The organism is Kitasatospora sp. DSM 101779, assembly GCF_025655475.1.
GTDB lineage: Bacteria > Actinomycetota > Actinomycetes > Streptomycetales > Streptomycetaceae > Kitasatospora.
The window spans coordinates 7,554,590-7,601,681 of the sequence record NZ_JAHTIK010000001.1 but is presented as its reverse complement, the minus strand read 5'-3'; the positions used below and the strand labels follow the sequence as shown (position 1 = coordinate 7,601,681).

The 47,092-nt window shown below is 75.2% G+C and carries 44 protein-coding genes and 7 pseudogenes; 21 read left to right on the top strand and 30 right to left on the bottom strand.

The genetic code is table 11. The annotated features are described in order from the left end of the window. The 6 genes and pseudogenes from KSNIM_RS34585 to KSNIM_RS34560 all read right to left on the bottom strand — a co-directional run. A pseudogene (locus tag KSNIM_RS34585) lies at window positions 1–1,083 on the bottom strand (hypothetical protein); the annotation flags it as partial. Continuing rightward, a complete protein-coding gene (locus KSNIM_RS34580; RefSeq protein WP_263107121.1) occupies window positions 1,083–2,993 on the bottom strand; it encodes an HSP90 family protein in 1,911 nt (636 codons plus the stop codon). The gene KSNIM_RS34580 and the pseudogene KSNIM_RS34585, both read right to left, overlap by 1 nt. 77 nt (window positions 2,994–3,070) lie before the next feature. Further along, window positions 3,071–4,051 carry a hypothetical protein gene (locus KSNIM_RS34575; RefSeq protein ID WP_263107120.1) on the bottom strand — a complete coding sequence of 327 codons (981 nt, stop codon included), beginning with the start codon at window positions 4,049–4,051 and terminating at the stop codon, window positions 3,071–3,073. Window positions 4,052–4,343: 292 nt separating this feature from the next. Next, window positions 4,344–4,850, bottom strand: coding sequence for a hypothetical protein (locus tag KSNIM_RS34570; RefSeq protein ID WP_263107118.1), 507 nt, complete (start codon window positions 4,848–4,850; stop codon window positions 4,344–4,346). Next, entirely contained in the window at window positions 4,847–5,605 is a 759-nt protein-coding gene (locus tag KSNIM_RS34565; RefSeq protein ID WP_263107116.1) for a hypothetical protein, read from the bottom strand. Before KSNIM_RS34565 ends, KSNIM_RS34570 begins: the two co-directional genes overlap by 4 nt. A gap of 156 nt (window positions 5,606–5,761) precedes the next feature. After that, complete coding sequence (locus KSNIM_RS34560) at window positions 5,762–6,238, bottom strand: hypothetical protein (RefSeq protein ID WP_263107114.1); 477 nt, start codon at window positions 6,236–6,238, stop codon at window positions 5,762–5,764. 562 nt (window positions 6,239–6,800) lie between these two features. Between KSNIM_RS34560 and KSNIM_RS34555 the strand changes: the two genes are divergently transcribed. Both KSNIM_RS34555 and KSNIM_RS34550 read left to right on the top strand, forming a co-directional pair. After that, window positions 6,801–7,655, top strand: a complete 855-nt coding sequence (locus tag KSNIM_RS34555) for a helix-turn-helix transcriptional regulator (RefSeq protein WP_263107113.1) — start codon at window positions 6,801–6,803, stop codon at window positions 7,653–7,655. A 132-nt stretch (window positions 7,656–7,787) separates the two neighbouring features. Beyond that, window positions 7,788–9,053 carry a HEAT repeat domain-containing protein gene (locus KSNIM_RS34550; RefSeq protein WP_263107112.1) on the top strand — a complete coding sequence of 422 codons (1,266 nt, stop codon included), beginning with the start codon at window positions 7,788–7,790 and terminating at the stop codon, window positions 9,051–9,053. Between the two features lie 112 nt (window positions 9,054–9,165). On the opposite strand, the gene KSNIM_RS34545 is transcribed toward KSNIM_RS34550, so the two are convergent. Next, entirely contained in the window at window positions 9,166–9,636 is a 471-nt protein-coding gene (locus KSNIM_RS34545) for a hypothetical protein (RefSeq protein WP_263107111.1), read from the bottom strand. Between the two features lie 127 nt (window positions 9,637–9,763). Here KSNIM_RS34545 and KSNIM_RS34540 point away from each other — a divergent pair, with 127 nt between their 5' ends. Next, on the top strand, window positions 9,764–9,988 hold the full coding sequence (locus KSNIM_RS34540; RefSeq protein ID WP_263107110.1) for a hypothetical protein: 225 nt from the start codon (window positions 9,764–9,766) through the stop codon (window positions 9,986–9,988). A gap of 32 nt (window positions 9,989–10,020) precedes the next feature. Here the strand turns inward: KSNIM_RS34540 and KSNIM_RS34535 are convergent, their stop codons facing one another. Further along, entirely contained in the window at window positions 10,021–10,638 is a 618-nt protein-coding gene (locus KSNIM_RS34535; protein WP_263107108.1) for a TetR/AcrR family transcriptional regulator, read from the bottom strand. 96 nt (window positions 10,639–10,734) lie between these two features. On the opposite strand from KSNIM_RS34535, the gene KSNIM_RS34530 reads away from it, so the two are divergent. Both KSNIM_RS34530 and KSNIM_RS34525 read left to right on the top strand, forming a co-directional pair. Further along, window positions 10,735–12,363, top strand: a complete 1,629-nt coding sequence (locus KSNIM_RS34530; RefSeq protein WP_263107107.1) for an MFS transporter — start codon at window positions 10,735–10,737, stop codon at window positions 12,361–12,363. A 150-nt stretch (window positions 12,364–12,513) separates the two neighbouring features. Continuing rightward, window positions 12,514–13,788, top strand: a complete 1,275-nt coding sequence (locus tag KSNIM_RS34525; RefSeq protein WP_263107106.1) for a M48 family metallopeptidase — start codon at window positions 12,514–12,516, stop codon at window positions 13,786–13,788. 109 nt (window positions 13,789–13,897) lie between these two features. On the opposite strand, the gene KSNIM_RS34520 is transcribed toward KSNIM_RS34525, so the two are convergent. Then, entirely contained in the window at window positions 13,898–14,374 is a 477-nt protein-coding gene (locus KSNIM_RS34520) for a hypothetical protein (protein ID WP_263107104.1), read from the bottom strand. Between the two features lie 459 nt (window positions 14,375–14,833). On the opposite strand from KSNIM_RS34520, the gene KSNIM_RS34515 reads away from it, so the two are divergent. Continuing rightward, complete coding sequence (locus tag KSNIM_RS34515) at window positions 14,834–15,757, top strand: NUDIX domain-containing protein (protein WP_263107103.1); 924 nt, start codon at window positions 14,834–14,836, stop codon at window positions 15,755–15,757. 67 nt (window positions 15,758–15,824) lie between these two features. On the opposite strand, the gene KSNIM_RS34510 is transcribed toward KSNIM_RS34515, so the two are convergent. Next, on the bottom strand, window positions 15,825–17,396 hold the full coding sequence (locus KSNIM_RS34510) for an ATP-binding protein (protein WP_263107101.1): 1,572 nt from the start codon (window positions 17,394–17,396) through the stop codon (window positions 15,825–15,827). After that, window positions 17,389–18,066: a response regulator transcription factor gene (locus KSNIM_RS34505; RefSeq protein ID WP_263107100.1), complete on the bottom strand. Its 678-nt coding sequence runs from the start codon at window positions 18,064–18,066 to the stop codon at window positions 17,389–17,391. The genes KSNIM_RS34510 and KSNIM_RS34505 overlap by 8 nt, the downstream gene beginning before the upstream one ends. Window positions 18,067–18,237: 171 nt before the next feature. On the opposite strand from KSNIM_RS34505, the gene KSNIM_RS34500 reads away from it, so the two are divergent. Continuing rightward, window positions 18,238–18,837 (top strand): hypothetical protein, encoded by a 600-nt coding sequence (locus KSNIM_RS34500; RefSeq protein WP_263107099.1) that lies wholly within the window; start codon window positions 18,238–18,240, stop codon window positions 18,835–18,837. 182 nt (window positions 18,838–19,019) lie between these two features. Here KSNIM_RS34500 and KSNIM_RS34495 read toward each other — a convergent pair. Beyond that, window positions 19,020–19,274: pseudogene (locus KSNIM_RS34495) on the bottom strand (NADP oxidoreductase); the annotation flags it as partial. Between the two features lie 279 nt (window positions 19,275–19,553). Between KSNIM_RS34495 and KSNIM_RS34490 the strand changes: the two are divergent. After that, entirely contained in the window at window positions 19,554–19,724 is a 171-nt protein-coding gene (locus KSNIM_RS34490) for a hydrophobic protein (RefSeq protein ID WP_263107098.1), read from the top strand. A 148-nt stretch (window positions 19,725–19,872) separates the two neighbouring features. On the opposite strand, the pseudogene KSNIM_RS34485 reads toward KSNIM_RS34490, so the two are convergent. Further along, window positions 19,873–20,790 (bottom strand): annotated as a pseudogene (locus KSNIM_RS34485) (PP2C family protein-serine/threonine phosphatase); the annotation flags it as partial. Beyond that, a pseudogene (locus tag KSNIM_RS34480) lies at window positions 20,712–20,975 on the bottom strand (hypothetical protein); the annotation flags it as partial. The pseudogenes KSNIM_RS34485 and KSNIM_RS34480, both read right to left, overlap by 79 nt. A 314-nt stretch (window positions 20,976–21,289) precedes the next feature. On the opposite strand from KSNIM_RS34480, the gene KSNIM_RS34475 reads away from it, so the two are divergent. Both KSNIM_RS34475 and KSNIM_RS34470 read left to right on the top strand, forming a co-directional pair. After that, on the top strand, window positions 21,290–21,691 hold the full coding sequence (locus KSNIM_RS34475) for an STAS domain-containing protein (RefSeq protein WP_263107097.1): 402 nt from the start codon (window positions 21,290–21,292) through the stop codon (window positions 21,689–21,691). A 65-nt stretch (window positions 21,692–21,756) separates the two neighbouring features. Then, the gene (locus KSNIM_RS34470; RefSeq protein ID WP_263107096.1) at window positions 21,757–22,149 is read left to right on the top strand and encodes an ATP-binding protein; all 393 of its coding nucleotides are present in this window, start codon (window positions 21,757–21,759) and stop codon (window positions 22,147–22,149) included. Window positions 22,150–22,224: 75 nt separating this feature from the next. Here KSNIM_RS34470 and KSNIM_RS34465 read toward each other — a convergent pair whose 3' ends face one another. The 5 genes from KSNIM_RS34465 to KSNIM_RS34445 all read right to left on the bottom strand — a co-directional run bounded on the left by KSNIM_RS34465 (window position 22,225) and on the right by KSNIM_RS34445 (window position 27,082). Then, a complete protein-coding gene (locus KSNIM_RS34465) occupies window positions 22,225–22,449 on the bottom strand; it encodes a hypothetical protein (RefSeq protein WP_263107095.1) in 225 nt (74 codons plus the stop codon). A gap of 65 nt (window positions 22,450–22,514) precedes the next feature. Continuing rightward, window positions 22,515–22,781: a hypothetical protein gene (locus KSNIM_RS34460; RefSeq protein ID WP_263107094.1), complete on the bottom strand. Its 267-nt coding sequence runs from the start codon at window positions 22,779–22,781 to the stop codon at window positions 22,515–22,517. Between the two features lie 567 nt (window positions 22,782–23,348). Further along, a complete protein-coding gene (locus tag KSNIM_RS34455; RefSeq protein ID WP_263107093.1) occupies window positions 23,349–24,722 on the bottom strand; it encodes a M1 family metallopeptidase in 1,374 nt (457 codons plus the stop codon). Window positions 24,723–24,868: 146 nt separating this feature from the next. Then, window positions 24,869–25,651 carry a hypothetical protein gene (locus KSNIM_RS34450; RefSeq protein WP_263107092.1) on the bottom strand — a complete coding sequence of 261 codons (783 nt, stop codon included), beginning with the start codon at window positions 25,649–25,651 and terminating at the stop codon, window positions 24,869–24,871. A gap of 63 nt (window positions 25,652–25,714) precedes the next feature. Then, window positions 25,715–27,082, bottom strand: coding sequence for a CapA family protein (locus KSNIM_RS34445; protein WP_263107091.1), 1,368 nt, complete (start codon window positions 27,080–27,082; stop codon window positions 25,715–25,717). 466 nt (window positions 27,083–27,548) lie between these two features. Between KSNIM_RS34445 and KSNIM_RS34440 the strand changes: the two genes are divergently transcribed. Next, entirely contained in the window at window positions 27,549–28,832 is a 1,284-nt protein-coding gene (locus KSNIM_RS34440; protein ID WP_263107090.1) for an ABC transporter substrate-binding protein, read from the top strand. 88 nt (window positions 28,833–28,920) lie between these two features. Here KSNIM_RS34440 and KSNIM_RS34435 read toward each other — a convergent pair. Further along, window positions 28,921–29,894, bottom strand: a pseudogene (locus KSNIM_RS34435) (amidohydrolase family protein); the annotation flags it as partial. On the opposite strand from KSNIM_RS34435, the gene KSNIM_RS34430 reads away from it, so the two are divergent. Then, window positions 29,781–30,077 (top strand): cytosine permease, encoded by a 297-nt coding sequence (locus tag KSNIM_RS34430; RefSeq protein ID WP_411543904.1) that lies wholly within the window; start codon window positions 29,781–29,783, stop codon window positions 30,075–30,077. The pseudogene KSNIM_RS34435 and the gene KSNIM_RS34430 sit on opposite strands and share 114 nt — an antisense overlap. Before the next feature lie 363 nt (window positions 30,078–30,440). On the opposite strand, the gene KSNIM_RS34425 is transcribed toward KSNIM_RS34430, so the two are convergent. Further along, entirely contained in the window at window positions 30,441–32,510 is a 2,070-nt protein-coding gene (locus KSNIM_RS34425) for a protease pro-enzyme activation domain-containing protein (protein WP_263107089.1), read from the bottom strand. A 575-nt stretch (window positions 32,511–33,085) separates the two neighbouring features. Here KSNIM_RS34425 and KSNIM_RS34420 point away from each other — a divergent pair. From KSNIM_RS34420 to KSNIM_RS34410, 3 genes are all read left to right on the top strand, one after another. Then, on the top strand, window positions 33,086–33,811 hold the full coding sequence (locus KSNIM_RS34420; RefSeq protein ID WP_263107088.1) for a DedA family protein: 726 nt from the start codon (window positions 33,086–33,088) through the stop codon (window positions 33,809–33,811). A 375-nt stretch (window positions 33,812–34,186) separates the two neighbouring features. Further along, window positions 34,187–34,948: a GNAT family N-acetyltransferase gene (locus KSNIM_RS34415; RefSeq protein ID WP_263107087.1), complete on the top strand. Its 762-nt coding sequence runs from the start codon at window positions 34,187–34,189 to the stop codon at window positions 34,946–34,948. 160 nt (window positions 34,949–35,108) lie between these two features. Continuing rightward, window positions 35,109–35,630: a TIGR00725 family protein gene (locus KSNIM_RS34410; protein ID WP_263107086.1), complete on the top strand. Its 522-nt coding sequence runs from the start codon at window positions 35,109–35,111 to the stop codon at window positions 35,628–35,630. A gap of 164 nt (window positions 35,631–35,794) precedes the next feature. Here the strand turns inward: KSNIM_RS34410 and KSNIM_RS34405 are convergent, their stop codons facing one another. Then, window positions 35,795–36,094 carry a hypothetical protein gene (locus KSNIM_RS34405; RefSeq protein WP_263107085.1) on the bottom strand — a complete coding sequence of 100 codons (300 nt, stop codon included), beginning with the start codon at window positions 36,092–36,094 and terminating at the stop codon, window positions 35,795–35,797. Window positions 36,095–36,219: 125 nt separating this feature from the next. Here KSNIM_RS34405 and KSNIM_RS34400 point away from each other — a divergent pair, with 125 nt between their 5' ends. Together KSNIM_RS34400 and KSNIM_RS34395 are read left to right on the top strand one after the other, a co-directional pair. Further along, window positions 36,220–36,438 carry a helix-hairpin-helix domain-containing protein gene (locus KSNIM_RS34400; protein ID WP_263107084.1) on the top strand — a complete coding sequence of 73 codons (219 nt, stop codon included), beginning with the start codon at window positions 36,220–36,222 and terminating at the stop codon, window positions 36,436–36,438. 176 nt (window positions 36,439–36,614) lie between these two features. Then, window positions 36,615–36,947, top strand: a pseudogene (locus KSNIM_RS34395) (arsenic transporter); the annotation flags it as partial. 179 nt (window positions 36,948–37,126) lie between these two features. Here the strand turns inward: KSNIM_RS34395 and KSNIM_RS34390 are convergent. Further along, entirely contained in the window at window positions 37,127–38,032 is a 906-nt protein-coding gene (locus KSNIM_RS34390; RefSeq protein WP_263107083.1) for a helix-turn-helix transcriptional regulator, read from the bottom strand. Window positions 38,033–38,190: 158 nt separating this feature from the next. Here KSNIM_RS34390 and KSNIM_RS34385 point away from each other — a divergent pair, with 158 nt between their 5' ends. From KSNIM_RS34385 to KSNIM_RS34375, 3 genes are all read left to right on the top strand, one after another. Continuing rightward, window positions 38,191–38,958: an SDR family oxidoreductase gene (locus KSNIM_RS34385; RefSeq protein WP_263107082.1), complete on the top strand. Its 768-nt coding sequence runs from the start codon at window positions 38,191–38,193 to the stop codon at window positions 38,956–38,958. A gap of 61 nt (window positions 38,959–39,019) precedes the next feature. After that, window positions 39,020–39,514 carry an HIT family protein gene (locus KSNIM_RS34380; protein ID WP_263107081.1) on the top strand — a complete coding sequence of 165 codons (495 nt, stop codon included), beginning with the start codon at window positions 39,020–39,022 and terminating at the stop codon, window positions 39,512–39,514. A gap of 94 nt (window positions 39,515–39,608) precedes the next feature. Beyond that, complete coding sequence (locus tag KSNIM_RS34375) at window positions 39,609–39,815, top strand: hypothetical protein (RefSeq protein ID WP_263107080.1); 207 nt, start codon at window positions 39,609–39,611, stop codon at window positions 39,813–39,815. A 215-nt stretch (window positions 39,816–40,030) separates the two neighbouring features. Here KSNIM_RS34375 and KSNIM_RS34370 read toward each other — a convergent pair whose 3' ends face one another. Together KSNIM_RS34370 and KSNIM_RS34365 are read right to left on the bottom strand one after the other, a co-directional pair. Further along, on the bottom strand, window positions 40,031–40,462 hold the full coding sequence (locus KSNIM_RS34370; RefSeq protein ID WP_263107079.1) for a GNAT family N-acetyltransferase: 432 nt from the start codon (window positions 40,460–40,462) through the stop codon (window positions 40,031–40,033). 212 nt (window positions 40,463–40,674) lie between these two features. Beyond that, on the bottom strand, window positions 40,675–41,736 hold the full coding sequence (locus KSNIM_RS34365; RefSeq protein WP_263107078.1) for a LacI family DNA-binding transcriptional regulator: 1,062 nt from the start codon (window positions 41,734–41,736) through the stop codon (window positions 40,675–40,677). A gap of 125 nt (window positions 41,737–41,861) precedes the next feature. On the opposite strand from KSNIM_RS34365, the gene KSNIM_RS34360 reads away from it, so the two are divergent. Beyond that, a complete protein-coding gene (locus tag KSNIM_RS34360) occupies window positions 41,862–42,857 on the top strand; it encodes an ROK family protein (protein WP_263107077.1) in 996 nt (331 codons plus the stop codon). 410 nt (window positions 42,858–43,267) lie between these two features. Here the strand turns inward: KSNIM_RS34360 and KSNIM_RS34355 are convergent. The 5 genes and pseudogenes from KSNIM_RS34355 to KSNIM_RS34335 all read right to left on the bottom strand — a co-directional run. Continuing rightward, window positions 43,268–43,571 (bottom strand): annotated as a pseudogene (locus KSNIM_RS34355) (aminoglycoside phosphotransferase); the annotation flags it as partial. Window positions 43,572–43,582: 11 nt separating this feature from the next. Next, window positions 43,583–44,218, bottom strand: a complete 636-nt coding sequence (locus KSNIM_RS34350; RefSeq protein ID WP_263107076.1) for a DUF6000 family protein — start codon at window positions 44,216–44,218, stop codon at window positions 43,583–43,585. A 56-nt stretch (window positions 44,219–44,274) separates the two neighbouring features. Continuing rightward, window positions 44,275–45,156 (bottom strand): alpha/beta fold hydrolase, encoded by an 882-nt coding sequence (locus KSNIM_RS34345; protein ID WP_263107075.1) that lies wholly within the window; start codon window positions 45,154–45,156, stop codon window positions 44,275–44,277. After that, window positions 45,153–45,740 (bottom strand): TetR/AcrR family transcriptional regulator, encoded by a 588-nt coding sequence (locus tag KSNIM_RS34340; protein WP_263107074.1) that lies wholly within the window; start codon window positions 45,738–45,740, stop codon window positions 45,153–45,155. The genes KSNIM_RS34345 and KSNIM_RS34340 overlap by 4 nt, the downstream gene beginning before the upstream one ends. Window positions 45,741–45,854: 114 nt before the next feature. Continuing rightward, window positions 45,855–47,092, bottom strand: a 1,238-nt coding sequence (locus KSNIM_RS34335; RefSeq protein WP_263107073.1) for an alpha/beta hydrolase family protein, incomplete at its 5' end; no start/stop codon positions are given.

Genomic DNA, 47,092 nt, shown 5'->3' with positions numbered 1-47,092 from the left:
CGGCCGGTCGAGGAGCGGGGTGCGGGCGAGGCGTGCCCGCCGGCGGTCGCCGACGGCGGTGGTGCCGTTGCGGAGGTCGAAGCGGGTGGCCAACTGCTCGGCCTCGGCGGCGACATGGGCGCGCAGCGCGTCGACCGTCCAGCTCTGTCCGGCCGGGCCGGCGGCGGGCAGGTCGCCGTGGCCGAGGGCGGCGAGCCGGGCGGTGAGGACCTCGACGCCGACCAGGAAGCCGAGCCGGGCGTGCGGGTCGCCGTGGCCGTCGAACAGGCCCCGGTTCTCGGCGAGGATCTCCAGGCCGCGTGGTTCGTTGCCGGAGAGCGCGCAGAACTCCAGGTGGAGGCCGATCTGACTCGCCGTGCTGGACTTGCCGCGTGCGCCGCGGTAGCCGACGAGGTGGCTGGAGCGGGCCTCGTCGAGCCGGCCCTCGCGCAGCAGCGGCAGCAGGGCCCAGGCGTGGCTGGTCCACGGCTCCTCGGAGCAGGTGCTCTCGCCGGTCAGCACGGGCTGCCACTCCTGGAGGGCGCGGGCGTCGTCGCCGCGGACGGCGTGGTGGCGGGCCCGGGCGCGGATCTCGCAGGCGGTGCAGTCGCTCATCCGCGAGCGCGGCCGGGTGGCCCACAGGTCGAAGGCGTCGTCGGCGCCGTCGCCGGTGTGCGCGGCGAGGTGGAACCGCTGCGCGTAGTAGGGCTGCAGGCCGTGGTCGGCGGCGGTGTAGCGGCTGCGCATCTCGTCGTGCCAGCGCCGGATCGCGTCCAGCGGCACGTCCGGGGTGGAGAGCAGCGCGGAGGCGACCCACTTGAACCGCCAGAACACCTGCTGGCGGGCCCACTCGTTGAAGTCGTCGGGGTGGGTGTCCCAGAGCTTGAGGATCCGGGCGAAGACGACGGGGGCCTTGCGGGCCTCGCCGTCGTACTCGTAGGCCTCCATCAGGTCCATCAGGGCGAGCACCTGGAGCTCGCGGTGGTCGGGGAACTGCTCGGCGGCCTCGGCGAGTTCCTCGGCGGTGACGGTGCGCGACCGGCCGTGGGGGCGGGCGTCGTTGGCGCGCAGCGCCTCGGTGAGCGCCTCGGGGGTGTCCGTCATCAGGACTCCTTCTGCGGGTCGGCAGCCTCGCGGCCGAGCATGGCGTGGTCGAGCAGGCCGAGGAACGACCGGTTGAGCAGGGCGCTCTCGCCCGCGGTCAGCGGGCGGCGGGTGAGCAGTACGGCCTGCCCGTAGAGGGCCTCGGCGGCGATCACCGCGAGCTCCTTGCCCGTGATGGTGGCGGCGCGGCGCACCAGCGGGTTGAGGTGGTTGAGGACGAGCTGCGCGCGGGGCACCTCGGCGCGCAGCGAGCCGAGGATGTCGGCCCACAGCCCGTCGGCCTCGTCGGCGAGGCGGGCCCGGGTGCGTTCGTGCCGGGCCTCACGGTTGTCGAGCAGCAGCGCCGGGGCGCTGGCGGGGTGGAAGCTGCGCAGTGCGACGTCGCAGTCGAACCGGCCGACGACCTCGCGGGCGGTGGCGAGGAAGGCGGCGGCGGCGAGTTCGGCGGTCGGGTCGACGGTGTCGAGGTGGGCGGTGACGGTGCCCGGGTCCAGGTCGGCGACGGAGGTGCCGGGCCGGATCTCGGGCAGCCGGTGGACGAGGTCGCTGTCGTAGGTGTAGCCGCCGTTGACGACGCCGAGGCCGGCGGCGCCGGCGATCGGCGCGACCTGGCGGAACTCCTCGACGGTGCGGGCGACCAGGATCACCGGGTGGGCGCGGGCGAACTCGTCGAGGGTGACGTTGCCGTCGGTGGTCTCGAAGGGCAGCCAGGGCAGCAGCATCCGCAGCAGCTCGTCGTCGTAGCGGGCGAGCGCCTTGACGGCGAGGTGGTGGACGCCGATGAACCGGTGCAGCAGGGCCGGGTCGCTGGCGGACAGGCCGGTGAGCCAGTCGCGGATCCGGGCGCCGCAGGCCTCGCGGACGGCGGCGAGCGTCTCGTCGGCGTACAGGCCCTCGCGGGAGGCGGTCGGACGCAGGCCGTCCGCGTCGACGACGCAGCGGACGAAGAACGCCCAGTCCGGCAGCAGGTCGTCGGCCTGGTCGGAGACCAGCATGCCCTTGAGGTGGACGCGGTGGCCGGCCCGGCGCGAGGGCGGGGCGGCGTCGGGCAGCACGTAGGCGGCGCCGCGCAGGCCGACCAGCGGCAGGTCGAGCTCGATGGTGTCGAGCGGGGTGAAGTCGAAGATGTCGCGGCAGTAGGCGGTGAGGGCCTCGCGGCGGGCGAGCGGGGAGCCGTGCCGGACGTCCCAGGGGGCGGGCGCGTCGATCCGGGTCGCGGTGCCGCGGCCGTCGGTGACGGTGACCTCGTGGCGCAGCAGGCCGCCGTAGTGGCGGGCGAGTTCGACGACCTGGTCGTGGCGGGTCCACTGGGCGGCGTCGGGGCGCGGGGTGAGGTGCACGGTGGTGCCGGGTTCGGGCTTCGCCTCCGCCGGCAGGGTGGTGATGGTGTAGCGGCCGTCGGAGTGGCCGCGCCACTCGACGACCGGGGCGTCCGGGGTCCTGGCGGAGCGGGTGACGACGGTGATCTCGTCAGCGACCACGAAGCAGGCGAGCAGACCGATGCCGAACTGGCCGATGAAGTCGCTGCGGGCCGCCGCCAGGCCGGAGTTGTCGAGGCCGCCCTCGGCGGTGCGCTTGGAGCTGCGGCCGATGGTGGCGAGGAAGGTGTGCACGTCGGCCTCGGTGAGGCCGATGCCGGTGTCGGTGACGGTCAGGTCGCCGTCGGCCCGCACGGTGATCCGGGCGGGCGCGTCCGGGTCCTCGGCCCGGCGGGCGGAGATGGCGTCGACCGCGTTCTGCAGCAGCTCGCGCAGGTAGACGCGGGGGCTGGAGTACAGATGGTGGGAGAGCAGGTCCACCAGGCCGCGCAGGTCGACCTGGAAGGTGTGCGCGGTCGGCGCGGCGGCACCGGGGTCGCCCGTGCCGGGGACTGCGGTCTTCGGGTCGCGGGAGGTGCTGTCGGTTGACACCGGGTCGGGGCTCTTTCGGTTCGGCGACGGTGGGGCGGTGAGGGGCGGGTGACCGCGGCGGGTGACCGGGGCGGGTGTCAGCCGCCGGCGCGGGCGGCGGCGGTGCGGCAGGTGCGGAAGGCCTCGACGGGGTCGGCGTTGAGGTAGGCCCAGGGGAACTCCGTCACCGTGTCGCCGATCTCGCGGAACAGCAGGTTCGCCGCGGCCGGCTGCCCCGCCAGTGAGAACGCCATCGCGAAGGTGTTGTACGCACTGCGCCAGCCGCGCCCGCGGACGTGCGCCTGGTGCAGCACGGAGCGCTCGGCGGCCTCGTGCAGCTGGTCCCTGACGGCCTGCCGGGTGATGTACGCGCGGTCGTCGCCGCTGTCCAGGTCGAGCCAGTGCTCGACGTGGGCGAGCGCGACGAGTTCGCCGAGCGGGCTGCCCTCCGGCGCGGCGAGCATCGCCGTCCGGGCGAAGTCGTGCATCTCCTCGTGCGAGCCGCCCCACTTGCGGCAGAGCTGCTGCAGCCGTTGCCGGTGCGAGCCGAGGTGGTCGGGGCGGCGGCGCAGCGCGGCCTCGAAGCGGTACCGGGCGACGTCCGGGCCGAGGGAGGCGCCGCGGGCGCTGATCTGCAGGAAGTACCAGGGGGCGAGCCAGCCCGGCTCGCGCTCGGCGACGGCGTACAGCTGCTCCTCGGCCTTCTCCAGCCGCTCGCCGAAGACCTGCCACTGCTCGCGGCTGACGTGCTGGGCGCGGGCCCCGGTGCGCGCCTCCCAGGCCCAGGAGACCTGGCGGGCGCCGGCGAGCAGCAGCGGCAGGGCGTCGTCCGGCTCGGCGGCGACCGCCGCGGCCAGCCAGGTCTCGCTGCCGGCGGTCTCGGCGAGCTGCGCGATCAGCCACGTCCGGTCCGCCTCGTCCTCGACGGCGTCGAGGCCGGCGCGCACCGCCGGCCAGTCGCCGGCGGCGGCCCGGGCATGCAGGCCGCGGAGGCCCTCGTCACCGTAGGCCGGGTCGACCGCGGGCCCGGCTCCCCCGCCGCCGGACCGGCGTCCCAGCAGCCGTCCGAGAATCGACATGGCGGCAGCCCCCTCCGTGCCGCCGGCCGGAGTCCGGCCGCGGCACACGTTCGTGTCCACAGGTGCTTCTGCACAGGTGAGTGGGCCGTGTACGACGATCACTCGAACGGAGTACATATCACGCGGGGGCGACGGCAGGGCAGTCCATTCCCGCGCCGACCGGCGCGGGTGCCGTGAGAGCGCCCGCCTGCGGGTCGTGCACGGCCGACCAGGGGTGACGGCAAGGGCGGGCGGTGGTGCTGCAACGGCGCAGGCGGGAGGGGCTGGCGGTGGCAGGCTGTGCCGCCGCGCTTCACAGGTCGGGAGGTGCCTCGCCGCCGAGGAGCCGGATCAGCTCGGCGAGGAGGGCGTCGAGCTCGCCGCCGACCTCGGCGATCTCCGGGTTGCCGTAGCCGGCGAGCAGCAGGCTGGGCTGGTCGACAACGAACTTCGTGTCGCCGTCGGGATCCGCGTAGATCAGGGCCGGCAGGGGTGCGTGCAGCATGGCCGACGCGTCCTGGCGGAACACCCGTTCGGCGATGGTGTGGTTGCCCACGAAGTACTGCGAGGCCTTCCAGAGGGACGCCGAGCCGGCCATCAGGGCGGTGATGTCGCTGCGGTAGTAGCGCATGAACCCGTACGGGGCGTTGATCTCGGCGAGCTCCAACGTGGCCTTCCAGGAGGCCATCTGGTAGAAGCGGTGGAGGTCGACCTCGGGCACGAGGGTCTCGAAGTGCTCGCACGCGGCGTCGTAGGGACGCGGGAGCGTCACGACGAGCCGCCGGGCGGGGTGGTCGACGAGCGCGTTGTTCGTGGTCATGGCCCTACCTGTTCGTCGTCGGCGCCGAGGAGCTCCACGCCGTGGACGTCGACCGTGATGGAGGGGTAGTTGAGGTTGACGCTGTTGTCGGGGTTGCGGCGGAACATGCGTCGGCGCGTCGGCACGAGCAACCCGTCGAAGCGCCGGTGGTGGCCGGTGTAGTGGCCGACGAGGAAGCTGTTGTTGACCTCCGCGACGTAGTCCATTCGGCGTTGCATGCCGAAGGCGTCGAAGTAGAACACCGCGTTGGGGCTGTGCGTGGCGATCTCGGGCGGGAAGCGCACCTGGAGGCGTCGCCAGGTCTGCCCGGCCTCCGACCACGGCTCGATCTCGCGGACCTGCACGCCCGGATACGTGAAGAGGAACGGCGTGGTGAAGTAGTTCCAGCACGCGTAGCCCAGGAAGTAGCCCAGATGGGCGGCGTCCCAGGCGGTGTTGCGCAGCATTCCCTTGAAGGCGGCGCGGGCAGGAGCGAGAGTCTGGACCGGTTCGCCGTCGAGCGTCTGCACGACGACACTGTCGGAGGCGGCGTCGAAGACCATCTGCCGGTCGGGGCGGGTGAACGGGGTGAACAGGATGTGCTCCCTGACCGTGTCGAGCGTGACGATCTGGTGGAACGTCGTCCCCTGCGGCCAGCCCTTCATCCCCCACACCGGTCCGTCGATGGAGATGTCGACCTTCAAACCCCGCACGGTCTCCCAGAGTTCTTTGCCGCCGGCGGTGGAGATCGCCAGGTCGAGGAGTTCGGCACTCATGGGACGAGCCTTTCGGTGGCCGTATTCGTGGCGATCGGGCTCGGGCAGCGTCGAGATCCCGCGACGTGATGCACCGCGCGTCGCCGAGGGGGACGGACCACCGGCCGCCGCCCAGGTGCCGCAGTGGCACCCGGCCGCCGACCGGGCCCGGAGGTCTCACGCTGCCGGATCCATCCGGTCGAGAACGCCGACCGTCACCACCGCGTAGGCGAAGTGCGGCACGATGTCGGAGATCCAGTCGGTCACGGACCACGTCCTCGGGTCGGTGACGCCGAGTACCGTCATCGGCCCGTTGGTGCCGATCAGGACGCCTACCGTGGTGACGGCGCACTGCACGGCCACGCCGGGGCGCCAGCCCGCCGAGCGTGCCAGTCCGAGGACGGCACCGATGCCGAGCCCGGCGGCGAAGCCCGTCAGCGGCGCCAGGCCGGCCACTCGGTTCTCCTGGACCTGGCCCTCACCGGGGATGCGCACATGCAGCTTGTCGGCCAACGCGCGCAGCGTGACCTCAGGGGTGGAACTGGCAGGCCTGCCCCGCACCGCCATGTCCGCGTAGCCGACGATGTTGAGCGCCGTCGTGCCGGCGGCACCCGCCGCGGCACCGTACACCAGCGCCCTTGTCACAGATGTCATGACCCTTCCTCCCGGCCTTGCACGGATGTCGCACGGATCTCGGCACGGTGACCCGCGGAGTCTCCCGGTTGCGCTCCCGCCTGCCACGGGGCGCCGTGCCCGGGCGATTCCCGTCCCGGATCGGAACGCCGGGTACGGACGCCGGATCGGAACGCCGCGACCGGACGGTCGGCCGCGACCGGGCGATGCCGGAGAGGTTGCCCTGCAGGTCGCCGCGGCAGGCCCTCCGGCCGACGGGACACCGGACTGCGCACCTCCGCTGCACCCTTGTGCGTCCGACCCGGTCCTCGTCCATGCTCCCGCCCTTCCACCGGACTCGCACCTTGCACCACTGGTGTCCGCCCCACCTGCCATCCGGCATCCGCCCGGCTGCCAAGGTGCCGGCCCCCGGCCCACGGGCGGGGTGGCAACGGCGATCTGCCCTGTCCGGCAGACTCGCCTTGCGTTCGCAGCGGCGGTGGAGCCGCCACGCGAAGGCCCCGTGAGTGACGGTCCGCCAGGCAGAGTGCCTGGTACTGACAGGGCCAGGCAGCGGTTGCCGGCGCCCGGGACAATCGGCGGCATGAGCACTGCGACCGGCCTCAACGAGTTCCTGCGCAGCCGGCGGGCCCGGCTGCGGCCGCAGGACGTCGCCCTGCCCGAGTACGGGGGCGCGCGCCGCGTCGCCGGGCTGCGGCGGGAGGAGATCGCCCTGCTCGCCGGGGTCAGCGTCGACTACTACACACGGATGGAACAGGGCCGGGTGCCGAACCCCTCGGCCTCGGTACTCGATTCGCTCGCCCGTGCGCTGCGGCTGGACGAGGACGAGACCCGGCACCTGCACCAGTTGGCGCGGCCGCGCCGCCGCGGCGCGGTGCCGGCCGACGGTCCGCCGCAGCGGCAGCTCGTCCGGCCGATGCTGCGGCGGTTGATCGACCACCTCGACGACTTCCCGGCCGTGGTGATGGGGCGGCGGATGGACGTTCTCGCCTGGAACCCGGCCGCCGCGGCCCTGCTCGGGGACTACGGCGCACTCGACCCGGCCGAGCGGAACATCGCCCGGATCACCTTCCTCGCCCCGTCGTCCCGGGAGCTGTTCGCGGACTGGGCCGACTGTGCCCGCGAGAACGTCGCCTACCTCGATCTGGAGGCGGGACGACACCCCGGCGACCCGACCCTCGCCCGGCTGATCGGCGAACTGTCGATGCACAGCGCAGACTTCCGCCGTATGTGGGCCGAGCACCCCGTCCGGGACAAGACCTCCGGCAGCAAGCGTTTCCACCACCCGCTGGTCGGCGAGGTGGTGTTGGCGTACGAGACGCTGCGGGCGGCCGACGACCCCGACCAGGCCCTCATCACCTACGCCGCCGAGCCCGGCTCCTCGTCGGAGGACGCCCTGCGGATGCTCCTCGCCTGGGCGGCCCCGGCACCGCGGTGAGCCCGCAACGGTCTCCACGTCGCGTCGGGCGGGGCAGTGCGTCAGCGGGGTGCCACGTCAGTGGGGTGGCACGTCAGTGAGGTGCCACGTCAGTGGGGTGGCACCTCAGTGGGGCGGGCCAGCCTGTCGATCATGGAGAAGGCGACGGAACAGCACGTGAGCGGGCTGGTCGAGCTGCTCGGGCAGGTGGCGGGTGGCGACGCCGGAGACGCGGTGGCCCGGCTGGTCGCGGCGGGCGAGGCGGCCGTGCCGGCGCTGCTGGCGGCGCGGCCGGAGTTCGAGCGGTCCGGGCGGCCGGAGGTCGCCCAGGCGTTGCGGGAGATCGGCCCGCCCGCCGTGCGGGCGGCGGCAGCCGCGTCCACCGAGGGTGGCATACCACCGAAGGAGCGGGAACTCGCCGCGCTGCTGGGCCTGTTCGACGCACGGTGCTTGGACGAGCTGGCCGCCCTCCTGGGGCACGCCGTGCCGGAGGTCCGCGGTGCGGCGCTCACCGCCCTGCACGGTCTCGGGCCCGACGCCCGGCCCGCGCTGGCCGCCGTCCTGCCGTTCCTCGGCAACCGGCGGGAGGAGTTCTCGGCCCGCCGGTTCCTGGATGCGCTGGGCCCGGCCGCCGCCGACGAGCTGCTGGCCGTCCGGGCGGACGGCCCGGGCCGGCTGCGCCGCCACGCCCTGCACGCTCTCGCCCACCTCGGCGCCTGCGACGGTCTGTCGGCCCGCGACCGGGCCGCGCTGGAGCGGCTGGTGCGCATCAAGCTGCTGGACGACCGGCTCCCGGACGAGATGTGGGACTTCCACTGGGTCGCGGTCCCCGGCGAGGGCTACCAGGCGGCCTTCGATGCGCTCGGCCTGCACGACCGGACTCCTGCCACGCTCGCGATGGGCCTGACCGGCCGGGTGCACGACGAGGCGGTCGTGGCGCGGCCGGACGGCACCGACCTGACGGTGCACCGCGTCTTCGTCACGCCCGAGATCGCCGGCTGGCGACTGTTCTTCGGCACCGTCCTGGTGAACTGCCCGGACGACGGTCGGCTGGAGCGGCTCGCGGAGGCCTGCGGGCAGGCGCACTACTGCTACCGCGACGGCTACGAGGACTGTCACCACTGGGCGATCGCCGAACGCGGCCGCGGCGTCGTCCGTTCCTTCCAGACCTACCGCGAGCCCGCCTGGACGGGCGATCCGCTCCCCTGGGAGGAGCCGCAGACCGAGGACCCGCTGTGGGAGCCGGGCATGTACGAGCCGAACGCCTCGCTGGAGTCGGACGCGCAGGCCGTGGCGGGGCGGCTCACCGTCGACCCGGAGGAGATCGACGAGGACACGCCGATGGCCGGCCACGGCTGGTTCGCCGTCACGGCCCCGGGGGTCGGCCGCGGGGTGTTCCCCGGAGCGCTGTCGGTCTGACGGCGGACTTCCCACGGGCACGGCGGAAGGGGGCCACGGGCTTCGACGGCACGAGGACGGCGGCCCTGGCGGCAGAGCCGATCGCCGAGCCACTGCGCAGCACCGCGCGGAGTCAGCGGACCTGCCGGGCCGCCGCGGCGAGGAAGGCGTCGACCGCTGCCTCGAACTCCCGCTCCAGGCGGATGATCTGCTGGCGGTCGGCCGCGCGGTGCAGCCCAGCAGTCGCGCCGAGCACGGTGGCGGCGAGTCGGTTCACCCCGGGGTCGTCGGCGACCAGGTGGAGGCGGAAGCGGGCGGTCTCGGCCAGCGCGCCGAGGCGGTCGGCCTCGGTCTGGGCGGCGCGGTGGGCCGCTTCGTCCCGCGGCTCGTCACGGCGGCGGAACCAGGCGGTGATCAGGCCGCGCTTCAACTCGTTGGCGGCGGCGGCGAACTCGCTGTAGGCGGCCAGCCGCTCCTGGCGCAGCCGCTCGGTGCGGGCGGCCGTCTCGGCACGCCGGGCCGTGCGGCGCTGGAAGAGGTGGGTGCTGACGGAGCCGACGAGGGTGCCGAGGACGGCCACCAGGCCGGCGAAGACGGTGTCCACACGGGCGAGTCGACCACACGGACGGGTGCCCCGGCGAGCACCTGGACACTCGAATCTCCGGAACTCGCCGTGCGAGGTGGCGCGTTGGGGAGTGCGGTGCCGAACGGCGCGACCACGAGCGGGAGATGTGCGCGGGTGGCAGAAACCGGCGCTCTGTGCGCTGCTGCTCCTGCCGCTGCCGCTGCCGCTGCCGCTGCCGGCGATCGTCGGCCTGGCGCGGGTATTGCTCGCCGGGCACGGCGGGTGGGCCGTCGCGGGCTCGGTCGCGGCAGGGGCGGCGCTGCCGGCCGGCCTCGCGGCCTGGGGGTTCCTGCTGCCCGTCGTCGCGGCGATCCGCGCTTGCAGGCTCTGAGCACGGGCCGGGGCGAGAGAGCGGGCGGGCGCTCAGAGGCCGCGGGCGACGGCGGCGAGCACGGTCTCGACGGCGAAGGCGACCTCCTCCGCCGGGAGGTCGCGCAGCGGGCCGTCGACGAGCAGGTCGGCGAGACCGTGCACGGCGGACCAGGCCGCGTACTCGGCCCCGGGCCGCCGCTCCGGCGGGAGTTCCCCCACCGTGACGAGTTCGTCGAGACGGGCGGCGAGCAGGGTGTAGGGGTCGGTGCGGCCGGCGTCCGGGTCCGTCAGGGCGTGCTTGGCGCCGTGGGCGGTGGCACCGGAGAAGGCCGTCCGGAACCAGCCGTGCTCGGTGAGCGCGAAGTCGACGTAGGCCCGGCCGATGGCCGCCAGTCTGGCCCAGGCCCGCAGCACGGGGTCGTCCTCGGCGACCTCGGCGGTGCGCCGCACCATCAGCAGGCCGAGCTGTTCCATACAGCGGGCCGCGACGGCGGCCAGCAGGTCCTGGTGGTCGGCGAAGTGCCGGTAGGCGGCGTTGTGCGAGACGCCGGCCTCGCGGCTGACGGCGCGCAGCACGACGGCCGAGGGGCCTCCGGCGCGGGCGAGGGCGACTCCGGCGTCGACCAGCGCCTCGCGCAGATTCCCGTGGTGATATGTCCGATTCTCCAAGGTTTCACCGCTTTTCCTGCTTGATGTTGACATTGTCCACTTCGGGGTGGAAACGTGTCAATCACCGCATGTTGTCATTGTCAACATGCACGGCGGATGGAGCTGCTGATGCCCGCCCTCACCCCTCGCCGACGCCTCCTCGTCCTGGTCACGGTCTGCCTCGCGGCGTTCGCGATCAACCTCGACACGACGATCGTGAACGTCGCCCTGCCCGACCTGAGCCGGGAGCTGGACGCCACCACCCGCGACCTGCAGTGGGTGGTGGACGGCTACAACCTCGCCTTCGCCGCGCTGGTGCTCAGCGCCGGCTCGCTCGGTGACCGTTTCGGCCGCCGGCCCGCCCTGCTGGCGGGACTCGCCGGGTTCGCCGCCACCAGTGCCCTCGGCAGTGCCGTCGGATCACCGGGCGCGCTGGTGGCGGTCCGGTTCGCCATGGGCGCCTGCGCCGCGCTCATCTTCCCGACCACGCTGTCGATCATCACCAACACCTTCCCCGACCGCCGCTCCCGGGCGAAGGCGGTCGGGGTGTGGGGCGCCGTCACCGGCCTCGGCGTCGCGGTCGGCCCGGTCGTCGGCGGCCTGCTGCTGGCGCACTTCGGCTGGCCGTCGGTGTTCCTCGCGCTGGTGCCGGTCGCCCTCCTCGCGCTGGTCGCCACCTGGGTCTGGGTGCCGGAGTCCAGCGACCCCGGCTCGGCCCGCCTGGACCTGCCCGGGCTGGCCGCCTCCTCGGCCGCCATCGGCATCCTGGTCTACACGATCATCGAGGCGCCGGAACGCGGCTGGGGCTCCCCCGCCACGCTGGCCGGGTTCGCCGCCACCGCCGTGCTCACCGTGGCCTTCGTCCGGATCGAGCGCGGCCGCGCCCACCCGATGATCGACCTGTCGCTCTTCCGTACCCCGGCCTTCTCGGCCGCCAGCGGCTCGGTCACGCTCGCCTTCTTCGCCCTCTTCGGCTTCATCTTCCTGGTGACCCAGTACTTCCAGTTCATCCGCGGGTACGGCACGCTCTCCACCGGCGTCCGGATCCTGCCGGTCGCGCTGACCATCGCCGTCGGCTCGCTCGGCGGCGTCGCCCTGGTCGCCCGGCTCGGCACCCGCGCCGTGGTCACCGCGGGCCTCGTCCTGCTGGGAATCTCCTTCGCGTGGATCGCGGCCTCGCCGGCCTTCGTCTCCTACGAGCGGATCGTCGGCCAGATGGTGCTGATCGGCCTCGGGCTCGGGCTCACCACCGCACCGGCCACCGAGTCGATCCTCAGTGTGCTGCCGCCCGCCAAGGCGGGTGTCGGCTCCGCGGTCAACGACGCCACCCGTGAGGCGGGCGGCACCCTCGGCGTGGCCGTCCTGGGCTCCGTCTTCACTTCGCTCTACGCGAGCCGGCTCGCCGACACCGCCTTCGCCGGACTGCCGTCCCGGACGGCCTCGGCGGCCGAGGACTCGGTCGCGTCCGCCCTCGGCACGGCCTCGGGCCTCGGCCGGGCCGACCTGTTGACCGCCGTCCAGACCTCCTTCATGGACGCCTTCCACCTGGCCTGCCTGGTGGCCGCGGGCATCTGCCTGGTCGGCGCGCTCGGCGCCAAACTGGCGCTCCCCGGCCGGCTCCCGGCCCGACCCGGCGGGTCGGACAGCGAACACGGTGGCGGCGGGCACGGCGGCGGCGGGCACGGCGGCCGCCCGGACCGCCCTGCCGCTGCGCCTGCACAGACCGCTTCGGCACGGACGGACTGAGCACACCCGGACCTGCGACGAGCCGCCCGTGCGCGGAGGACCGGACCTCCCGGCTCCCCTTCCCGCCGGGCGGCCGCAGTGGAAAGATCATGTGGCATGACCCGAGTCCGCACGGAATCCACCACGCTGTGCCCGGCGTGCTCGTGCCCGGTGGCAGACGACCCGCGCTTCACGTCCTGGTGCCCGTCGTGCGAGTGGAACCTCGATCCCGCCCCCGCACCGACGCCGGCCGCCTCGGCCCGCGAACAGCGGCGCACCGACCGCCGCCGGCGGAAGGAGGAGGCCGCGCGCCGCACCGTCCGGGCCCGGGTCGAGCGGGTGTACGCGGCGGTCACGGCCGACCGCTCGGCCGTCCGCGACCCGGCCTGGCTCGGCGCCAACGCGCTCGCCGGCGCCGTCCACCTCACCACCCTCACGCTGGCCGTCTGCGCCGTGGGCCTGCTGATCGCGGCACCCACCTGGCCGCTCCGGGTGCTCGGACTGTTCGCCGCCGCCCTCGTCCACTCGCTGCGCCCACGGCTCGGCCGGCTGCCGCGCAACACCGCACGGCTGTACCGCGGCGACGCCCCCGGGCTGTTCGCCCTGACCGACCGGGTGGCGCAGGCGCTCGGCGGCAGACCGGTGGACGTCGTGCTGGTGACCGCCGAATTCAACGCCGGCTTCGGCCGGATCGGCCTGCGGCGGCGCCACGTGCTCCGGCTCGGCCTGCCGCTGTGGGCGGTACTCGCCCCCGAACAGCGGCTCGCCCTTCTCGGCCACGAGCTCGGACACCAGGTCAACGCCGACAGCCGTCGCGGGCTGTGGCTGCGGTCCGCACTCGCCGCCCTGGACGAGTGGGAGGAACTGACCCGGCCCGCCCTGTACCGGCAGTCCTTCGGCACGTTCGTGGAGCTAGCGGCCTCGGCGATCCTCCAGCTGCTGCTGCGCCCGCTCAATCTCGGGGCGCGGGCGCTGCTGAACCTGCTCGACCGGCTGACGCTGCGCACCGGCCAGGCCGCCGAGTACCGCGCCGACCGGCTCGCCGCCGACCTCGCCGGCACCGATGCGAGCCTCGGGCTGCTGCGGACGCTGATGCTGCGGGGGACGGTCGACACCACCCTGCTGAGGATGCGGGCCGACCGGGCCCGGCGGGCCCGCCGCACCGGCACCGCCCCGGCACCCGCCACCGGACCGTGGGAGGAGCTCTCCGCACAGCTCGCCGACGTGCCCGCGCTGGAACGCGAACGGCTGCTGCGGCTCTCCGCCCGCGAGTTCGGCACCGTCGACCGCTCGCACCCCCCGACCCATCTGCGGCTCGCGATGCTCGAAGGGCTGCCGCCCACCGCCGCCCGGCTGGACACCGACGCGGCGGACTGGACCGCGATCGACGCCGAGCTCGCACCCGCCGCCCGGCAGGTCGCAGCCGACCTGGAACTCGGCCGCTGACCCCGGCCTGGAAAGCACCTGCCGGGAAAAACGCACTGCGGGGAAGCACACTGCCGGAACCGCACCCGCCGGAATCGCACCCGCCGGGATCGCGGCTGCCGTCAGCGGCTCACCGTGCGGGGCGCGGGTAGCGGCGGCCGGCGCGCATCGCCGCACGGACCTCGGCCGCGCGGCGGGCCTGCTCCTCGGGTTCGAGCCGGCGGCCGGCGGGCTCGTCGTCCGGCGCCACGTCGATGACGGTGTTGTTGGGCCGGCACCACGGGCATACCCGCGACTCGTCCGGCAGCCAGCCGTCCTCGCAGCCGAGCGGGCAGGTCGGCGCGGCCACCAGGTCGAGGGCGATGTCGTCGGCGCGCTGCAGCAGCTCCGGGCCGGGCAGCTGCGCGTACCGCTCCCACCAGCGGCGTTCTATGCGGTCCCGCAACCGCCCGGCGGGGGTGCCCTCGGCGAGTTGGCGGGCGATGTCCTGACGCACGGTGTGCGGCAGGCCGCCCCGCTGGTCGAGGGCTCGCATCAGCGGGCCCGGCACGGCGGCCGCGGCCCACACGGCCGGATCCTGGCCGCGGGCCGGGAAGGCGCTGCTCATGGCTGTCCTCCGGCATCGGTCGATACGGTCCCAGTCAATCCCGCCGGGGCTGCGCGGCGCAACGCCGCCCCTGCGGGCGCGCACGGGCCCGGCCGGGAGGCCCCCGCGAGGGGCCCGACCCTGCGGATCGCGCCCGAACCGCAGGGTCGGCCCACGGCACGGACCGGCGCGGCGGGGTATGCGGACGGTGTCCGGCACCGGGGCGCTCGCGTCCCCCCTCGGAGGCCGCGCCGTGTCCACCACGGCTGGAAGCGGCGCGCAGGAGCGCACAGGCGGACGATCGGCGCACGACAGCCCCCTCCTGCGCCCCCTGGTGCAGCGCGCGCCGGGCCGCGGGTCGCCGGCCGGGCCACGCCGCGGGTCGCCGCACACCGGCCGACATCCCGTGCGTACGGGGTGGCGCCCCGTGGGCAGGCTCCGGCAGACGACCGTGTGCCGAACGCATTGGAGTGCCCGCCCGTGACCCCGCCCCTCCACCAGTCCGCGCCCGCCGTGCACGCGGAGGCCCTGATCCGCGACGAGCGGGGCCGGATCCTGCTCGTCCGGCCCGGCGACGGCGACGGCTGGGAGCTGCCCGGCAGTCCGGTCGCGGACGAGGAGCCCGCCCGCACCCTCCTCCGCACCCTCGCGGAGGGATTCGGAGGGTCCGTCGAGACGGGGCGGCTCCTGGCCGTGGACACGGTGTCCACCTCGGCGGCGGGACGGACCGTCCTGGTCTTCGTCCACGCCGTCCGCACCGAGGGCGGGTCGGTCGTGCCGGACACCGCCGCCCTCCACCCCGAGCAGGAGGCGCTCGCGCTGCTCCTGCCCCCTGCGGCGCGGCGGCTCGCGGCCGCGATCGGCGCCGAGCACGGTGCGCACACCGCCGTGCTGCGCGACGGCCACCGGACACCGATGGGCCCGCGCGACCACTACGCCCAGCTGCCGGCGCCGATGGCGGCGGCCACCGCACTGGTCACCGACACCGCCGGGCGGGTGCTCGTCCTGCACCCCGGCTACAAGGACCACCTGGAACTCCCGGGCGGGATGGTCGAGGCGCACGAGGCACCGGGGCCGGCCGCCGCACGGGAACTGATGGAGGAGCTGGCCCTCGACGTCCCGGTCGGACGACTGCTGGTGGTGGACACCGCCCCGGCCTCCGCGACCCGGCACGGCCGGGCGCTGACCTGCTTCGTCTTCGACACCACCCCGCTGACACCGCAGCAGGCCGGGGGGCTGGTCTTCGCCGACGGCGAGATCCGGGCCGCGACCTGGCTGCCGCCCGAGGAGGCCGTCCGCCGGCTGCCGCCCATCCTCGGCGCGCGGGTCACCGCCGCTCTGCGGGCCAGGGAGACCGGCATCCTCCTCCACCTCGAAGCCGGCCGCCCCACCTGGTCGGCGTGACGGACTCCCCCAACCACGGCCCGCCTCCAGAGGCGGCCGGGCACCCGTGTGCCTCTGAAGAAAGGACCTAACGTGGCGTGCTCGGGATCGGCAGGCGGGTGCGGAACAGGGTGGTGCCCGGCGACGGTGCGAGGACGAGGTCGCCGCCGTGGTGGCGGGCGATGTCGCGGGCGATCGGCAGGCCGAGGCCGGCGCCGCCGTGGTCGCGGCTGCGGGCGTCGTCGAGCCGGGTGAACCGCTCGAAGATGCGCTCGCGGTCCTCGGGGGCGACCTCGGGGCCGTCGTTGGCGACGTCCAGGACGGCCGATCCGGTGCCCGGCTCGCGGTGGAGGCGCACGGTGACGTCCCGGTCGGCGTGCCGCTGGGCGTTGTCGAGCAGGTTGGTCAGCAGCCGGCCGAGCCACAGCCTGCTGCCGATCACCTCGATGCCGTCCTGCAGCTCGAGGCGGACGGGGTGCGGGTCGCCGGCCCGGGCCCGCACCGTGCCGGCCACCAGCTCGGCGAGGTCGACCGGGTCGAGGGGACCGAAGGAATCGCCGGTGCGGTCGGGGCCGGCGGAGTCGAGCCGGGCCAGCAGCAGGAGGTCGGTCGCGAGGGCCTGCAGCCGTTCGGTGTCCTCCAGGGCGCCTTCGAGCAGGGCCGTCCGCACCTCGGGATCGGGGTGCGCCAGCGCGACCTCCAGCTGGGTGCGCAGGACGGCCAGCGGGCTGCGCAGCTCGTGCGAGGCGTCCGCGATGAAGCGGCGCTGGCGTGCGCCGGCGGCCTCCAGCCGCGCCAGCATGGCGTTCATGGTGCCCGCCAGTCGGGCGATCTCGTCGTGGGCGGCGGGGACGGGCACCCGGAGGTCGAGCTGCCGGTCGCCGATGGCCGCGACGCCGGCACGGATCGCCTCCACCGGGGCCAGCGCACGGCCGGTGGTGCGCCAGGTGAGGACACCGACGGTGAGCAGCAGCAGCGGGCAGAGGACCAGGAGTGCGGCGGCGGCGACGTGCTGGGCGGTGTCGACGGTGCGGAGCGAGGATCCGACGCGGACGACGACCGGGCCGGAGGGGGTGGTGGCCGTGACGGTGGCGACCCGCTGCCGGTGCTCCTCGCCGAACGGACGCAGGTCGAAGGTGGTGTGGCCGTCGGGGCCGCCGACGGGGGCCACGGCCGGGCGGCCGGCCAGGTTCTGGCTGGCTGCCACCACCCGACCGGTCCCGTCGACGACCTGGACGAAGTCGGTGCCGTGGTCCAGCGGGAGCAGCGGGGTGAGCCGTGCGTCGGCGGCCAGCCTGGCGACGGCGATCGCCTGCTCGCGGGCGCCGCTCTCGACGGTGCGTTCGAGGTTGGCGTGCAGCAGGCCGAGGAGCGCGGTGGATGCGACGAGCAGGGCGGCGCCGACGGTGGTGCAGGCGGCGAGGGTGGTCCGGGCGCGGACCGAGCGCGGGGCGAGGCGCCGCAGCAGGCGAGCGGCACGGCCACGTGTCCGGCGGCGGGGGCGGAGGCGGGCGCGGGGGCGGGGCCGGTCACCTGCAGTCGTCGGCTCGGTACTTACCGGCTCGGCGGTCACCGGCTCGGCGGTCACCGGCCCGGCGGTCACCGGCCAGGCGGTCACCGGCCAGGCGGTCACCGGCCCGGTGGTCTCCGGATCAGCCACCGTCGGCCGCCAGCCGGTAGCCGACGCCCCGGACGGTCTGCAGCGCGGCGCGGCCGAACGGGGTGTCGATCTTGCGGCGCAGGGCGCTGATGTGGACCTCGACGATGTTCGGATCGCCGTCCGGTCCGGTCTCCCAGACCTCGTCCAGGATCTCCCGCTTGGTCACCACCTCGCCGGCCCGCCGGGCGAGGTGGTCGAGCACGGCGAACTCGCGGGCGGTGAGCCGGACGGGGGTGCCGGCCCGGGTGCAGGTGCGGCCGGCGGCGTCGACGACGAGGTCGCCGAGCACGGTCGCGCGGGGTGTCCTGCTGCCGATGCGACGGGCGAGCGCGCGCAGCCGTGCGACCAGCACGACGTAGGAGAACGGCTTGGACAGGAAGTCGTCGGCGCCGGTGTCCAGCGCCTCGGCCTCGTCCCACTCGCCGTCCTTGGCGGTGAGCATGAGGATGCCGGCGTCGTGGCCGGCGGCGCGCAGCAGCGAGCAGACCCGGTAGCCGTTGAGGCCGGGCAGCATGATGTCCAGCACGATCACGTCGTACGGCTGCTCTGCGGCACGGGCGAGGCCGGTCACGCCGTCGTGGGCGACGTCCACCGTGAATCCCTCGGCCGTCAGACCGTGCCGCAGCGCCGCGGCCAGCCGCCGTTCGTCCTCCACCACCAGTACCCGCATGCGCTACAGGGTGACAGGTGCCCCCGGGCGCTCCCTGAAGGGGTCTTCAGCTTCTTCAGCACCGCTTCAGGAACGGTGCCGCATGCTGGCCGCCGCCGTACCGGCCTGGCGAGGGCCCGGCAGCGGGGTGCGGCGAACCGTGCGGAGACGAGCGTGGAGGAGAGGCGGCCGATGAGCGAGCCTGTGGGTCCGGCGGAGCCGGGTGCGGAGACCGGCAAGGTGCCGGGGGCGGTCAGCCCGGGCGGGCGGCGGCGGACGGTCGGGCGGTGGGTCCGCGGGCGGACGGCCCGCTGGGTCGGGGTCGGGGCGGCCGTGGTCGTGCTGGGCGGCGTCGCTGCGGCCGCCGTGCACCACGCGGAGGAGCACCGCGGCTCCCGGGTCGCCCTCCGGGACGGCGAACCGGGTGAGCCGGGCGGGCCGGGCGGCTTCAAGCACCGTGTCGTCCGCGGTGAGGACGGCGAGCGACGGGTCGTGATCGAGCAGCGGACGGCGGGCGGGCGGGCGGAGTCCGGCCCGTCGGCCGGCAAGGCGATACCGCAGCTCGCCCCCGCGCCGCTGCCCGAGCTCGCCGCGGGCGACGCGGTGGCGAAGGCCGCCGCGGCCGTTCCCGGCGGCAAGGTCGAGTCGCTGCGTCCGGCGGACCGGCAGGGCGGCGGCCGCAGCTGGCAGGCCGTGGTGGTCGGAACGGACGGCGTCCGGCACCTGGTCACCGTGGACGGCACCAGCGGCGCCGTCACCGGCAACACCGTAGTGGACGGGTCGGCCCGCTGACCCGCGGGCCGGACGGCCCACCCGGGCCCGGTGCGGCGGCCTCCTTCCGGCAGGCCGCCGCACCGGGCCGTCCCGTCCCGTGCGGGTACGACCGCCCCCGAGGCTCCGTCACCGACCGGCACCCGCAGCCGCAGCCGCCGTTCGGTGAGCCGTGTCTGCCCTGTCAGTCCTGTTGGGCCGAGTCAGCCGCGGAAGGCGCCCGAGCGCTCGGGTGAGGCCTCGGACAGGACCTTCTCCACCTCCGCCACGCCCCCGCGCAGCCCGTACACCGGGGTGCCGGGCTGCTGGCGCCAGGATTCGTCGACGGTGCCGGCGTCGACGGTGCCGAAGCCCAGCTCGTCGATGAGCGCGCGGACCAGCTGCTTGGCCGCCTGGTCGTCCCCGGCCACCGGCAGGGCGATGCGCGCCGGGCCGCCCTGGGGCCGCGGCCTGTCCAGCGGTGCCCACCGAGCCGCCGCTGCCCTGCCGCACGGTCGGTCGTCCTGCTCCAGCGTGAGAGCGCATACCGCAGCGCCGCGGCCCGTGCCTTCTCCGCGGCGGCGCTCGCGCACGTCCCGAGCGGTCGGTGGCGGGCCGAGCGGTGACAGCCCGAGCGGTGGCGGCCCGAGCGGTGGCAGTCCACGCGACTGACCGGTGGATCGCGGGAGCGCGCATGATCGGGCCGGGCCGGGGCAGCCGCAGCGGTGCACAGTCGTCACCGTGAGAGGAGAACGCGCATGCTCGCCGTCGTCCTGGTCCTGTTGCTCGCGCTGCTGCTGTTCGGTCTGGGGTTCGCCCTCAAGGCACTGTGGTGGATCGCCGTCATCGTCCTGGCGGTGTGGCTGATCGGCTTCATCGCCCGCGGCACCACGACCGGCGGTTCGCGGGCGCGCTGGTACCGCTGGTAGCGCCGTGCCGGACGGGATCCGGGCCGGTCGCCGGGGAGCCGGCGGCCGGCCCGGCGCCGTGCGTCCGGCCGGGCCCGCGGCACCGTCTCCGTCACCGCCACCAGCGGGAGGACGTCAGCGGACCTGGATGCCGATCAGGCACCCGGCCGCCCCTCAGCAGCACCGGCGGCAGGTGTCCGGCGCGGGCCCAGCTGAGCGTGCGGTCGGCGGGGTCGTAGAGGGCGCAGACGGCGGTCGCCGTGACGTGGTCGGTCAGGTGGTGCGTCACGTTGTTGAGCCAGCCGAGCAGTTGGGCCGGGCCGGCGCCGGTGGCGGCGAGTCCGCGCAGGGCGTTGCGCAGGGCGACCATGCCCGTGGCGCCCTCGGTGCCGTGGCCGGCGACGTCGCCGACGCAGAGCAGGATCCGTTTGCTGGGCAGGGTGACGGCGTCGTACCGGTCACCGGCGACCACGTGGCCTTTCTCGGCGGGGCGGTAGCGGACGGCGATGCGCAGCCTGGTGAGGTCGAGCGGGCCGTGGCCCACCGGCATGATGGCGTGCTGGAGTTGCAGCGCGAGCCGGTTGCGGGCGGCGGCCTTCTCCTCGGTGTGCGCCAGCTGCTCTCGGGTGGCGGCGAGTGCGACCTCCGTCCAGTACTGGGCGGAGACGTCCTGGTAGGCGCCGCGGACGGCGGTGAGCCGGGACCACTGGTCCAGTACGGGTTCGGCGACGATCCGGATGTGCCGCACGACGCCGTCGGGCCGGTTGAGCCGGAAGGCGGTGTCGGCCGGCCGGCGGCGGTGCAGCAGGGTGCGCAGGAAGCGGCCGATGGCGTGCCGGTCGTCGGGGTGGCAGTGGCCGGCCAGTTGGTCGAGGGTCACCGGGGGCGCCGTCGGCGGCAGCCCGTCGAGGTCGAAGACCGTCTCGTTCCAGGTGGCGGTGCCCGCCCGCAGGTCCTCCTCGAATCTGCCGATGCGGCCGAGGCGTTGGGCGTGCTGGAGCAGGGCCGGCCCTCGCTGCCGACCTCCCGTGCCACCCGGGTCACCTCGTCGGCGAACGCGGACAGTTGGTCGACCATGCCGTTGAAGACGCCGGCGATCTCGCCGAGCAGGCCGTCCGCGTCGTCCGGCAGCCGGGTGCCGAAGTCCCCGCCCCGGACGGCCGTCAGACCGGCCAGCAGACTGCGCAGATCGGGCTCGCCGACCGTACCCGGCGGGTTGGTCCCCGCGGGAAGGACACCGTTCGCCGTCCGGCCCGGCTGCGTCTGTGTCACGGCAACGTTCCCCTCGCCGGGGCCGCGTCGACCCGGCGGCGGTGGAGGCCGCGCACGGTCCCGGGCGCGACCGCCGACCGCGCGGGCGGCCGGGCCGCTGGCGACACTACCCTAGGCCGCGTACGCACCAGCCCTGCTCGGCAGGCCAATTGACGTCCGGACGGACGGCTGCCACGCCCGGGCACGGGAGCCGGCGGACGGAGGATCGCCGGGCGGACGTGTGGTACGAATCCCTGCGGGTGATACGCATCCCCACGGAAGGTGAAGGACGGCACGGCGGCACCGCGCAGGGCCGCGGCGGGAGGGAAACGCACATGGGCACCGGCGACACCGACCAGGCGACCGGAACGGCGACGGACACCGGCGTCCGCACCACCGTGGCCGCGGCCTTCGACGGTGCGCTCGTCTGCGCCGTCGAGGGCGACCTGGACCTGGACGGCGCGCACGCCGCCCGCCCCGACCTGGAGGCGGCACTGGACGCGGCGGCCGCCGCCCTCTGCCTGGACCTGGGCGGCGTCGGCTTCTGCGACTCCTCCGGGCTCAACCTGCTGCTCCGGCTGCGCTCCCGGGCCCGGGAGCGGGGCGTACGGCTGGTGCTGTCCTCGCTGCCGCCGCAGACGAAGCGCCTGCTGGACATGACCGGCGCCGACACCGTCTTCACCGTGTTCGGCTCCGCCGCGGAGTTCCGGGCCGGGGGCAGCGAGCGGCGGCCGTGACAGCGGCGGCCGGCAGCAGCGGTCGCGAGGGGGCGGGGGACGGACCTCCGGCGCTCACCGCCCGCGTGACGATCGCCCTCGGCGGAGGCGGACGGACCCGCGCCGGGCGGCGGTTCGCCGAGGCGACCCTCGTCCACTGGGGCGTGGACCCGGCCGGCCTCGCCGCCGACAACGTCCGCCTGGTCGTGGCGGAGCTGCTCGCCAACGCCGCCCAGCACGCCGGCGGTCCGATCGAGATGACGCTCTCGCTGTTCGGTGCGGACGTCCGGATCGAGGTGGTCGACGCCGGACCGGGGCTGCCCCGGTCGCGGCGCCCGCACGACGCCGCCCGGCCGAGCGGCCACGGCCTCTTCATCGTCGAGCGGCTGAGCTCGTCCTGGGGCGTCATGGAGCACCCGGCGGGCAAGGCGGTGTGGGCCGTGCTCGCCCTGTCACAGGCCGACGGCTTCGAGAAATGAACGCGTGGTCTTCACCGTCATGGCCACCCCACAGCCCCGGGGTGACCCGGGTGTCCTGGCGGCCGCCGGGTCCGGTCAGGCGGTCGCCGTGAGACCGCCCGGGCGTGGGGAGCGCCGTTCGAGGGCGCCGGCGGCATCGGGCCCCTCGTCGGCGTCCGGGTCGTCCGCTCGGCCGTGTCCGGGACCGAGGGCGGCGAGATCGCCCAGCAGGGCCCCGAGGGCGCCCAGCACCGTGCGGTCCTGCCGGGGCGGCTCGGGCCCGTCCTCGGGCACACGGTGAGGGTGGTGCGGGAATGCCATCGCTCCTCCTCGGTCAGGGCTCGGCCGGGCGGTCGGACAGGGCTGTCCGCCGACCCGCCGGGCCGTCAGTGTGACGGGTGCGGCCGCCCACCGCTCTCCGGTTCGTCCGTCCGGGTGGTGTCGGCCAGTGCGTCGTGGGTGGCCGGTGCGTCGTGGGTGGCCGGTGCGTCGCCGGCCAGGCCCAGTGCCTCCAGCAGGAGGCGGCGGTCCTCCCCGTCGCGGGCGTGTTCGGCCACCACCGCGCGGACCCGGTCGAGGGTCTCGGGTTTCAGCGCGCCGGCGGGTTCGACGTTCTCGCCGAGCATGGCGAGGTCGCGGTCGGCATGGGCCATGGCAGGCTCCCTTCGCCGTCTGGGGCGCAGAACCGTCCAGGCTACTGCGACCCGGCCCGGGGCGGGGCGTATGCGGTCCGTCCCCTGCTCCGTCCGCGGAGCAGGAGTCTCCGCCTGCCCGACGCCGCCCCGCGCAAACCCGCCCGACGTGAGCGTGCGGTCCGCGCCCGCGGCCGGGTACGCCCGCGCGGGGCACACCGCAGCGCGCGGCCGGCCCTCAGTACGGCAGCGGCCGGCCCGACGGGGTCCGCAGATCGAGCGGAGGCCGCGGCTTGCCCCGGACGGGGCGTGACACCACCTTGATCCTGATCATCACCGTCACCTCCTCGGTCGCCGGCACGGCAGGACCTTCGCCCACCTGCGCCGTTCCTTGCGCGTACCGGATCTCTGCCCCGTCAAAGGCCCGGTCAACCACGGTGTCGGGGGGACGTCGGCCGGACCCGAACCGGAGGCCGGAAGTGCCCATCGAGGAGGCCTGCGACACCGCCTGACGCGGCGCCACCAACGCCGGACGCCGACGGCGCGCCACCGCGGGGGTGGCGCGCCGCCGGCGTCCCGGACGGAGGGTCAGTGCGGCGGCAGCGGGGGCTTGGCCGCCGTGTACAGCCAGTCGTCGAACAGCGGGCCGAGCCTGTGGTGCGAGAGCTTCTCCGCCAGGCGGAGCAGGTCGCCGGTGTCCGCCGTGCCGTACCGGTAGGTGTGGGCCCAGGTGCGGAGCAAGTCGAAGAAGTCGCGGTCACCGATGGTGGTGCGCAGGGCGTGCAGGGTCATCGCGCCGCGGACGTACACGGCATCGAAGTTGAACATCTCGTCGCGGCCGGGGTCGCCGGTCTCCAGGTTCCAGAACGGGTCGCCGGCGGGCGTCTCGTAATAGGTGTCGAAGACCTGCTGCACGGACGGTCCGCCGTGGTCCTCCTGCCAGAGCCATTCGGTGTAGGTGGCGAAGCCCTCGTTGAGCCAGATGTCGCGCCAGGTGGACGGGGTGACGCTGTCGCCGAACCACTGGTGGGCGATCTCGTGGACGACGGTGAGCTCGTCGGGGCCGCGGTCGTAGACCGGGCGGCTCTGGCTCTCCAGTGCGTAGCCGACGCCGACCTCGTCGATGATGCCGCCCGTCGAGTCGAAGGGGTACGCGCCGAAGCGCTTCCGCTCCCAGGCGACCGCCTGCGCGGTGGCGGGGTGCAGCAGGGTGTCGTCGCTGCCGTTCGGGTCGTAGGCGGTGATGTTGGGGAGGCCGTCGTCGGTGGTGCGGGCGACCTGGAAATCGCCGATCGCGACCATCGACAGGTAGCCGGCCATCGGCTTGCGCATCTGCCAGGTGACGGTGGTGCGGCCGTCGTGGGTCTGCGGCGGGCCGGCCGGCTCCCCGTTGGCGAGGGCGGTCACCCCGGTCGGGGTGGTGATCCGGAAGGTGTAGGTGGCCTTGTCCCGCAGGTCGTCGTTGAGGGGGTACCAGGTGCGGGCGCCGTCGGGCTCGTTGAGGGCCACGGCGCCGTCCGGGGTGTTGATCCAGCCGTAGTCGCCGAGCGCCGGGTCGGAGATCCGCTCGGGGGTGCCCCGGTAGCGGACGACGACGGTGAACAGCGCGCCGGGGCGGATCGGACGGGCCGGGGTGACCGTCAGCTTCTGTCCGTCGCTCCGGTAGGCGGCGGGCCGGCCGTCGACCAGGACCTGCTGGACGGCAGGGCCCGAATAGTCCAGGCGGAAGGTGGCCAGCGAGCGGTCCGCGCTCGCGGTGACGGTCGCCCGGGCGTCCAGCAGGTGGCTCGCCGGGGTGAAGTCGAGGTCGAGGTCGTAGTGGCGGACGTCGTAGCGCTGGTTGCCGCTGAGCGGGAAGTACGGGTCCGGCGGGGTGAGCGCTGCGCCGGCGGGCGCACCGGTGAGGAGCAGCAGGACTGCCGCGGCGGAGGCCGCCGCCGTCGCCCGGGTTCGTCTCATCATTCGCCTGATCCTCCGACAGCCGGTCGGAGGGGCGGCGGCGCCGCGCCGGGGCGGCCGAAAGGTCCTCCGGACGGCGGGCGCGGGGTGTTGCGCACCGGCGCGGCAGGGCCGTCCGGTCCGCACGGCGCACGCACGGGGGTCCGGGCTCAGGCTGCCTGCTGACGCACGTACTGCTCTGCCTCGTGGAGCCAGTCGAGGTACCGGCGGGCGAAGGTGACGGGCCGGCCGTCGGGGTCGAGCAGCGGGGCGAGATCAAGGTCGTCGATGCGGTCGTCGGACCAGATCCGGCCGCGTTCGGGGCCGCTGACGCCCAGCCACTCGCGCCGGCCGCAGCCCAGGTGACACAGGACGATCGCGTCGGCGGTGCGGTCCGCGGCCCACAGCAGGTCGCCCATGCGGTCGCCCCATTTCGTGGAAGGGGTGCCGCCAGCGGGTGCGGACGGCCACGGCACTGGCCAGGACGAGCAGCAGTTCTCGGTGGAGCTCCGGGGGCACGGACCGGACGAGGCCTCCGGTGTGCTTCCGGGCCCACCGGTCGAGGACGATCCGGTCGAGGACGATCCGGTCGAGCGCGGGCAGGCCCGTGAGGGTGCCGCGGGTGTCCGAGCCGACCGCGGCCAGCCACTCTGCGGCTCCAGCCGGAGGCGGGCGGCGGTCCAGAGGCCGACGGCGGCTCCGGCGCCGGGCACGTCGCCCAGCAGCGCGAGGAGTTCCCGCCCTCGTCGGGCGGCCTCGCCGGCGGGCAGGCCGATCGCCTCCTCGAGTTCCTTGCGGACGGTGTGGTCCGCCCCGGCGGCCGGCATGCCGAGCAGCGGCCAGACGCCGACGGCGGTGAACACCGTCCCGCTGCCGTCGGCGCCGCCGAGTTCTGCCGCCCAGCGTGCCGCGAGCGCGGTGACGATCCGTGCCGTGTCCGCCGAGGCGTCCAAGGCCGCTCCCTGTCCGCCGAACCGATCGGTCAGCCGATGGCAGGGGGCTGGAGTGACGGTCCGTCAGCCCCACACCGTGGACAGGATGGTCCGGCCCTCGGCGCCGGCCGGGTCGAGGAAGTACGGCACGCCGCCCGCGCCGATCCGCACCGGCACGGCCCGGACGCTCTTCACGATCCGCCCCCAGTGGACGAGTTCGACCACCATCGCCTGCTGGACCTGTTCGGAGAAGGTCATGTCGAAGACGAAGTTGCCGAGACCGTGCACGATCGGGCGGCCGTGGTAGATCTCGACGGGCTGCACCCAGTGCTGGTGCATGCCGACCACCGCGTCGGCTCCGGCGTCGATCAGCCGGTGGCCGACGGTGTACTGCTCGGCGACCGGGCGGTGCGAGTACTCGCGGCCCCAGTGCGGGACGACGACCAGCACGTCGGCGGTCGGGCGGGCGGCGCGCACGGACGTTTCCAGCGCCGCGAGGTCGTTCTCGGCGAGCGGGCCGGTGATCGGCGGCATCCGCTGCCACACCACACCCGGGGTGGCCGGGCCCGCCTCCGGCGACTCTCCGACGGCGCAGAACGCGAGGACGGCGAAGCGCAGCCCGCCGGCCGTCGCCAGGGCCGGCTGCCGGGCGGCGGCGATGTCCGCGCCGGCGCCGGTGGTGGCGAAGCCCTCGCCGCGGGCGATCGCCACCGTCCGGACGAGGGCGTCGGGGCCGTAGTCGCCCATGTGGTTGTTGCCGAGGGTGAGAATGTCGTAGCCGGCCCGGCGGGGGCCGGCGAGCGCCCTCGGGTCGCCGCCGAAGGAATCGCCGCCGTGCGTGGCCCGGCCCTCCTTGGAGAGGGTGCACTCCAGGTTCCCGACGGTCAGGCCGGCGGCGGACAGCCGGTCCGCCGTCCGTGAGAACGGGAGCTCCCAGTCGCCGGCGGCCGCCATCCCGGCACCGACCCGGCGGCCGAGCATCACGTCGCCCGTCCACAGACTGGTGACCACCGGGTCGGGCGCGGTCGCGGCGTCGACCTCGGCGGTGACGGGGTAGTCGGCCGGTGCGGTCAGCGGGTCCCGGCCGTCCACCGGCACGACGGCGGTGCCGGGTACCACGGCGTCCGCCGTCACCGCGGCGACCGCGTCCCTGACCGTGGCCACCTCCGCGACCGCGCCCGGCCCGCGCACGACCCGCAGCCCCTGCCATGCGGCGGCCCCGCCGGAGTGCACGGCCTCCAGTTCGGCCCGGGTCGCGGTGCGGCCGATCGCCGTCGCGGGGTGGACGGCCAGCACCACCGGCAGCCGGACGGCGCCGCCCGACCGGAGTGCCTCGGCGGCCGTCGCGGCGCCCCGCCCGGGCCGCCGGTTCGACCCGCCGCTACTGCACGCGGCGAGCACTCCGCCGGCGGCACCCAGCAGCACGGCGCGGCGGGAGACGAGCGGCGTCACCAGGTGCCCCGGAGTACGCCGCTGCGCTGACGGGCCACCCTCACCACGCTACGCCCCGCCGCGCGAGCCGCACGGCGGCCGGGCCCTCCGCCCACGCACCGTCGACGGAGCTGCGCCCGCTGCCCGACCCGGCCCCGCCCCCGTCGCGGTCGAGCGCCGCGGTCCGCACCGCAGCCACCGGCCGGCCGGGGTACGCCGGCGCCGAGTCGCGGTGACCTCACCGGAGTTGGCCGAACATGCCGGTGCGGGCACCGCACGGTGGTCCCGCCCCGGAACCGGCTTTCACCAGCGGGAACAGCCTGATGGTTCGTCATGAAGTCGCCCCCGAGGGCCTGGTGGTACGTTTGCGGAGCGACCTGCTCTTCCCCCGAACACCCCGTGCTGTTCGCCCGTTGGCCGCCTGAACGTGCGCTGGGCTCGCTTGGCTTGCCCCCGACATCGGGCGGACCACGGGAGGGGCGCGGGTATGGCAGGGCGGATCGGCCGGCAGGGCACGGCGGGCATGCGGGCGGGGCGGGCCGGGCGGTTGGCGGCGGCTGCGGCGCTGCTGCCGGCACTGCTCGACCTGACCGGGTGCGCGGGCGGCGCGGGTGCCGCCGAGGGCACCGGGGTGACCGTGCTGACCATGGCCCCGTCCGGCACCGGCTCCGCCGACCGGTCGGGGAGCACCGCCCTGGCGGAGGCGATCGGACGCTCCGTCAGCGCCTCGGACCGCTTCGGCGGTCGCCGGCTGCACGTGCTCACCTGCAACGAACAGGACACCGCGCAGGGGGCGGCGGCCTGCGCCCGGCAGGCGGTGGGCGCCCACGCGGTGGCGGTGATCGGCTCGTACAGCCGGCACGCCGCGGACTTCATGCCCGCCCTGGAGGCGGCGGGCATCCCCTACCTGGGCGGGTACGGGCTGTCCGGGCCGGAGTTCTCCAGCCCGCTCTCCTACCCGGTGGCGGGCGGGACGCCGGCGCTGATCGCCGGCAGCGGGCGCCAACTGATCGCGGCGGGCTGCAGGTCGATCGCGCTGGTGCGCCCCGACAACCGGACCGGCGACACCCTCACCCGCTACCTGTCCGGCGCGCTGCGGCCCGCCGGGGTCCCGCTCACCGACGTGAAGGTCGCCGAGAAGGGCCCGGACTTCGCCGCGCTCGCCCGGGCGGCGGTCGGCGGGGACCACAAGGACGGCTGCGTGACCACGGCGCTCGGCGTCGAGCAGACCCGGGGCCTGCTGGACGCCTACCGGAAGCTCGCCCCGACCCGGACCCGGCTCGGCGCGGTGCTCGGCGGCGTGCAGCAGTCGGTGGTGGACGCCACCGGCGGCAAGGGGGGTCCGCTGGAGGGCGCCCTGGTGACCGGCTGGTACCCGCCCGAGTCGTCCGCGGTCTGGGACGAGCTGCGCCACACCCTGCAGGGCGGGCCGGCGGCCTCGCCGGTGGACGCCTCCGACCTGGGCGTGCAGACGACCTGGGTCGCCTATCAGGTCTTCTTCCAGGCAGCCGACCGACTGGCCTCGGCCGGCCTGCCGCTGACCGCGAAGTCGCTGCGCAATCAGCTGGACAGCGGGGACTCGCTGGACACCGGCGGCGTCACCCCACCACTGGACTGGGGCATGGCGAGCATGCTGCCGAGCGCCGAGTCGCCGCGGCTGACAAACACCTGGGTGACCTTCCAGCAGGTGGAGAACGGTCGGCTGGCCCAGCAGCAGAGCGGGTTCGTGGACGTCCGCTGGGTGCTCACCGGCAAGCGTGCCCCGCAGTAGCGCCGGGAGTGCGGCTGTCACGGCTGCGACGGCCTGTCGCACATCGATCGGGCCACCACTTCTGCGACAGCCTCTCACGCTCGGCTTTCGCCTTCGCCTTCTCCTGCGCCTTCGCCACCGAGTCCAGGACGTGCCGGACGGCGGCGTCGCCGATGGCGTGCGTGGCGGTGGGGACGCCGGCGCGGTGCAGCCGGGCGATCACCCGGGTGTAGGCCTCCGGGTCGGGCCAGAAGGACTGCGTGGACTCGCCGTGGCAGTCGGGGCGCTCCAGCCATGCGGTGCCGTTGTCGACGGTGCCGTCCATGAACAGCTTGGCGCCGTCGACCCGCCAGAACCGTCCGCCGGTGCCCTGCAGCCGGATCAGCGCCTCGACCGCCTCCTCGTCGTCGCCGGGCCGGCACCAGGGGGCGATCCGCAGGCGCAGCGGCAGGGCGCCGTCGGCCTCCAGGTCGGCGCACAGGGCGAGGGTGGGGCCGTTGGCGTCCATGGCGTGGCCGCCGTGAGGCCGGCGGCGGCCATCTGCTGCAGCACCTCGGCGGCCCTGGCCCGTAGCTGGGCGTCGGTGAGCCTGGGTGCGACGTTCACGACGAGTTCGCAGGCGGCGTCCTCGAGGAGCAGCCCGGTGGGGCGGCCGTCGGCGTCGCAGACGATCTCGGCGCCCTCGTCGAAGCGGCGCGGGCCGTCGATTCCGGCGAGTTCGAGGGCGCGGGGGCTCGCGAGCGCGGAGTGGGCGTCGAAGAGGTCGATCAGGGCCGGGACGCCGTCGAGGACGGGGCCGAGGTCGGCGGCGGTGACCGGCCGGTCGCCGAAGGCGTTGGGGTCGAGGCCCCAGCCGCGCAGCCAGGCGCCGGGTTCGAGGCGGGCGGCGGCCTCGGCGAGGACGGCGCGGACGGCGCGGACGGCGGGCAGGTCGCGGCAGCCTGAGAGGTGGTGCTGACCGGCCCCACCATGGCCGTCTACGCCACCGACGTCCTGCTGCGGCGGAACCGCTACGACGGCCGCGAGCTCTCCGACGAGAGCCGCGGCGGGCCGTTCTGGTACACCGCGGGCGTCAACCCGGCCGGGGCCGCGGCCGTGCTGCTGGGCACCGCGGCGGCGGGCCTGTGTGTCACCACCCCGCTGTACACCGGGCCGGTGGCCGCGGCCCTGGGCGGTACCGACCTGTCGCTGCCGGTCGGCATGCTCCTCGCCGCCGTGCTCTACCTGCTGACGGGCCGCCGGCGTCAGGCGGCCGGGGCGGCGTGACCGGGCCGGTGGCCACGGCCGCGCGTGACACGACCGCAAGAGGGCAGTGGGACGGCTGATTCAGGGGCCCGCCGGGCGTCTCCGGGCCGAAGGCCGGGGGAACTTCGCCTCCGAGGGGGGCGGGCACCGTGGCGACATGGGCCGAGCCCGGATTCGTCCGGCGGGCCGCATCCGAGTCTGCGCAGTTCTCCCGCGGCTTCGGCCGGAAGGTGCCCCCAAGCGCCCCCGATGGATGCCCCTGCACCTGTGAAGCCGCGCCCCAGGACGGCCGCGCGCCCGGTGTCCTCTCGCCACCGGGCGCGCGGCAGATCGGGTGCCGGGACGGCTCGGCCGCAGCCTGCGCCGAGCCGTCCCGGCCCGCGGTCACCGGTGGTGCGGCAGGCGGAAGGAGTTGAAGAAGTCCTTGCCGGGGGTGCCGACGCCGGTGGCGGTGTCGTAGCCCTTGGCCGCCGACAGGCCGTAGTCGGCCGCGATCTTGTACAGGCGGACCTTCAGGGCGCCGCCGACCAGGCCGAGGTCGACCACGTTGCCGAACTTGTTGTGCACGGCGGAGTCGTTGACGTCGTGGAAGGCGCCGCCGGCGGCCCGGTCGTAGATCGCCGGGTTGGCGAAGCCGATCGCACGGCCGCCACGGGCCTGCACCGCGTCGGCGAGCATGGCCGCGTACTCCGGGGCGGAGACCGAGGTGCCGCCGTAGCCGCCCTCGCTGTAGGTGCCGCCATTGGTGTAGCCGACCAGGGTGGCGGCGACCAGGTCGCCGCTCATCGCGACGTCCGGGGTGGCGCGCAGCGGGGTGTCCGACTTGGTGCCGTCGGCCGCGGTCTTGGCGATCCGGTCCGGGACGACGCCCTGCTGGTACCACGGCTGGGCGAAGTCCTTGGAGACGCCGCCGCCACCGCCGAAGTAGAACTTGCCGGGGAAGGGCGTCCAGGACTTCTGGTCCTCGGAGAGGACGGACCGCTGGTCGCCCATCGAGACCTCGCGGCCGTAGTGGCCGGCCTTGTCGGCGAGTTCGAGCGCCGTGCCGCCGACCGAGGTGACCCACGGCGAGGAGGACGGCCAGTCGGTCTGCGCCTGGGTGGTGTCGGACTGGCAGTTGACGCCGGTGGCCGCCGCGCCCGGCGAGCTGTCGCCGCAGTCGCCGGAGGAGAAGGTGAAGCCGATGCCGGTGACCGCGCCGCGCTGGAAGAGCTGGTTGTCGGCGGCGACCACCGCGGGGTCGAGGTCCCCGCCGGTGCCGTGCATGATCTCGCCCCAGGAGTTCGAGACCACGTCGGCCAGGTGCCCGTCGACCACCTTGGCCATGGCGTCGTACAGGTCCTGGTCGTAGCAGGAGTTGCCGCCGACGTAGACCACCTGGGCGTCCGGTGCGAGGCCGTGCGCCATCTCGACGTCGAGCGCCTCCTCGCCGGCCCAGCCAGCCGCGCCGCCGCACTCGTCCTGGTGGGTCCACTTGTCCGGGGTGACGAACTCGCGGTACTGCCCGGCGGCGAACGGCTTGTCGCCGTGCAGGGTGGAGAAGTGGTTCGCGTCCTGCTCCATGGTGGCCAGGCCGTAGGCGTCGATGATGGCGATCCGGGCACCCTTGCCGGACACCTTGGCGTCGGTCACGCCGTAGGCCTTGCGCAGCTGGCTCGGGACGTAGGAGCAGGGGGCGAAGGGCTCGTTCTTCTCGTAGCCCGCCGGCGCGCCCTTGGCGGTCTTCGAGCCGTAGCCGTCCTCGGAGCAGGTCGGCACGGTCGGCAGGGTGGCCGGGGCCTTCTTGTCCGGGCCGGCCAGCTTGGCGGCGGCACCGGCACGGGCCTGCGCGCGGGCCTCGGCCTCGCGGACGGAGACGGCGTGCGAGGTGTTCTTGTGCAGGGTGTCGCTGAGCCCGCCGACGGCGAGCACCGCGCCGGCCGCCGAGGCCGGCACGACGGCGTCCTTGGCGGCGGCCCGGTGCAGGCCGTCCTCGGTGCGGTAGCTGCGGAAGCCGGTGCCGAAGGCCTTGGCGAGGGCGCCGGTGCTGCCGGAGACCTGCACGTAGTGCGCCGTGGTGGCGTCGACCTTCAGGCCCGCACCGGTCACCCAGTCGGTGACCGCCTTGACCTGCGCGGCGGTGGCGCCGAAGCGGGCGTCGGCCTGGGCGTCGGAGAGGAAGGCTCCGTAGGCCGGCGAGTTCGGGTCGGAGACCGCCTTGGCCAGCGCGGCGAGACCGGCCTGGTCCTGGCCGGCCAGGTAGATCCGGGCGGAGGCCGGGGCGGAGTCGGGCACGGCTCCGGCGTCGGCCTGCGCGGTGGCCCACTCCGGGTGGGTGCCGGGGAGGGGCTTGGCGGTCTGCTCGCCGGTCGGCGTGGCAGCGCCGGCCGGGGCGGCCGCGCCGAGGGTTCCCAGGATGAGTGCGGCGGTGGCCGGTACGGCGATCCTGGAGATCCGGTTGCGTGCTATGGGCACGTCTGTCCCCCACTTCGGGAAGATGTGTGGAGCGTCTGTGTCGCTCGACGAGGGCACGGCAGAGCGGGCCGGCGGAGAAGTCGCCGGCCTGCGTCGATGGTTGACTGCCGTCAGTCATCTATTCCGATGATCACGTGGATCTCAAGGGGCGGCCGGAAAGATTTACCGGTACATGACCAGTCCCGGGGGAACCCATAGCCTGGGCCGCCCCAGTCCGGACGGATCATCAGTCGGCCGAGGCGGGCTACGGGATGACGTCCGCTCATGCGTGGAGGCCGGTCCGGGTGCCGCGTCCGGCGGGATCGGCACACCTGACCAGGCGGCTCGTCCCCGGTGAGCGGCCGCACCTGCCGGGTCCTGCGCCGTTTCGCGTGTAGTGTCCGGGCCGACCCGCAGTCCCGCCCACCGGTCCCGCCCACCCCACCGAGTCATCTCCACCAGCCCCATCCGCGAGGACGCCGAGCCGTGCCAGCCGACACCGACCGCGCCGGGAAGCCGGCAGCCGCCGCCGGGCGGCGGGAGGGGCGTGCCCGGGCGGGGGCGTGGTGTCCACCGGCGGGAGCGGGGTGCGGTCGATGATCGCGGCCGCGGCGCTGGCCGCACTGGCCGCGGACTCGGGCACGACCGAGTCGGTGGGCTTCCCCGCGCTGTTCCTGCTGGTGGCGCTCGGTTCACTCGTCCCGGTCTTCCCGACCAGCATCCTGGTCAGCGCGACGGCCGCGGCCGCCGTGCACACGTCGGCCGTCCCCCGCGACCTGGTGCTGGTGGTCGTCTGCGCGGGCCTCGGCGCATGGTGCGGGGACGTCACGCTGTACCGCCTCGCCGGGCAGGCGGGCGGACGGCTGGAGGCGCGGATCCGGCCGAGGTTCGACAATCCTCGGGTCCAGGAGGCCGAGCGCAGGCTCGACGAACACGGCCGGGCCGTCCTGGTGCCCTCCCGGCTGGTCCCGGGCGGGCGGATCTTCATGATCGCGGCCTGCATCCTCTCCGGCTGGCCCGTCCGCCGCTTCGCCGTGGCGGAGGCACCGGCCGCCCTGCTGTGGGCCACCGCCTACGCCCTCATCGGCGCCCTCGGCGGCGCCCTCTTCGACCAGACCTGGATGGGTGTCCTCGCCGCCGTCGGCCTCGTCCTGCTGGTGGGCGGCGCCACCCTCCTCTGGCGCCGCCGGCGCCGCGCCCGCACCGTGGCCACCACCCCCGACGCACTCCCCGGCGGAACGCACCCCGACGAAGCCCACCCCGGCGGGGCGGATCCTTCGGACGGTGCGGACGACGCGGACGACGCGGACGACGACCGGTGACGCCCTCGACGGCCGGATCACCGAGGGCCGACGGGAAGTCCTGACGCCCGCTCAACCGACAACGGTTGCCACCCGGCAGGCGAGCATGGCAGGGTGTGACCCGCGCTCCGCACGGGAGTGCCGCACTCACTCCAAGGGAATGAAGTCCATGGTCCCGGCGTCCCTCAGCGGCCGCCGTCGGTACTGAGCGTCTGCCTGCTGCGCGGCCTCACGTACCACGCCCGTCTCACGGCGGCCCCACGCGCGGTGCAGTCGCACCGCCTGCCATCGTCCTGCGCGGCGGTGGCGCCGGCTCCGTCCGGCCCGACATCCAGCGCTGCCCGCCTCGGTGCGGGTCCGCGCCCACCCTTGTCTTGACGTGAGGTCATCATCACCGTGGACACCCCTGTCCAGAGCTTTGCCGTTGCCAACCTGCGCCGCCGCCCCGTGGTCGTCGAGACCGGCGGTTTCGTGGCGGGCTTCGACCCCGGCACCACCAGCCCGTACATCAATTACGCGACCCCGCTGCCCGGCGCCGAGCCGACCGCGGCGGACCTGGCCGGCCTGGTCGCGGCCTTCCGCGACCGCGGCCTGAAGCCCCGGCTCGAGTTCGCCCCCGACTCCGCCCCCCTGGTGGAGTCGGCGCTGCTCGCGGCCGGCTTCACCGTGGAGGCCGTACACGAGTACCTGGTCTGCACCCCCGCCACGCTGACCCCGCCCCGGTACGGCGACGCGCCCGCGCCGCTGGTCGAGGCCCCGGCGGGCGACGCGGACTACTCGGCGATCGACGCCGCTCTGTCCGAGGCCTTCGCCGGCGAGTTCACGTCCTCCCCGGAGGGCGCAGCCCGTCTGCGCCGGACCGAGGACGGCGGCGGCGCCGTCCGCTTCGTCCGCTCCCCGGACGGCGGCTGCGCCGGCGGGGCGATCTGCTCGGCCCCGGCCGTCGGCACCTCGGAGCTGGCCGGCGTCGGCACCCGGCCCGACTTCCGCGGTCGCGGCATCGCGGCGGCGGTCACCGCCGAGCTGACCGCGACGATGTTCGGCCGCGGCGCCTCGTCCGTCTGGCTGGAGTACTCCGGTGAGGGCTCCCGCCGCGTCTACGAGCGGATCGGCTACCGCCCGCAGGGCCGCCGCCTCTACATCGCCCTGGAGGACTGACCCGGCGGCGCCGTGGTGCGGCCGGCCCCTCGCACGGGGCTCGGCCGCACCGCGGCGCACCGGAGGCTCACTCCGACGGAGGCACGGACCGGCCCCCCGCCCTGCCGGCGCCCGATACTGCCGGTGTCGCGCAGCACCCGCACCCGGCCCGGAGGCCGCCATGACGTCCGCACTCCCGCCCACGGCCGGCGCACCCCACATCGGGGTGATCGGCCCGGGCGGGGCGAATCCCGAGGAGAGCGCCCTGGCCCGCCGGGTCGGCGAACTGCTGGCCGGGCACGGTGCGGTGCTGCTCTGCGGCGGGCTCGGCGGGGTGATGGAGGCGGCGGCCGCCGGGGCGCGCAGCCGCGGTGGCATCACGGTGGGGCTGCTGCCGGGTCCCGACCGCACGCGCGGGAACCCTCATCTGACGGTGGCTCTGGCCACCGGCCTGGGCGAGTTGCGGAACGGGCTGCTCGTGCGGGCCTGCGACGCCCTGATCGCGGTCGGCGGCAGCTGGGGGACGCTCAGCGAGGTCGCCCTCGCCGTGCGCGTCGGCAAACCGGTGGTCTCCCTCGCGGGGTGGTCGCTCCCGGACGCACCCGCCGACGCGGGGCTCGTGCGGGCGGCCACCCCGGAGGAGGCCGTGGCGGCGGTGCTGAGCGGACGGCACGGCCGTGTCGGCGGACGACCACCCCAATGACCGCCTCAATGACCGCCTCGGCCGCGCCGAGGTGGCCCGGCGCCCTGCGATGCGTCCCGTCGCGCGCCCGGTCCGTCAGGGGCCGGGCTGCGGACGGCGACACTTCATGGGAATCCCCGGTGCCGGAACCGTCCGGATCGTGAAGGGCACCCGCTGCCCGGGGGTCAGACGCCGCCCGCGGCGGCGTGGCGCTCGGCATTCCGTAGTCCGGCCGCCGCGGCGGCGAGCCGCTCGGCCGAGGTGCGCAGCGAGGCTCTGCCGTCCGGGGTGTGCATCCGGTCGGGGAAGGTTCCGGCCACGTCGCGGAGCGCCTCCACGGCGGCGGCCAGTGCACCCAGCAGGTGCGGCTGGTCGACGAGCGGCACCGGGTCGTGGTGGCTGCGGGACTTGGCGAGCGCGACGTCCCGGGTCTGCTTCTCGACCGCCTTCAGTGCGTCGACGATCCCTGCCAGGGCGCTGTCCATGCCGTCTCCCTCCGCCGCGGGGACGGCCCGACCGGCCGCCCTCCCGTCCGTGGTACCCGTCCGCCCGGTGGTCGTGAACCGGCGACACGCCGGGTTCGGTCGCCGCGTCCCTCCGCCGCTGCCGGATGCGGCAGGATCGGCGGCATGACCGAACAGCCGCAGGGCGACCTCCCCGGAACATCGGCTCCCCTGCCACCCGCGCCCTGCTCGGCGCCGGCTACACCCGCCTCGACGACCTGGCCGGGGTGCCCGTCGCCGAGCTGAAGAAGCTCCACGGCATGGGGCCCAGGGCCCTGGAACGGCTCCGGGCGGCCCTGGCGGAGCGCGGCCAGTCCCTCGGCTGACCCGGCGTCGGCCCCATCTCCACGCCGGCCCGCCCGAGCCGGTGCGCGGTCCGCCGGACGGTTCTGGTTCGATCAGGTCCGGAGTCGACCGGGGTCCGCCCCGGTACGGCGGATGCCGCAGCGCACTCCGACGAGGCCGCCCGGCGTGCGGCGCGGCCGAGGAACGGAAGCGGAACATGCCGTCGTCCGAGGTTCTGTCGGTCGGCCTGCTGCTGGTGGTGCTGGTCTGTGCGGTGGTCCGGCCGTTCGGCTGGCCGGAGACGGTGGTGGCCGTGCCCGCCGCCGCGGTCGCGGTCGGCACCGGCGCGCCCTCGCTGGACCACGTCCGCGAGGAGGCGGCGCGCCTCGGCCCGGTGATCGGCTTCCTCACCGCGGTGCTGGTGCTCGCCCGGCTCTGTGCCCACGAGGGGCTGTTCCGGGCCTGCGGGCCTGAATGGCCCGGACGGCCGCGCCGCCCTCTGGTCCAGGTCTTCGCGGTCGCCTCGGCGGTCACGGCGGTGCTCAGCCTGGGTGGACCACGCGCCGTGTCCGGTGCTGCCGGTCTGGGCCGGGCCGCCGCCGGGGACGGGGACGCTGCCGCCGGAACCGGACCGGGGCTGAGGCGGCACCGGCGGCGACCCCCGCGGCCGGCGTCACCCGGTGTGACGCATGTTCGGCGGTGTTCGGTGGCCGTGCGGGTCGCGCGGGGTCATGCTGAAGGTCCAGCGTCCCGCCGTGAACCCCCGAGCACGGCGGGGCGCGCTGCGTCGTGCTCGGGGGTTCGGACCGCTGCGGCGGCCGTGAGCCCGGCGAGCCGTTCGGCCTCCCGCGATCCCGGCTCGGCGGTGTAGACGACCAGCAGCAGGGCGGGGTCGCCCGGCAGGGCCAGCGTCTCGTAGCCGAGGTCCAGCAGTCCGGCCGACGGGTGTCGCAGCAGCTTGCGGCCGTGGGTCTTCTCGGCCACCGCGTGCCCCTCCCAGAGCCGGCGGAACTCCGGACTGCGTGCGGACAGTTCCTCGACGAACCCGGCCGCGTGGCGGTCCGCGGGGTGCCGGGCCGCGTCCAGCCGCAGGTAGGCGACGGTCTCCGCGGCGACCTCCTCCCAGGCCGGGTAGAAGGTGCGGGCGCGCGGGTCGAGGAAGGCGTGCCGCGCCATGTTGCGCTCGTCCGCGGGGATGCCGGACAGACCGAGCAGGGCGTCCGCCGGGGCGTTCCACGCCAGCACGTCCATGCACCGGCCGAGCACGAAGGCCGGGCCGGCCAGCATGTCGAGCACCAGCCGGACCCCGGCGCGGAGCTCCGTCGGGGCCGGTGCGGCGGCGTCCTGGCGGGGCGGCCGGGCCAACCGGTGCAGGTGGGCCCGCTCGGTGGCGTCCAACTGCAGCACCCGGGCCACCGCGTCCAGCACCTCCGGCGAGGTACCGCCGCCGCGGCCCTGCTCCAGCCGCACGTAGTAGTCCACGCTGACCCCCGCCAGCTGCGCCACCTCCTCGCGCCGCAGCCCGGGCACGCGTCGGCGCCGCCCGTACTCCGGGAGGCCGAGCGACTCCGGCCGGATCATGGCGCGGCGGGCCCGGAGGAAGCCGCCGAGTTGCTCGCGATCACCGTTGCTCATGCTCCGACCCTACGGACTCCCCGATCCTGCGGAGGGTGGTCCTGGCAGACCCAGGAAAACCACGGCCCTGGGTGGCGGCGGCCGTGCCCGGCAGGCTCGAGGACGTCAAGGAAACGACGGCGGGCCGACCGCCGCTGATCCCCTCCCAGGAGCCCACCATGTCCTACACCTCCCTCTCCGGCCGTGTCGCCGTCGTCACCGGTGCCGCGAGCGGCATGGGCGCCGCCACCGCGAAGCTGCTCGCCGCGAACGGCGCCTCGGTGGCGCTGCTGTCCCGCCGCGAGGACCGGCTCAAGGAGCTGGCCGCCGAGATCGAGGCCGCCGGCGGCCGGGCGCTCGCCGTACCGGCCGACGTCACCGACCAGCGCTCGGTGGACGAGGCCGCCGGGCGGGTCGCGGCCGAGCTCGGCCGGGTCGACCTGCTGGTCGCCGCCGCCGGCGTGATGCTGCCCAACCCGGTGGACGACGGCCGGATCGACGAGTGGACCCGGATGATCGACACCAACGTCACCGGTGTGCTTCGGGTGGTCCGGGCCTTCACCGGCGACCTGGTGGCCGCCGCCGCCGAGGGACGCACCGCGGACCTGGTGGCCGTCTCCTCGATCGCCTCCCACGTGTCCTTCCCCAACTACGCGGTCTACAGCGCCACCAAGGCGGCACTCACCCACCTGGCGACCTCGCTGCGCAGCGAGTTCGGCCCGCGCGACGTCCGGGTCTCCACGGTGGAGCCCGGACTGACGGACACCGAGCTCGGTGCGCACATCGACAACCCGTCGCTCGGCCTGGACGGCCAGCTCGGCGCGATGTTCGACGCGATAGGCCCGCTGTCCGCCGAGGAGGTCGCCGACGTGATCGGATTCACCGTCAGCCGCCCGCGGCACGTGAACCTCCGTCACCTGGTGGTGCTGCCGACCCGTCAGGCCTGACCGCGACAGCGAACCGCGGAGCCGGCCGCCAGCGGTGATCACGCCGGGGTAGAGTCGGGGAATGACTGGGGACTGGCGTTCGGACCGGATCGGCAGCGCACTGCGCGGTGAGAACCCCTCGGTGCTGCGGCGCCTCGGGGCGGGCTTCGCGGTGATCGGCGACGTGCAGTTCCTGCCGGGGTACTCACTGCTGCTGACGGACGAGCCCGGCGTGCAGCGGCTGTCGGACCTGCCGCGCGGACGGCGGCTCGCCTTCCTCTCCGACATGGAGCGGCTGGGCGAGGCCGTCGAGCTGGCCTGCCGCAGCCTCGACGCCGCCTTCCGCCGGGTGAACCTGGAGATCCTCGGCAACACCGACGGCTTCCTGCACGCCCACGTCTGGCCGCGGTACGAGTGGGAGCCCGCCGACCTCGTCCGCATGCCGGTCTGGCTCTACCCCGAGGAGAGTTGGACGGGCACCGACACCGCCCTCGGCCCGCGGCACGACCCGCTCCGCGCCGCCATCGCGGGCGAACTGGACCGGATCGCCGGCGAACCGGACCGGTTGGAGCTCTAGCCGCGCGTCTTCCCGGGGCAGTCGGGTGGCTGACCCGGGGTCTTGACGCGCGTCGTGCGGTGCGGTGCCATGGCCCTGACGGGAGGGGGGAGCCGTGGCGCCCGAGGGGGACGACGATGCCGAGAGCCGTGGCGAGGAGGGCGGTGATCGGCCGGACCGTTCACCGGCCCCGCACGTTCCCGGGCCGGCGGACCATGTCTGGATCGCCGTGCTCGTGCTGATCGTGGTGGTGCTCGTCCTGGTCTTCCTCCTGTCCGATGTGAACCTGGACACCGGTGGAGGGGTCGGCGGCTTCGATTGAGACATGTCCGGCGCTTCAGGGTTCAGGACACCGCGTCGTAGACCACCGCCCCCAGGAGGAGCAGGCCCAGGGCCGGCAGGACCACGCAGGACGTCCGGTCATCGGTCCGGCGACCGGCGACCGGCGACCGGCGACCGGCGACAACAGCGTGGGCGGACCCCCGCCGAGCCCTCGTGTACAGCTCACACCGCGCGGGCGACGAGTGCCCGGCGGGCTCACTGCGCGCCGAGGGCCATCCACTTGCCGGGGTGCTCGAGGGGGGTGAAGCCCACCTTGGCGTACACCTCGTGGGCGTCGGCGGTGGCCAGCATGATCCGGCGCAGGCCGAGCGGCGCGAGGTGGTCGCGGACGGCGGCGGTGAGGGCGGTGCCGACGCCCCGGCCTCGTGCGGCGGGGGCGATGTAGACGTCGCACAGCCAGCCGAAGGTGGCCCGGTCCGTCACCACCCGGGCGTAGCCCACCTGTTCACCCGAGGCACTCTCGTACACGCCGAAGTTGAGCGATCCGTCGATCGCCCGTTCCTGCTTCTCCCGCGGGCGGCCGAGCGCCCAGTAGGCGTCCTCGGACAGCCATCGGTGGACCAGCGCCCGGTCCAGGCGCTCGGGGTCGGTGGACAGCTCGTAACCGGCGGGGAGATCAGTGCTCATGGCCCGCATCCAAGCAGGCCACGCCGTCCGGTGGCCACCGGATTGTCCGGGCGGCGCCGGCCGCCCGTCCGCCGGCGGGCGGGGACCATGGCGTGCGGACGTGAGGTTGCCGCGCGGCAGCCTTGGTCAGGGCCGGGCGGACCGGCCCGGCGACACGGCTGCGGGAGGAGCGGGCCGTGGACCGAACGACCCGCCGATCCTGGGCCGTTCGGTCAGGCGGGCGGGACCTCGCCCGAGCCGCGGACGATCAGCCGGGTCGGCAGTTCGACGCGTCGCGGCGGGGAGGTGTCGTGGCCGAGCCGGTCGAAGAGGAGGCGGGCGGCCGTCCTGCCGAGCGCCTCCGGGTCCTGGGCGACGACGGTGAGGCCGGGGCTGAGCAGGGCGGCGAGCTCCAGGTCGTCGAAGCCGACCAGGGCCGGGCGGGCGGGCAGTCCGGCCAGGGCCTGCAGTGCGGCGAGGGTGACCCGGTTGTTCGCGGTGAACAGCGCGGTGACCGGCTCGGCGGCTCGCTCGGCGGCGGTCGGGTCCGGCCCGCCGTTGCCGTCCGGCCCGCCGGTCAGTAGGCGCCGCACGGCCCGCCCGACGGTCGCCGGGTCGGTCGGACCGGTCGCGATCCACCGCTCGTCGACCGGCAGTCCGGCCGCCCGCATCGCCTCGCGGTAGCCGCGCAGCCGCTCCGCACAGGTGTGGATGTGCGGCAGGTCCCCGATGAAGCCGATCCGGGGGTGCCCGTGCGCGATCAGGTGGGCGGTGCCCGCGCGGGCACCGCCGGCGTTGTCGCTGAGCACCGCGTCGGCCTCGATCCCGGCGCCGGGCCGGTCCAGGAAGACCACCGCGAGACCGGAGGCGGCCTCGGGCAGCAGGTATTCGTGGTCGCCGCCGGCGGGCACCACGACCAGCCCGTCCACCCGGCGGGCGCACAGCGCCAGCGCCAGCTCCCGTTCGCGATCGGCGTCCTCGGCGCTGGAGCCGGTGAGCAGCAGACAGCCGTGCTCGCGGGCGACGGCCTCGACCCCGCGGGAGAGCGCGGAGGAGAACGGGTCACCGATGTCCTCCAGCACCAGGCCGACGCTGGCGGTGGAGCCGGTGCGCAGCAGCCGGGCGCTGTCGTTGCGGCGGAAGCCGAGTTCGTCGATCACCGCCCGCACCCGGGCCGCCATCGCGGGGCTGACTCCGGACTCCTTGTTGACGACCCGGGAGACGGTCTTCAGCCCGACGCCAGCCGCGGCCGCGACGTCCTTCATGGTGGGCCTGGCGGCAGGTCGGCTGCTCATGACCACGCAGCATACGGACCCGGTACGGACCCGGGCGGGACGACCCGCGCGACGGCGCTGGACAACGTTGTCAGGGTCGGCCACAATCGACCCTCGTACCGCCGCACCTGCCCCGGAGCACCACCATGAGCAGCGCCAGGACGGCCGACCAGGCCGCGCCCGGAACCGATGCCCCCGCACTCGTCGCCGCCCTCGACATCGGCGGGACGAAGATCGCCGGCGGTCTCGTCGACCCCTCCGGCCGACTGCTGTACCAGGTCCAGCAGTCCACCCCGGCCCGGGAGGACGCGGGCACCGTCCTCGGCGCCGTCCTCCGTGTGCTCGACGAGCTCTCCGCGCACCCGCTGTGGGGCCGAGCGCGGTCTCTCGGCATCGGCAGCGCAGGCCCCGTCGACACCTCCGCAGGCACCGTCAGCCCGGTCAACATCGCTGCCTGGCGCGGTTTCCCGATCGTCGCCGAGGCCGGCGCGCACCCGGCCGTCCGCGGTCTGCCCGTGGTGCTCGGCGGCGACGCGGTGGCCATGACGGCGGCCGAACACCGCTACGGCGCCGCCCGCCCCTACGCCGACGCGATCTGCCTCGTCGTCTCCACCGGGGTCGGCGCGGGCCTGGTCCTCGGCGGCAGCGTCCACCACGGACGGACCGGCAACGCCGGCCACCTCGGCCACATCACCGTCGACCTGGACGGCGACCCCTGCCCGTGCGGCTCGCGCGGCTGCCTCGAAACCCTGGCGAGCGGCACCGCGATCGCCGCCCGCGCCGCCCGGAACGGCTGGCGGCCGCCGGGGCCAGACGCGTCCGCGTCCGCCGTCGCCGAGGCCGCCCGGCTCGGCGATCCGATCGCGCTCGCCGCCTTCGACCGCGCCGCGCAGGCACTGGCCGCGGGCATCGCCGCCACCGCCACCCTGGTGGAGCTCGAGGCGGCCGTGATCGGCGGCGGCGTCGCCAAGGCGGGGGACGTCCTCTTCGCCCCGCTCCGCCGCCATCTCCGCACGTACGCCGCCCTCCCCTTCGCCGCCGGACTCACCGTCCTGCCCGCCCGCCTCGGCACCGACGCCGGACTCGTCGGTGCCGCCGCCCTGGCCCTCGGCGACCCGGCCGGCCGGGAGAGTGTCGGGTAGTCGATCCGACTGCGTGTCGTCCTGCAGGTGCCGTGACGTCACGGTCGAGGTGTCCGCGGCCCTTCCGCCGTGCCGGCGCTCCACTCATCGGAAGCGGGAGCGGCACGGCGCCTGTCGCCCGCCGGTCGGTGCGATCGGACGAGGACCACGCCGGAAACCCGGTCCCCCTGCGTCCCGGTTTCCCCTGCGTCCCGGTTTCCCCTGCGTCCAGGCCGACTTCGCCCGTGCCTGGTGCCCCGGCCGCGCTCGCCGCCCTGCTGGCCGACCACAGTCCGGAGCCCGCCGAGTTCGAGGCGGTCCTCGCCGCCGCCGTCACGGAGCACCACCGCGACGCACCCGCGCTCGCCGAGGCGCTCGCCCCGCTCGCCGCCCGACGCGGCCGCGGCCGGCTGCGCCCGGGCGAGCTGCGCAGTGGTGACGAGCCAGGGTCGCGGGAACCGCCCGGAGGGCTCGCCGAACCGCTGTGTGGACGGGCGTCGGCAGCGGCAGCCGAGGGGCGAGGACGGGCAGCCAGGCGTTCTCCTTGCGTAGCAGCCCGTCGGCGGACGTGGTGGCCCACGGCAGTCGGACGGCCAGGTCCTAGCCGAGCCGCCGGAGCTGGTTCTCTCAGCCCCGCGCACCGAGCCTGATCGGCCGATCGGCGAGGTCGGGGTGCTGGTCCCGCATCAGTTCTCGGACCAGCTCGGCGGTGATCTCGGTCTCGGCGTGTGTCATGCGGCACAACACTAACGACGTGACTGCCCGCGCGACTCGTGGACCATCGACTGTGTGGCGCTCAGGGCGAAGGCGCACAGCCGACCGACGACCTGACAGAAGACCTGCGGGTCCTGCGCCCTGGCGGGCGGCCCGGCGCACCACTGCTGCCACGGGCCGCCCGGTGCCAGGAAATGTGCTGCCCGGTCCCGGCCCGACTCGCCGTCCATGTGGAGGAGGGCCCCCAGGACGAACGCCTGGTCGTAGGAGAGGTCGGTCCTCCGGAGGTACCGCTCCAGGTAGGCGACCAGCAGGTCGGCGTCGGCCTCGGTCGCGAAGGTGGCGAGGGCGGTGCAGTAGGCGGCACCGGCGTAGGCCGCCTCGCTGGCGAGCAGCAGTCCGCCGAGTCGGTCGCGGAACTCCGTCCGGCGGGAAACGGCGATCAGCCAGGCTTCAGTCTTGCGCTCGCGCCACCCGCCGTCCAACAGGACGCCGAGTTGCCGGGTGGTGATCTCGCCGGCCGCACGGCCGATCTCCTGAGCGAACCTGGCGTGCTCGGCGTCGTCCAGCCGGAGCAGCGAGCCGCCGAGTCGGCGGTACCGCCGGTCGGGGGTGACGTAGCGCTGGACCAGCTCTCGGAGTTCGGGGTCGTCGTGGGTGCGGCGCATGCCCGCATCCTTCCTCGGGCGGGCCGGCCTCGACCAGCGGTCTGCGGCTCCGCGGCTCAGTCCGTCGGGGCGAGGAGGGTGAGGAGCCGGTGGGCGAAGGCGGTGGGGTGTTCGACGGGGCCGAGGTGGCCGCCGGGGAATTCGGCGAGGTCGCGGTGGAGGAGGGCGGCGAGACGGGAGGCCGGGCCGTGGAGGGGGAGTTGGTGGCGGGAGTCGCGGCCGGCGGCGGGGACGAGCTTGTCGGCGACGGGGGCCAGGGCGGCCAGGTCGGGCGGGGTGGTGGCGAAGGGGTAGAGCATCCGCTCGAGGAAGACGGGCAGGTTGGCGTGCATCCGGTGTGCCATCTCCTGGATCTCCGGCGGCAGTTGGGTGGCCTCCTCGGCGACGGCCTCCGGGATCCGGTCGGGGTCGTGCTCGGGCTGCCCGCCGCCGAGGCCCTCGCTGAACCGGGCCATGGCGGCGGCGACGCCCTGCGTCCGGCAGGTGTCGCGGACCTCGGCGAAGAGGGCCTTGTGCGGGGCTGGGTCGTCGAGGAGTTCCAGCAGGGGCGGCTCGTGGGCGACGACGCGCCGCACCCGCCCGGGGTGCCGGGCGAGCAGGTCCACGGCGACGATCGCGCCGGAGCTGCAGCCGAGCACGTCGGCCTCGCCGTCGGGCGCGAGGTGCTCGATCAGGCGCCGGGCGTCGTCGCTCCAGACGTCCACCCGCTGGTCGGTGAGCGGTCCGTCGATGGGGCTGCGGGAGAGGCCGCGCGGGTCGTAGGAGACGACGGTGTACCGGGCGGCGAGTTCGGCGTAGGTGCCCGCGTACATCCCGGCGTCGCCGGCACCGCCGGGGACGAGCAGCAGGACGGGGCCGCTGCCGCGCAGTTCGTAGTGGAGGGTGGCGCCGGGGACGGCGAGGGTGCCCGTCCGGCCGGTGGTGGCAGTGGTGGTCATCGGGTGCTCCGGTCGGGTCGGGCGGGCCAGTTCTCGAGCAGGACGTGGAGGGCGTCGAGCGAGCGGTCCCAGGATTCCTGGACGGTGCGGGGGTGGCCGAAGCCGCCGCCGAGTTCGAGGTGGATGTAGCCGTGGAAGGCGGCCCGGAGCAGCCGGGCGGCGTCGGTGAGGTCGGGCTCGGCGAGGCCGTAGGCGCGGAGCATGCCGTAGGTGAGTTCGGCGCTGCGGCGGACGACGGCCGAGTCGGTGATCTCCTCGGGGGTGAACTGCAGTTGGGTGGCGGCGTACCGGCCGGGGTGGGCGAGGGCGTACTGCCGGTAGGCGTCGGCGAAGGCGACCAGGGCGTCCTTGCCGGCCCGGCCGGCCACGGCGGCGGCGATCCGTTCGGTCATCTCCGCACCGCCGAGCAGGGCGATCCGGACGCGCAGCTCCCGCAGGTTCTTGATGTGGGAGTAGAGGCTGGCGTCCTTGACGCCGAAGTGCCGGGCGAGCGCGGAGACGGTGACGCGGTCGAGTCCGACCTCGTCGGCCATCTCCGCGGCCGCCTCGGTGAGTTTCGCCGCGGTGAGTCCCGCTCGTGCCATCGCCCGACCACCATTTCCTAGGAGCTCTAGGTTTCAAGCTATCACATCGAGGTTATGGCGCGGCGGGCCGTTTTCTCCGGGCGAGGTGTCAGTCGGCCCGGCTTCGGGCGAGGGTCAGTCGACCGGGCGCAGCTCGGGGAACCGGACGGTGGGCCGATCGAGCAGCCGGCCGTCCCGGTGGCGCAGGGTGAGGTCGAAGAAGGCCGCGGTGCAGGCACGTTCGGCGGCGACGGCCCGCTCGGGGTCGACCGTGCCGATCAGGTCGGCGACGGTGGCGGACGGCAGGTCCAGCTGCCCGGCGAGTTGCGGCACCATCGACTCCAGGTCGGTGTAGCTGGCATGCACCGCACCGGTCAGGGTGAGGTCGCGGCGCCAGCCCGTGCTGCGCTGCCACAGCGCGCCCCAGGACGGGTTGCTGAGGTGGTCGTCACCCTCGCTGCCCATCAGCAGGAAGGGGCGGTCCAGACCGTCGGTGGCGACGGTGGAGGGGTTCGCCGGGTCGTGGTCGTCGCCGACGTACGCGAGGACGCCGTCGAGGTTCTCGCCGGCGGCGATCCGCGGGTCGTCGTGCATGGCCTGCAGGGCGGTGAAGCCGCCGGCCGACTGGCCGAACATGCCGGTGCGGCCCGGGTCGAGCACCGCGCCGAGGCCCTGCGGCAGCCGCCGATGCTCGGCGTCCGGGTTGCGGCCGCCGGCGAGCGCACCGACCTGGTCCAGCACGAAGCGGGTGTCGGCCACCCGGACGTCGACGAGCTTGCGCAGCAGCGCGGTGAGCTTCTCCTTCGCCTTCTGCGGGTCCGGGTCTTGCACGGCGGCGAGCTCGGCGTCCATCCGGCTCGCCGCCACCCGGCCGCCCGGGAACTCGACGGCCGGCGCCTCGTACGTGTGGTCGATCGCCACCACGACGTACCCGCGCGAGGCGAGGTCGTCGCCCAGGGTGGTGCCGAACGCTGAGGGGTCGCCGGCACCGGGCGAGTACAGCACGACCGGGCGCGGGCCGCCGCGGAGGTCCGCGGGGGCGCCCTCGTGCGCATGGGTGCGGGTCTGCGCCCAGGCCACCCGGTCGAGCGGGAGGTCGCCGCCGTTGCGGTACATCGTCTCGAAGACGGCGGCCGCCGCGGCGGGCATCTGCGGGGCAGTCGGGTAGGGCCCGGCGTCCCGGGCCGGGTAGCGGACGGTCGCCATCAGCTCACGCGGGCCGGAGCCGGTCCACGGGTCGGTCCTGGCCGGGTCGACCAGGTGCAGCGACACGGTGCCGACCGGGTATGGGCCACTCGGTGCGGGCAGCACCAGCAGCGCGCGGGGCGGCGGCCCGGCCGCCCCGGGGCCCCCGACCGCGGCGGCCGGGGCGA

Excerpts from the sequence above, each read along its gene's own strand:
- KSNIM_RS34575 (WP_263107120.1), bottom strand. The coding sequence starts at position 4,051 with ATGTCGATTCTCGGACGGCTGCTGGGACGCCGGTCCGGCGGCGGGGGA.
- KSNIM_RS34570 (WP_263107118.1), bottom strand. The coding sequence starts at position 4,850 with ATGACCACGAACAACGCGCTCGTCGACCACCCCGCCCGGCGGCTCGTC.
- KSNIM_RS34565 (WP_263107116.1), bottom strand. The coding sequence starts at position 5,605 with ATGAGTGCCGAACTCCTCGACCTGGCGATCTCCACCGCCGGCGGCAAA.
- KSNIM_RS34560 (WP_263107114.1), bottom strand. The coding sequence starts at position 6,238 with ATGACATCTGTGACAAGGGCGCTGGTGTACGGTGCCGCGGCGGGTGCC.
- KSNIM_RS34555 (WP_263107113.1), top strand. The coding sequence starts at position 6,801 with ATGAGCACTGCGACCGGCCTCAACGAGTTCCTGCGCAGCCGGCGGGCC.
- KSNIM_RS34550 (WP_263107112.1), top strand. The coding sequence starts at position 7,788 with ATGGAGAAGGCGACGGAACAGCACGTGAGCGGGCTGGTCGAGCTGCTC.
- KSNIM_RS34530 (WP_263107107.1), top strand. The coding sequence starts at position 10,735 with ATGGAGCTGCTGATGCCCGCCCTCACCCCTCGCCGACGCCTCCTCGTC.
- KSNIM_RS34520 (WP_263107104.1), bottom strand. The coding sequence starts at position 14,374 with ATGAGCAGCGCCTTCCCGGCCCGCGGCCAGGATCCGGCCGTGTGGGCC.
- KSNIM_RS34505 (WP_263107100.1), bottom strand. The coding sequence starts at position 18,066 with ATGCGGGTACTGGTGGTGGAGGACGAACGGCGGCTGGCCGCGGCGCTG.
- KSNIM_RS34500 (WP_263107099.1), top strand. The coding sequence starts at position 18,238 with ATGAGCGAGCCTGTGGGTCCGGCGGAGCCGGGTGCGGAGACCGGCAAG.
- KSNIM_RS34490 (WP_263107098.1), top strand. The coding sequence starts at position 19,554 with ATGCTCGCCGTCGTCCTGGTCCTGTTGCTCGCGCTGCTGCTGTTCGGT.
- KSNIM_RS34475 (WP_263107097.1), top strand. The coding sequence starts at position 21,290 with ATGGGCACCGGCGACACCGACCAGGCGACCGGAACGGCGACGGACACC.
- KSNIM_RS34465 (WP_263107095.1), bottom strand. The coding sequence starts at position 22,449 with ATGGCATTCCCGCACCACCCTCACCGTGTGCCCGAGGACGGGCCCGAG.
- KSNIM_RS34460 (WP_263107094.1), bottom strand. The coding sequence starts at position 22,781 with ATGGCCCATGCCGACCGCGACCTCGCCATGCTCGGCGAGAACGTCGAA.
- KSNIM_RS34455 (WP_263107093.1), bottom strand. The coding sequence starts at position 24,722 with ATGATGAGACGAACCCGGGCGACGGCGGCGGCCTCCGCCGCGGCAGTC.
- KSNIM_RS34440 (WP_263107090.1), top strand. The coding sequence starts at position 27,549 with ATGGCAGGGCGGATCGGCCGGCAGGGCACGGCGGGCATGCGGGCGGGG.
- KSNIM_RS34430 (WP_411543904.1), top strand. The coding sequence starts at position 29,781 with ATGGCCGTCTACGCCACCGACGTCCTGCTGCGGCGGAACCGCTACGAC.
- KSNIM_RS34420 (WP_263107088.1), top strand. The coding sequence starts at position 33,086 with ATGATCGCGGCCGCGGCGCTGGCCGCACTGGCCGCGGACTCGGGCACG.
- KSNIM_RS34410 (WP_263107086.1), top strand. The coding sequence starts at position 35,109 with ATGACGTCCGCACTCCCGCCCACGGCCGGCGCACCCCACATCGGGGTG.
- KSNIM_RS34405 (WP_263107085.1), bottom strand. The coding sequence starts at position 36,094 with ATGGACAGCGCCCTGGCAGGGATCGTCGACGCACTGAAGGCGGTCGAG.
- KSNIM_RS34400 (WP_263107084.1), top strand. The coding sequence starts at position 36,220 with ATGCGGCAGGATCGGCGGCATGACCGAACAGCCGCAGGGCGACCTCCC.
- KSNIM_RS34390 (WP_263107083.1), bottom strand. The coding sequence starts at position 38,032 with ATGAGCAACGGTGATCGCGAGCAACTCGGCGGCTTCCTCCGGGCCCGC.
- KSNIM_RS34385 (WP_263107082.1), top strand. The coding sequence starts at position 38,191 with ATGTCCTACACCTCCCTCTCCGGCCGTGTCGCCGTCGTCACCGGTGCC.
- KSNIM_RS34380 (WP_263107081.1), top strand. The coding sequence starts at position 39,020 with ATGACTGGGGACTGGCGTTCGGACCGGATCGGCAGCGCACTGCGCGGT.
- KSNIM_RS34370 (WP_263107079.1), bottom strand. The coding sequence starts at position 40,462 with ATGAGCACTGATCTCCCCGCCGGTTACGAGCTGTCCACCGACCCCGAG.
- KSNIM_RS34365 (WP_263107078.1), bottom strand. The coding sequence starts at position 41,736 with ATGAGCAGCCGACCTGCCGCCAGGCCCACCATGAAGGACGTCGCGGCC.
- KSNIM_RS34360 (WP_263107077.1), top strand. The coding sequence starts at position 41,862 with ATGAGCAGCGCCAGGACGGCCGACCAGGCCGCGCCCGGAACCGATGCC.
- KSNIM_RS34350 (WP_263107076.1), bottom strand. The coding sequence starts at position 44,218 with ATGCGCCGCACCCACGACGACCCCGAACTCCGAGAGCTGGTCCAGCGC.
- KSNIM_RS34345 (WP_263107075.1), bottom strand. The coding sequence starts at position 45,156 with ATGACCACCACTGCCACCACCGGCCGGACGGGCACCCTCGCCGTCCCC.
- KSNIM_RS34340 (WP_263107074.1), bottom strand. The coding sequence starts at position 45,740 with ATGGCACGAGCGGGACTCACCGCGGCGAAACTCACCGAGGCGGCCGCG.